The organism is Pseudomonas viridiflava (genome assembly GCF_900602065.1).
Taxonomy (GTDB): domain Bacteria; phylum Pseudomonadota; class Gammaproteobacteria; order Pseudomonadales; family Pseudomonadaceae; genus Aquipseudomonas.
The window spans coordinates 171,145-228,158 of record NZ_UWFN01000263.1 but is presented as its reverse complement, the minus strand read 5'-3'; the positions used below and the strand labels follow the sequence as shown (position 1 = coordinate 228,158).

The 57,014-nt window shown below is 58.2% G+C and carries 53 protein-coding genes and 3 tRNA genes (2 of these 56 only partly in view); 39 read left to right on the top strand and 17 right to left on the bottom strand.

Features of this window, described 5'->3' with window-relative positions:
* Together murB and EE949_RS14750 are read left to right on the top strand one after the other, a co-directional pair.
* Window positions 1-858: the 3' portion of a UDP-N-acetylmuramate dehydrogenase gene (murB, locus tag EE949_RS14755; RefSeq protein WP_122664948.1), read on the top strand. The gene continues 162 nt to the left of window position 1, outside the view; the window shows 858 of its 1,020 coding nt (coding positions 163-1,020); its start codon lies beyond the left edge, outside the window; it ends in the stop codon at window positions 856-858.
* A gap of 25 nt (window positions 859-883) precedes the next feature.
* On the top strand, window positions 884-1,480 hold the full coding sequence (locus EE949_RS14750; protein WP_122664947.1) for a nucleotidyltransferase family protein: 597 nt from the start codon (window positions 884-886) through the stop codon (window positions 1,478-1,480).
* Window positions 1,481-1,585: 105 nt separating this feature from the next.
* On the opposite strand, the gene rne is transcribed toward EE949_RS14750, so the two are convergent.
* Window positions 1,586-4,873 carry a ribonuclease E gene (gene rne, locus EE949_RS14745; protein WP_205504997.1) on the bottom strand — a complete coding sequence of 1,096 codons (3,288 nt, stop codon included), beginning with the start codon at window positions 4,871-4,873 and terminating at the stop codon, window positions 1,586-1,588.
* A 722-nt stretch (window positions 4,874-5,595) separates the two neighbouring features.
* Between rne and rluC the strand changes: the two genes are divergently transcribed.
* From rluC to EE949_RS14725, 3 genes are read left to right on the top strand one after another with little or no spacing between them, the layout of a single operon-like run.
* Window positions 5,596-6,552, top strand: a complete 957-nt coding sequence (gene rluC / locus EE949_RS14735) for a 23S rRNA pseudouridine(955/2504/2580) synthase RluC (protein ID WP_027901075.1) — start codon at window positions 5,596-5,598, stop codon at window positions 6,550-6,552.
* Window positions 6,542-7,243 (top strand): HAD-IA family hydrolase, encoded by a 702-nt coding sequence (locus EE949_RS14730; protein WP_122664945.1) that lies wholly within the window; start codon window positions 6,542-6,544, stop codon window positions 7,241-7,243. Before rluC ends, EE949_RS14730 begins: the two co-directional genes overlap by 11 nt.
* Window positions 7,244-7,247: 4 nt before the next feature.
* Complete coding sequence (locus EE949_RS14725; protein ID WP_122664944.1) at window positions 7,248-8,252, top strand: S49 family peptidase; 1,005 nt, start codon at window positions 7,248-7,250, stop codon at window positions 8,250-8,252.
* Window positions 8,253-8,677: 425 nt separating this feature from the next.
* Here the strand turns inward: EE949_RS14725 and EE949_RS14720 are convergent, their stop codons facing one another.
* Window positions 8,678-9,256: a Maf family protein gene (locus EE949_RS14720; RefSeq protein WP_122664943.1), complete on the bottom strand. Its 579-nt coding sequence runs from the start codon at window positions 9,254-9,256 to the stop codon at window positions 8,678-8,680.
* 105 nt (window positions 9,257-9,361) lie between these two features.
* Between EE949_RS14720 and EE949_RS14715 the strand changes: the two genes are divergently transcribed.
* The 30 genes from EE949_RS14715 to EE949_RS14570 all read left to right on the top strand — a co-directional run bounded on the left by EE949_RS14715 (window position 9,362) and on the right by EE949_RS14570 (window position 35,957).
* Window positions 9,362-9,889, top strand: coding sequence for a YceD family protein (locus EE949_RS14715; RefSeq protein WP_122664942.1), 528 nt, complete (start codon window positions 9,362-9,364; stop codon window positions 9,887-9,889).
* A gap of 13 nt (window positions 9,890-9,902) precedes the next feature.
* Window positions 9,903-10,085: a 50S ribosomal protein L32 gene (rpmF, locus tag EE949_RS14710; RefSeq protein WP_002552688.1), complete on the top strand. Its 183-nt coding sequence runs from the start codon at window positions 9,903-9,905 to the stop codon at window positions 10,083-10,085.
* Between the two features lie 4 nt (window positions 10,086-10,089).
* Window positions 10,090-11,097 carry a phosphate acyltransferase PlsX gene (gene plsX / locus EE949_RS14705; protein ID WP_122664941.1) on the top strand — a complete coding sequence of 336 codons (1,008 nt, stop codon included), beginning with the start codon at window positions 10,090-10,092 and terminating at the stop codon, window positions 11,095-11,097.
* A 154-nt stretch (window positions 11,098-11,251) separates the two neighbouring features.
* A complete protein-coding gene (gene fabD / locus EE949_RS14700) occupies window positions 11,252-12,190 on the top strand; it encodes an ACP S-malonyltransferase (protein ID WP_122664940.1) in 939 nt (312 codons plus the stop codon).
* 14 nt (window positions 12,191-12,204) lie between these two features.
* Window positions 12,205-12,945, top strand: coding sequence for a 3-oxoacyl-ACP reductase FabG (gene fabG, locus EE949_RS14695; RefSeq protein ID WP_122664939.1), 741 nt, complete (start codon window positions 12,205-12,207; stop codon window positions 12,943-12,945).
* A gap of 186 nt (window positions 12,946-13,131) precedes the next feature.
* Window positions 13,132-13,368, top strand: coding sequence for an acyl carrier protein (gene acpP / locus EE949_RS14690; RefSeq protein ID WP_087265500.1), 237 nt, complete (start codon window positions 13,132-13,134; stop codon window positions 13,366-13,368).
* Window positions 13,369-13,477: 109 nt separating this feature from the next.
* Window positions 13,478-14,722, top strand: a complete 1,245-nt coding sequence (gene fabF / locus EE949_RS14685) for a beta-ketoacyl-ACP synthase II (protein WP_122664938.1) — start codon at window positions 13,478-13,480, stop codon at window positions 14,720-14,722.
* Window positions 14,722-15,540 (top strand): aminodeoxychorismate lyase, encoded by an 819-nt coding sequence (gene pabC, locus EE949_RS14680; RefSeq protein WP_122664937.1) that lies wholly within the window; start codon window positions 14,722-14,724, stop codon window positions 15,538-15,540. The genes fabF and pabC overlap by 1 nt, the downstream gene beginning before the upstream one ends.
* A complete protein-coding gene (gene mltG / locus EE949_RS14675) occupies window positions 15,540-16,697 on the top strand; it encodes an endolytic transglycosylase MltG (protein WP_162874458.1) in 1,158 nt (385 codons plus the stop codon). Before pabC ends, mltG begins: the two co-directional genes overlap by 1 nt.
* Window positions 16,698-16,716: 19 nt before the next feature.
* A complete protein-coding gene (tmk, locus tag EE949_RS14670) occupies window positions 16,717-17,349 on the top strand; it encodes a dTMP kinase (protein ID WP_122664936.1) in 633 nt (210 codons plus the stop codon).
* Window positions 17,342-18,328, top strand: a complete 987-nt coding sequence (locus EE949_RS14665) for a DNA polymerase III subunit delta' (RefSeq protein ID WP_122664935.1) — start codon at window positions 17,342-17,344, stop codon at window positions 18,326-18,328. The genes tmk and EE949_RS14665 overlap by 8 nt, the downstream gene beginning before the upstream one ends.
* 41 nt (window positions 18,329-18,369) lie before the next feature.
* Complete coding sequence (locus EE949_RS14660; protein WP_122664934.1) at window positions 18,370-18,726, top strand: PilZ domain-containing protein; 357 nt, start codon at window positions 18,370-18,372, stop codon at window positions 18,724-18,726.
* A gap of 11 nt (window positions 18,727-18,737) precedes the next feature.
* Window positions 18,738-19,523 carry a TatD family hydrolase gene (locus tag EE949_RS14655; protein ID WP_122664933.1) on the top strand — a complete coding sequence of 262 codons (786 nt, stop codon included), beginning with the start codon at window positions 18,738-18,740 and terminating at the stop codon, window positions 19,521-19,523.
* 589 nt (window positions 19,524-20,112) lie between these two features.
* The gene (locus EE949_RS14650) at window positions 20,113-20,775 is read left to right on the top strand and encodes a TetR/AcrR family transcriptional regulator (protein ID WP_122664932.1); all 663 of its coding nucleotides are present in this window, start codon (window positions 20,113-20,115) and stop codon (window positions 20,773-20,775) included.
* A 151-nt stretch (window positions 20,776-20,926) separates the two neighbouring features.
* Entirely contained in the window at window positions 20,927-21,532 is a 606-nt protein-coding gene (locus EE949_RS14645; protein ID WP_122664931.1) for a DUF4823 domain-containing protein, read from the top strand.
* A 10-nt stretch (window positions 21,533-21,542) separates the two neighbouring features.
* Window positions 21,543-22,103 carry a DUF1285 domain-containing protein gene (locus EE949_RS14640; protein ID WP_122664930.1) on the top strand — a complete coding sequence of 187 codons (561 nt, stop codon included), beginning with the start codon at window positions 21,543-21,545 and terminating at the stop codon, window positions 22,101-22,103.
* 80 nt (window positions 22,104-22,183) lie between these two features.
* Window positions 22,184-23,194 (top strand): aspartate-semialdehyde dehydrogenase, encoded by a 1,011-nt coding sequence (locus EE949_RS14635; protein ID WP_122664929.1) that lies wholly within the window; start codon window positions 22,184-22,186, stop codon window positions 23,192-23,194.
* Between the two features lie 115 nt (window positions 23,195-23,309).
* Window positions 23,310-26,135 (top strand): FimV/HubP family polar landmark protein, encoded by a 2,826-nt coding sequence (locus tag EE949_RS14630; RefSeq protein WP_122664928.1) that lies wholly within the window; start codon window positions 23,310-23,312, stop codon window positions 26,133-26,135.
* A 156-nt stretch (window positions 26,136-26,291) separates the two neighbouring features.
* Window positions 26,292-27,116, top strand: coding sequence for a tRNA pseudouridine(38-40) synthase TruA (truA, locus tag EE949_RS14625; RefSeq protein WP_122664927.1), 825 nt, complete (start codon window positions 26,292-26,294; stop codon window positions 27,114-27,116).
* Between the two features lie 60 nt (window positions 27,117-27,176).
* Entirely contained in the window at window positions 27,177-27,797 is a 621-nt protein-coding gene (locus tag EE949_RS14620; RefSeq protein ID WP_122664926.1) for a phosphoribosylanthranilate isomerase, read from the top strand.
* A gap of 276 nt (window positions 27,798-28,073) precedes the next feature.
* Complete coding sequence (accD, locus tag EE949_RS14615) at window positions 28,074-28,994, top strand: acetyl-CoA carboxylase, carboxyltransferase subunit beta (protein ID WP_122664925.1); 921 nt, start codon at window positions 28,074-28,076, stop codon at window positions 28,992-28,994.
* Entirely contained in the window at window positions 28,991-30,298 is a 1,308-nt protein-coding gene (gene folC / locus EE949_RS14610; RefSeq protein WP_122664924.1) for a bifunctional tetrahydrofolate synthase/dihydrofolate synthase, read from the top strand. The genes accD and folC overlap by 4 nt, the downstream gene beginning before the upstream one ends.
* Window positions 30,282-30,953 (top strand): SPOR domain-containing protein, encoded by a 672-nt coding sequence (locus tag EE949_RS14605; RefSeq protein WP_122664923.1) that lies wholly within the window; start codon window positions 30,282-30,284, stop codon window positions 30,951-30,953. The genes folC and EE949_RS14605 overlap by 17 nt, the downstream gene beginning before the upstream one ends.
* 292 nt (window positions 30,954-31,245) lie before the next feature.
* Complete coding sequence (locus EE949_RS14600; protein WP_122664922.1) at window positions 31,246-31,833, top strand: CvpA family protein; 588 nt, start codon at window positions 31,246-31,248, stop codon at window positions 31,831-31,833.
* A 12-nt stretch (window positions 31,834-31,845) separates the two neighbouring features.
* Window positions 31,846-33,354 carry an amidophosphoribosyltransferase gene (purF, locus tag EE949_RS14595; RefSeq protein ID WP_111755670.1) on the top strand — a complete coding sequence of 503 codons (1,509 nt, stop codon included), beginning with the start codon at window positions 31,846-31,848 and terminating at the stop codon, window positions 33,352-33,354.
* A gap of 18 nt (window positions 33,355-33,372) precedes the next feature.
* Window positions 33,373-34,584 (top strand): O-succinylhomoserine sulfhydrylase, encoded by a 1,212-nt coding sequence (locus EE949_RS14590; protein ID WP_122664921.1) that lies wholly within the window; start codon window positions 33,373-33,375, stop codon window positions 34,582-34,584.
* An 11-nt stretch (window positions 34,585-34,595) separates the two neighbouring features.
* On the top strand, window positions 34,596-35,357 hold the full coding sequence (locus tag EE949_RS14585) for an SDR family oxidoreductase (protein ID WP_122664920.1): 762 nt from the start codon (window positions 34,596-34,598) through the stop codon (window positions 35,355-35,357).
* Between the two features lie 176 nt (window positions 35,358-35,533).
* Window positions 35,534-35,609: transfer RNA gene (locus tag EE949_RS14580), tRNA-Val, on the top strand.
* Window positions 35,610-35,676: 67 nt separating this feature from the next.
* Window positions 35,677-35,753, top strand: a tRNA-Asp gene (locus EE949_RS14575).
* A gap of 127 nt (window positions 35,754-35,880) precedes the next feature.
* A tRNA-Asp gene (locus EE949_RS14570) sits at window positions 35,881-35,957 on the top strand.
* Window positions 35,958-36,295: 338 nt separating this feature from the next.
* On the opposite strand, the gene EE949_RS14565 is transcribed toward EE949_RS14570, so the two are convergent.
* Window positions 36,296-36,943, bottom strand: coding sequence for a DsbA family protein (locus EE949_RS14565; protein WP_240350596.1), 648 nt, complete (start codon window positions 36,941-36,943; stop codon window positions 36,296-36,298).
* A complete protein-coding gene (locus EE949_RS14560; RefSeq protein ID WP_122664918.1) occupies window positions 36,940-37,818 on the bottom strand; it encodes an MBL fold metallo-hydrolase in 879 nt (292 codons plus the stop codon). The genes EE949_RS14565 and EE949_RS14560 overlap by 4 nt, the downstream gene beginning before the upstream one ends.
* Before the next feature lie 106 nt (window positions 37,819-37,924).
* On the opposite strand from EE949_RS14560, the gene EE949_RS14555 reads away from it, so the two are divergent.
* Window positions 37,925-38,872, top strand: a complete 948-nt coding sequence (locus EE949_RS14555) for a LysR family transcriptional regulator (RefSeq protein WP_122664917.1) — start codon at window positions 37,925-37,927, stop codon at window positions 38,870-38,872.
* Here the strand turns inward: EE949_RS14555 and EE949_RS14550 are convergent.
* From EE949_RS14550 to dapA, 8 genes are all read right to left on the bottom strand, one after another.
* Window positions 38,847-39,614 carry a DeoR/GlpR family DNA-binding transcription regulator gene (locus EE949_RS14550; RefSeq protein WP_122664916.1) on the bottom strand — a complete coding sequence of 256 codons (768 nt, stop codon included), beginning with the start codon at window positions 39,612-39,614 and terminating at the stop codon, window positions 38,847-38,849. The two genes, EE949_RS14555 and EE949_RS14550, sit on opposite strands and share 26 nt — an antisense overlap.
* 79 nt (window positions 39,615-39,693) lie before the next feature.
* Window positions 39,694-40,377, bottom strand: a complete 684-nt coding sequence (locus tag EE949_RS14545) for an SDR family NAD(P)-dependent oxidoreductase (RefSeq protein WP_122664915.1) — start codon at window positions 40,375-40,377, stop codon at window positions 39,694-39,696.
* Between the two features lie 176 nt (window positions 40,378-40,553).
* Window positions 40,554-41,678 carry a sialidase family protein gene (locus EE949_RS14540; protein WP_122664914.1) on the bottom strand — a complete coding sequence of 375 codons (1,125 nt, stop codon included), beginning with the start codon at window positions 41,676-41,678 and terminating at the stop codon, window positions 40,554-40,556.
* Window positions 41,665-43,095 (bottom strand): sodium:solute symporter family protein, encoded by a 1,431-nt coding sequence (locus EE949_RS14535; protein WP_122664913.1) that lies wholly within the window; start codon window positions 43,093-43,095, stop codon window positions 41,665-41,667. The genes EE949_RS14540 and EE949_RS14535 overlap by 14 nt, the downstream gene beginning before the upstream one ends.
* 76 nt (window positions 43,096-43,171) lie before the next feature.
* A complete protein-coding gene (gene pdxA, locus EE949_RS14530; RefSeq protein WP_122664912.1) occupies window positions 43,172-44,194 on the bottom strand; it encodes a 4-hydroxythreonine-4-phosphate dehydrogenase PdxA in 1,023 nt (340 codons plus the stop codon).
* Window positions 44,187-45,449: a four-carbon acid sugar kinase family protein gene (locus EE949_RS14525; RefSeq protein ID WP_122664911.1), complete on the bottom strand. Its 1,263-nt coding sequence runs from the start codon at window positions 45,447-45,449 to the stop codon at window positions 44,187-44,189. Before EE949_RS14525 ends, pdxA begins: the two co-directional genes overlap by 8 nt.
* Window positions 45,446-46,612, bottom strand: a complete 1,167-nt coding sequence (locus EE949_RS14520; protein ID WP_122664910.1) for an iron-containing alcohol dehydrogenase — start codon at window positions 46,610-46,612, stop codon at window positions 45,446-45,448. The genes EE949_RS14525 and EE949_RS14520 overlap by 4 nt, the downstream gene beginning before the upstream one ends.
* A 19-nt stretch (window positions 46,613-46,631) precedes the next feature.
* Window positions 46,632-47,504 carry a 4-hydroxy-tetrahydrodipicolinate synthase gene (gene dapA, locus EE949_RS14515; protein WP_122664909.1) on the bottom strand — a complete coding sequence of 291 codons (873 nt, stop codon included), beginning with the start codon at window positions 47,502-47,504 and terminating at the stop codon, window positions 46,632-46,634.
* A 260-nt stretch (window positions 47,505-47,764) separates the two neighbouring features.
* Here dapA and EE949_RS14510 point away from each other — a divergent pair, with 260 nt between their 5' ends.
* Window positions 47,765-48,574, top strand: coding sequence for a DUF2242 domain-containing protein (locus EE949_RS14510; protein WP_122664908.1), 810 nt, complete (start codon window positions 47,765-47,767; stop codon window positions 48,572-48,574).
* A gap of 139 nt (window positions 48,575-48,713) precedes the next feature.
* Here EE949_RS14510 and ilvA read toward each other — a convergent pair whose 3' ends face one another.
* Complete coding sequence (gene ilvA / locus EE949_RS14505; protein WP_162874483.1) at window positions 48,714-50,228, bottom strand: threonine ammonia-lyase, biosynthetic; 1,515 nt, start codon at window positions 50,226-50,228, stop codon at window positions 48,714-48,716.
* A 368-nt stretch (window positions 50,229-50,596) separates the two neighbouring features.
* Between ilvA and EE949_RS29970 the strand changes: the two genes are divergently transcribed.
* Window positions 50,597-50,722: a hypothetical protein gene (locus EE949_RS29970; RefSeq protein WP_275899022.1), complete on the top strand. Its 126-nt coding sequence runs from the start codon at window positions 50,597-50,599 to the stop codon at window positions 50,720-50,722.
* Between the two features lie 116 nt (window positions 50,723-50,838).
* On the opposite strand, the gene EE949_RS14500 is transcribed toward EE949_RS29970, so the two are convergent.
* The gene (locus EE949_RS14500; RefSeq protein WP_122664906.1) at window positions 50,839-51,879 is read right to left on the bottom strand and encodes an AraC family transcriptional regulator; all 1,041 of its coding nucleotides are present in this window, start codon (window positions 51,877-51,879) and stop codon (window positions 50,839-50,841) included.
* Window positions 51,880-51,881: 2 nt separating this feature from the next.
* On the bottom strand, window positions 51,882-53,021 hold the full coding sequence (locus tag EE949_RS14495) for a carbon-nitrogen hydrolase family protein (RefSeq protein ID WP_122664905.1): 1,140 nt from the start codon (window positions 53,019-53,021) through the stop codon (window positions 51,882-51,884).
* A gap of 250 nt (window positions 53,022-53,271) precedes the next feature.
* Between EE949_RS14495 and EE949_RS14490 the strand changes: the two genes are divergently transcribed.
* Entirely contained in the window at window positions 53,272-54,144 is an 873-nt protein-coding gene (locus EE949_RS14490) for an HDOD domain-containing protein (RefSeq protein WP_122664904.1), read from the top strand.
* A gap of 198 nt (window positions 54,145-54,342) precedes the next feature.
* Here the strand turns inward: EE949_RS14490 and EE949_RS14485 are convergent, their stop codons facing one another.
* Window positions 54,343-55,479 carry a sugar ABC transporter permease gene (locus EE949_RS14485; protein ID WP_122664903.1) on the bottom strand — a complete coding sequence of 379 codons (1,137 nt, stop codon included), beginning with the start codon at window positions 55,477-55,479 and terminating at the stop codon, window positions 54,343-54,345.
* Window positions 55,480-57,014 carry the 3' portion of a D-xylose ABC transporter ATP-binding protein gene (xylG, locus tag EE949_RS14480; protein WP_122664902.1) on the bottom strand. It continues 25 nt past the right edge of the window, so only the last 1,535 of its 1,560 coding nucleotides appear in the window; its start codon lies beyond the right edge, outside the window — the gene reads right to left on this strand; it ends in the stop codon at window positions 55,480-55,482. It lies immediately after the preceding gene.

Below are 57,014 nucleotides of genomic sequence, written 5' to 3'. Positions count from 1 at the left end.
GGCAGCAACTTACTGCTGACAGGTGATGTGCAGGCCTTGGTCTTGCGCATGGCCAGTCGCGGCATACGTATCCTGCGGGAAGATTGCCTGCAGGCAATTATCGAGGCTGAAGCAGGCGAGCCGTGGCATCCGTTCGTGTTGTCATGCCTTGAGTTGGGGCTCGCCGGGCTGGAAAACCTGAGCCTGATCCCGGGTACCGTGGGTGCTGCGCCCATGCAGAACATCGGCGCCTACGGGGTGGAAATCAAGGATGTGTTTCACGGCCTGACAGCGCTTGACCGTCAGACGGGCGAACTGCGTGATTTCTCTCTGGAGGAGTGCGCTTTCGGTTATCGCGACAGTCTGTTCAAGCATGAGATCGGGCGCTGGGTGATTTTGCGGGTGCGCTTCCTTCTCACCCGTGATCCTCATTTGCACCTTGAATATGGTCCTGTGCGCCAGCGTCTTGAAGAGCAGGGCATCAAGCAGCCGACGCCGCGTGATGTCAGTGCGGCGATCTGTGCGATACGCAGTGAAAAGCTTCCGGACCCGGCAGTGTTGGGCAATGCCGGCAGTTTCTTCAAGAATCCTCTGGTATCTGCCGAGCTGGCCGAGCAGATCCGCCGAACGTATCCTGCGCTGGTGGGTTATCCACAGCCTGACGGTCAGGTGAAACTTGCCGCCGGCTGGCTTATTGAACAGGCTGGCTGGAAGGGCTATCGCGAAGGCGATGCCGGTGTTCACCGACTGCAATCATTGGTTCTGGTCAATTACGGGCAGGCGACGGGCTTGCAGCTGCACGCTTTGGCGCAACGCATCCAGGCTGACATCGCCAAACGCTTTGGTGTTGCGCTGGAAATGGAACCCAATCTGTATTGAGTTGAACGATCCCGCAGGAGCAACCATGACCAACACTGTGTGCGCCATTGTCCTCGCTGCCGGTGAAGGCACCCGGTTTCAAGCGGTTGCCGGGGACGGGCAGAGCAAGTTGCTTGCCCAATGTGTGGGGCGTGATGGAACAGCGCGTCCGGTCCTGGAGCAGACGCTCGTTAACCTGCAAGGGGTTGTCGACAAGGTTCTGGTGATTACCCGGCCCGACTGTTCACAGATCATCGCGCTTGCTCACCACTATCGCTGTGAGCTGATCATGCTGGCTTCAGCGGGTATGGGCGACAGCATCGCCGCAGCCGTGGCTGCCGAGCCCGATCATCGTGCCTGGCTGATCGTTCTGGGCGACATGCCTTTTATCCTGCCTCAGACCCTGCATAAGGTTGTTGCTTCGTTGGAAGACGGACGAATCTCCGTACCCGTCCTGAAGACAGAGCGTGGCCATCCAGTAGGATTCGGTCGCCAGTACGGTCCGGCTTTGAAGGGGTTGAGCGGTGATCAGGGGGCCAGGCGGTTGTTTCGAGAGGGTTGTGTTCAGCAGGTGGAGGTGGATGATCCGGGTGTGCTTTGGGATGTGGATGTACCGGATCGGTTGGTGTTTGTTCCCTCATAGCGCATTCATAGGTTGATCCCAATCCTGTAGGAGCTCCCCACAGTATCTCGCCCATAAAAAAGCCCCACCTGCTTTCACAGGTGGGGCTTTTTATTCAGTCAAGGATCAAGCGAGGGGTTTAGGCTCGGTGCTCTCTTCCTTGGCTTCATGGTGCTGGACGGCTTCGTCAGTCGAGTGCAGGTTCTGCTCGGCAACCGGAGCAGGTTCTACTGCTTCGATTGCGGGCTGAATTGCTTCGACTTCGGATGCCACAGGAGCTGCAACGGTATTCGCTGCGGCTTCTTCAGCTTCCTTCTGCAGACGCTCGGCTTCACGCTTGCGACGACGCACTTCACGTGGATCGTTAGGCGCGCGGCCGTTGGTGCTGACCGGCAGAGCTGGAGCTTCAGGGGCAACTGCCACTGCTGCTTCTGCGGTAGGCGGAGTCGCAACAACTTCAGGCGCCGCGTACGGAGCAGGCTCCTCGGCAACTACTGGCGCTGGAGTTGGCAGTTCAGCCGACGAAGTGGCCGCAGCCTCTTCGCGAGCCGGTGCTGCTTCCTCAACCTGCGGGACAGGCGTTGTCGGCTCTGGCGTTGGCTTGAAAGGGACAACACGTTCTGCGTGTGGCGCTTCGAACAGCTCGGTCTGTGCAGCCAGAGCCGGGGCTTCAGCGATGACCTGAGGAGCCGCTTCGACAACCGCTGGCACTTCAGCAGACTGCACTTCAACGTCCGGAGCTTTTTCGGCTTTCGGTGCGTCTTGAGCAACCGGAGCCTCAACAGCAGGCGTTTCTACTGCCGGTGCTTCAACCGGTGCTTCGAACGCTGGAGTCTGGATCGAAGGGGTTTCGATAACAGCCTGCGGTACGAAAGACGAGTCAGTAGAGTCAACGGTAGCGGTAGCGCGTTCGGCCTGGCGGTGAGCTTCGGCTTCGGCGGGTGCACTGATGACGCTGCTGGCAACGGCTGCGGTGGCTGCGGTAATAGCCAGGCCTGCTGCCTGATCGGAGTTACCGGATTCGCTGCCTTCTTCTTCAGCGCCTTCGGAACCTTCGATCACGTTGCCGTTTGCGTCACGCTGGCGCTCACGACGGTTGCTGCGACGACGCTGACCACGGGAGCGGCGGCGAGGGCGATCGCCTTCTGCACCGTCCTGATGATCCTCGGTCGTCAGTTCTTCGTTCGGCAGCACTTCGTCTTCGCTGACCGCAGCTGCGGCCTGCTCGGCGCGAGGCTGGCGTTCTTCACGCGGCGCACGTGGCTGGCGTTCTTCGCGTGGAGCGCGTTCCTCGCGAGGTGCACGCTCTTCACGCGGAGCATCGGCTGCCGGAGCGGCATCCAGAGGTTCGCGCAGTTCACGTACACGCTCTTCACGCGGCTTGCGGTCTTCACGTGGCGCGCGTGGTGCACGAGGTGCGCGCTCTTCACGCGGTGCGCGGGCCGGGCGTTCTTCACGCGGTGCTGCATTGTTTTCGTCGATGGCTTCACGTGGAGCACGCGGTGCACGTTCTTCACGAGGTGCGCGTTCCTCACGTGGAGCACGCTCTTCGCGTGGTGCACGTTCGGCGCGTTCTTCACGCGGCTTGCGTTCTTCGTCGCGACGGTTGTTGCGTCCACGGCTTTGTTGACGGCCGTTGCGGCGTTCTTCGTTGCGCGCAGGGCGTTCGGCGGCAGGCTTTTCAACCACAACCGGTGCGGCTGGCTCCTCCTTGGTGGCGAACAGGCTCACCAGGGATTTGACCAGACCTTTGAACAGGCTTGGCTCGTGAGCGACTGGCGCTGGAGCAGCAGCGGCTGCCTCAACCGGAACCGGAGCGTTGGCGCGCGGTGGAGCAGTTTTGACTGCAGCTTCCTGACGAACCAGGGTCCGGGTGGCGGCAGCTGGCTGAACTTCTTCCACTTCAGCAGCAGCGGCAGCGATTTCATAGCTGGACTGCAGGGTGTGGGCTTCCGGGCTGTCATCACGCAGACGCTGAACTTCGAAATGCGGCGTTTCGAGGTGATCGTTCGGCAGGATGATGATGCGGGCGCGGGTGCGCAGTTCGATCTTGGTGATCGAGTTGCGTTTTTCGTTGAGCAGGAAAGCAGCAACCGGAATCGGCACTTGAGCGCGGACTTCGGCAGTACGGTCTTTCAGGGCTTCTTCTTCGATCAGACGCAAGATGGCCAACGACAGCGATTCAACGTCACGGATGATGCCAGTGCCATTACAGCGCGGGCAGACGATACCGCTGCTTTCGCCCAGGGATGGACGCAGGCGCTGACGGGACATTTCCAGCAGGCCGAAGCGCGAGATGCGACCGACTTGAACGCGAGCGCGGTCAGCTTCGAGGCTTTCGCGGACTTTTTCTTCCACGGCGCGCTGGTTCTTGGCCGGCGTCATGTCGATGAAGTCGATGACGATCAGGCCGCCGATGTCACGCAGGCGCAACTGACGGGCGATTTCTTCAGCCGCTTCAAGGTTGGTCTGCAGGGCGGTTTCTTCGATGTCGCTGCCTTTGGTGGCGCGCGCCGAGTTGATGTCGATGGACACCAGGGCTTCGGTCGGATCGATAACGATGGAGCCGCCGGAAGGCAGTTCAACGACGCGCTGGAAGGCGGTCTCGATCTGGCTTTCGATCTGGAAACGGTTGAACAGCGGAACGCTGTCTTCGTACAGCTTGATCTTGCTGGCGTACTGCGGCATCACCTGGCGGATGAAGGTCAGGGCTTCTTCCTGGGCTTCGATGCTGTCGATCAGCACTTCGCCGATGTCCTGGCGCAGGTAGTCGCGGATAGCGCGGATGATGACGTTGCTTTCCTGGTAGATCAGGAAAGGAGCGGCGCGGTCCAGCGAAGCTTCTTTGATGGCGGTCCAGAGTTGCAGCAGGTAGTCGAGGTCCCACTGCATTTCTTCGCTGCTGCGGCCCAGGCCGGCAGTGCGCACGATCAGACCCATGTCGGCTGGAGCAATCAGGCCGTTCAGCGCTTCGCGCAGTTCGTTGCGCTCTTCGCCCTCAATGCGACGGGAAATACCGCCTGCACGTGGGTTGTTAGGCATCAGGACCAGATAACGACCGGCCAGACTGATGAAGGTCGTCAGGGCTGCGCCTTTGTTACCGCGCTCTTCTTTTTCGACCTGAACGATAACTTCCTGGCCTTCGGTCAGGACGTCCTTGATGTTGACGCGGCCTTCGGGGGCTTTCTTGAAGTACTCGCGGGAGATTTCTTTGAGAGGCAGGAAGCCGTGGCGCTCAGAGCCGAAATCGACAAAGGCAGCCTCAAGGCTGGGTTCGATGCGAGTGATCCGGCCTTTATAGATATTGGCCTTTTTCTGCTCGCGGGCACCGGACTCGATGTCCAGGTCATATAAGCGCTGGCCGTCTACCAGTGCAACGCGCAACTCTTCGGGTTGAGTTGCATTAATCAGCATTCTTTTCATGTAGTACCGTCGGTTTCCGGGCTGCCGGAAACGGCGTTCGGCACACACGACTTCTCACGGTCGGTGTCAGGGCACGTCAGGAGTGGTTGGACACTCCAGTGTCTAGCGAGATTACGGCCAACGGGGCCGAAGTCGCGACGACGTTTCCTGCTTGCTGTGGTGACAAAAGACACCCTTTCAGCAAAAGCTTTGTCAGGAGGAGGAATCGACCATCGGTAGCGGACGAGATGAAGCGTCTAAAACAAGCCTTGTGCTACACAGTCCGATGGTTGTGCGTCTCCACCCTACACGTATCCCTGATAATTCGGGTGCTGCCGTGCGCAGAATCCGCAACGGGTTGGCATTTACCGCGGCCTTCCAGAGGGAGGGTCGCGCATCATGGCTTAAGGCGTTTGTTTCCGAAACATTCGCTCGGAGCGTCTGTAAACGACTGCACTTTGTGAACTGGCCGTGATTTTTTAGCTCTGAAGGCGAGTGATAACTCTGCGATCTGGCGTCTATCAGGCCTCATGTCACCTGCGCTTGTTACGTTTGCAGCCAATCCGTTGTCACCGAAAGCCCCGTAGGACGGCCTCGCGTCCTCGTGAATTGCGTAGGGCAGGGCCGGTCATAAACCGTTTGTCCGCTGTCCAGGCCGCTTTTGGCGGCGTTCGCGACTATAGCAGCAATCATTAAGTGCTTCAAATCCATAAAAAATTGTTATGATTTGCGCCATGACGAATATCACCCCTCCAACCCCCGGCGTCCAGCTGGTAGAGGTTGCGCCGGAATATGCCGGTCAACGTATCGATAACTTTCTTGTCACTTTCCTCAAAGGCGTGCCCAAGACCTTGATTTACCGCATCTTGCGCAAAGGCGAAGTGCGGGTGAACAAGGGGCGCATCAAGCCCGAGTACAAGTTGCAGGCAGGCGACATCATCAGGGTTCCGCCGGTACGTGTGCCGGAGCGGGATGAGCCCGTGCCTGTCGCCCAGGGGCTGCTGCAGCGTCTTGAGGCGGCGATTGTCTACGAGGACAAGGCGCTGATCGTGCTCAACAAACCCGCAGGTATTGCCGTGCATGGCGGCAGCGGCCTTAACTTCGGCGTCATCGAGGCGTTCCGGCAGATGCGCCCGGACGCCAAAGAGCTGGAGTTGGTGCACCGCCTGGACCGCGATACTTCCGGTCTGCTGATGATCGCCAAGAAGCGCAGCATGTTGCGCCATTTGCACGAAGCGTTGCGGGGAGACGGCGTCGACAAGCGCTACATGGCGTTGGTGCGCGGTCGTTGGGATACCGCCCAGAAGCGCGTTAGCGCGCCATTGCTCAAGAGCAACCTGCGTTCCGGTGAGCGCATGGTCGAAGTCAATGACGAGGGCAAGGAGGCGCTGACAATTTTCAAAGTGCTGCGCCGCTTCGGAGATTTCGCCACCATGGTCGAGGCCAAGCCGGTGACGGGTCGCACTCACCAGATTCGCGTGCACACACTGCATGCGGGACACGCGATTGCGGGTGATACCAAATACGGCGACGAAGACTTCAGTCGCGAGATTCGTGATCTGGGCGGCAAGCGCTTGTTCCTGCATGCTTACATGTTGACCGTGCCACTGCAGGATGGTGGCGAGCTTAAATTGCAGGCACCCGTAGATGAGATGTGGGCCAAGACAGTGGAGCGTTTGAGTGCGACCTGATTTTGAATCATCGAAGTACGATTTGTTGATTTTTGACTGGGACGGCACGCTGGCCGACTCCATTGGTCGTATCGTCGCCGCCATGCGCGCCGCAGCTGTCGAGAGCGGCAGGCCGGAGCGTGATGAGCAGGCGATCAAAGGCATTATCGGTCTGGGGCTGCCCGAAGCGATTCGTACGCTTTATCCGGACATCACCGGCAATGACCTGATCGACTTCCGTCAGCATTACGCCGACAGCTATATGGCCATGGATAACGACGTTGCCTCGCCTTTGTTCGAGGCGGTGCGCGAATCCATTGAGGGCTGGCGCGCCGAGGGTTACAAGCTGGCCGTTGCGACCGGCAAGGCGCGTCGCGGCCTTGATCGTGTACTCAAGGCCCATGACTGGCTCGATTATTTCGACATCACCCGCGCTGCGGATGAAACCGCCAGCAAGCCTGATCCGCTGATGCTCAATGAAATCCTGCAGCATTGCGGGGTTGAGCCGAGGCGGGCGCTGATGGTGGGTGATTCTTCGTTCGATCTGTTGATGGCGCGTAATGCTGGTATGGATTCAGTGGCTGTCGGCTATGGCGCACAGTCACTGGATTCATTGCGTACCTACGAGCCGCGTCTGGCTATCGAACATTTTTCCGAGCTGCGCACCTGGCTGGGTGATCGCAGTCGTCAGTCTTCATTGTTGGGGTCGTAAATAAATGTCGGACGAATGGAAAGCACCGGTTTCGCAGGACAAGGATGAACTCGCAGACAGCAAGGCTGATGCGAAGAGCTGGAAGTTGCTGGAAAAAACCTTGCTGGCAGGCATCCAGGAGCAGCGTCGCTCGCGTCGCTGGGGGATTTTCTTCAAGTGCCTGACCTTCCTTTATCTGATCACGGCATTGTTCCTGTTCACGCCGCTGGGCGATTTCGAGAAGAGCGCCTCTGGCAGTGCGCATCACACCGCGCTGATCCAGATCGAAGGCATGATCGCCGACAAGGAGCCTGCCAGCGCCGATAACATCGTTGGCAGCCTGCGTGCGGCGTTCGAAGATCCGAAAACCAAAGGCGTGATCCTGCGCATCAACAGCCCTGGTGGTAGCCCGGTGCAGTCGGGCTATGTTGCCGATGAGATCCGTCGCCTGCGCGCCGAGAAGCCGGAGATCAAGGTCTATGCCGTGATCACCGACCTGGGGGCCTCGGGTGCCTATTACATCGCCAGCGCGGCTGACCAGATCTACGCCGACAAGGCCAGTCTGGTGGGCTCCATCGGCGTCACCGCAGCAGGCTTCGGCTTTGTCGGCGCAATGGAAAAGCTGGGTGTTGATCGTCGTACCTACACGTCGGGCGAGCACAAGTCGTTCCTCGATCCGTTCCAGCCACAAAAAGAAGACGAAACCGCCTTCTGGCAGAGCGTGCTGGACACGACTCATCGTCAGTTCATCGCCAGCGTGAAACAGGGGCGCGGCGACCGTCTGAAGGATAAAGATCATCCTGAACTGTTCTCCGGGCTGGTCTGGACGGGCGAACAAGCCTTGCCGCTGGGCCTGATCGACGGACTGGGCAGCTCCAGCTACGTCGCACGTGAAGTGATCGGCGAAAAAGAAATGGTCGACTTCACCGTCCAGGAATCCCCGTTCGATCGCTTCTCGAAAAAACTGGGCGCCAGCGTGGCTGACCAAATCGCAATGTGGGCAGGCTTCAAAGGGCCGACGCTTCGCTGATTGCGAATCGTAGCCAACAAAAAAAACCGACCATTGGTCGGTTTTTTTATTCCGCAGATGTCGACCACTGAGCACCATGGCTGGGTAAGCTCGCGCATCCAGGTCGGCTATCAGGCCGCCACGCTTTTGATTTTGATCTGAGGCGCCCCGTTAAACCACGCTGGCCGAACGCAGATTCTGAGCCGTGGGCAACCCGGCAAGGATGCCGGGTTAGCCGCATTGGGCCATGGATGGCCCGTTGCGGCGGCCCACGGTTCAGAATCTGTGTTCGGGTATGCCGAGCGACAGCGAGGCACCAAGTGGTGGGGCAAGAGCCTTTTGGTTACTTTTGGGCTCCTTTCAAAAGTGACGCGCTGTAAACGCGCAACCAATATCAGTCACGCCCGCGGTAACGGATATGTACACAACATTCACTGCACAAATAATCAGAGCACCTGCACGCCTTCCTTTATAAGCATATCCACCAACCGAATCAGCGGCAGACCAACCAAACTCGTAGCATCACTCCCCTCGGTACTCCGAAACAGACTGACACCCAACCCCTCAGCCTTGAAACTACCCGCGCAATCATAAGGCTGCTCCGCATGCAAATAACGCTCGATACTCGCCTGGTCCAGAGTGCGCATATGAACCGTGAACGGCACATGATCAACCTGACACAGCCCTGTCGAACTATTAAACAGCGCCAGACCAGTCAAAAAGGTCACACTAGACCCGCTGGCATTGCTCAACTGATCCCGCGCACGCTCGAACGTGTGAGGCTTGCCAAGAATCTTGTCATCCAGCACAGCAACCTGATCAGAACCAATAATCAAATGTCCGGGGTATTCGGTCGCGAGCGCACGGGCTTTCTCTTCCGCGAGGCGACGTACCAGCTCCACTGCGCTCTCGTCGGGTCGGTGGCTTTCATCGATATCAGGCGACGCGCAGACGAACGGCAGGCGCAGTCTGGCGAGCAATTCCCGGCGATAAGGTGAGCTGGAAGCGAGGAGTAAAGGCAACATGCGGTTCTCCAGAAAGTGAAAACTGATTCTAATCAGTCTTGTGCAGGATTATTGGTCTGAATTTCCTTTGACATGCCTTGGGGTCGTCCCTAGAATGCTGCGCCTATGTTGAATGACCCGATTCCACCTCACGTTGACCCGCGCAAATTGGCTGATCGTGGCACTACCCTTCAAGGTGAAGTGCTGCTGGCTGATTTGGAGAGACTCTGCGACCCGCTTTCCGACACCGTCGGTACGGTGCAGGCCAAATTCATTTTTGAGCGTGACGAACGTCGCTCCGTGGTTATCCACAGTGCAATCGACGTCGAAGTCAAAATGGTTTGCCAGCGTTGTCTTGAGCTGGTCACCCTGCCGATCCACAGCGAGTGCAGTTACGCCGTGGTGAAGGAGGGTGCGAATACCCAGTCGTTACCGAAAGGTTATGACGTGCTGGAACTGGGCGAAGATCCATTGGATCTGCTGGCATTGATCGAGGAGGAGCTTTTGCTCGCCTTGCCCATTGTGCCTGCTCATCATCCGGAAGAATGCCAGCAGCCGGCGGGTCTCGATGAGCCCGAACCGAGCGTGGACGAGGTAACGCGGTCCAACCCGTTCAGTGTATTGGCGCAGTTAAAGCGTGACCCAAACGTTTAGGAGTTAATCAATTATGGCTGTTCAGCAGAACAAAAAATCCCGCTCTGCCCGTGACATGCGTCGTTCGCACGACGCTCTTGAGGCAAGCACTCTGTCGGTAGAAAAGACCACTGGTGAAATTCACCTGCGTCACCACGTTTCGCCGGAAGGTGTTTACCGTGGTCGTAAAGTGATCGACAAGGGCGCTGACGAGTAATTTCTTGTCCGCTCCGATCATCGCGATCGACGCAATGGGCGGGGACTTCGGTCCCCGCAACATTGTTCAGGCCAGCCTTGCGTGCCTGTCTGCTACGCCCTCGCTCCATCTGATCCTTGTGGGTCAAGCCCCCCTTATTGAAGAACTGATCTCCCGCCATTCAGGTGTGGATCGCTCACGTCTGCGCGTTGTGAACGCCAGCGAAGTGATTGCCATGGACGAGCGGCCTTCTCAGGCGTTGCGTGGCAAGCCTGATTCTTCGATGCGCGTGGCATTGGATCTGGTGGCAAGTGGGCAGGCTCAAGCCTGTGTCAGTGCCGGTAATACCGGGGCCCTGATGGCGCTCTCGCGTTTTGTGTTGAAAACCCTGCCGGGTATTGATCGGCCAGCCATGGTTGCCGCCATACCAACCCAGCGCGGTTATTGTCAGTTGCTGGATTTGGGGGCGAACGTCGATTGCAGTGCCGAAAATCTCTATCAGTTTGCGGTGATGGGGTCGGTTGCGGCAGAAGCGCTGGGTGTGGTGCGGCCAAAGGTCGCGCTGCTCAATGTCGGGACTGAGGACATCAAAGGTAATCAGCAGGTCAAGCTGGCTGCGAGCCTTTTGCAGGCTGCGCCGGGCTTGAACTACACAGGCTTTGTCGAAGGTGACGGGTTGTATCGCGGTGAGGCAGATGTCGTTGTTTGTGACGGCTTTGTCGGCAATATCGTGCTGAAGTCCAGCGAAGGGTTGGCGAGCATGATCTCTGCGCGAATTGAAACCTTGTTCAGGCAAAATGTGTTGTCCAGGGCGGTCGGAGCATTAGCGATGCCTTTGCTCAAGCGTTTGCAGGCTGATCTGGCACCTGCCCGGCACAACGGTGCGAGCTTTCTCGGGTTGCAGGGCATTGTGGTAAAGAGTCACGGCTCTGCCAGCACGCAAGGCTTTCAAAGTGCGATTCAGCGGGCGCTGATCGAGATTCAGGAAAACCTGCCGCAACGCTTGCATGGCCGTCTTGGGGAGTTGTTGTAGGCTTTCTCTGGCGACGTTTGCGGTTCATCTCCGCTAGAATGTGACGCTGCTGACTGACCGGTCATCAAAATCGGCAAGTGGCTGTAATAAGAATTTCTCGCGCTCGGCCAAGGCCGGGCGTTTATTTCGACGACCATAATCAGGGGCTTGTTTAATGTCTGCATCCCTCGCATTCGTCTTTCCGGGTCAAGGATCGCAATCGCTCGGCATGCTTGCCGATCAAGGCGCACAGCATCCTTTGATCCTCGATACTTTCGCGCAGGCATCTGATGCCTTGGGTTATGACCTCTGGGCGCTGACTCAGGAAGGTCCGGTGGAGTCGCTCAATCAGACCGACAAGACCCAGCCGGCCATTCTTACCGCGTCTGTTGCCTTGTGGCATGTATGGCTGGCTGAAGGCGGAGCTGTTCCTGCTTTTGTTGCCGGCCACAGCTTGGGGGAATACAGCGCGCTGGTCGCGGCACAGAGTCTGAGCCTGGCTGACGCGGTCAAGCTGGTAGAGCGTCGTGGGCAGTTGATGCAGGAAGCCGTTCCGGCCGGTCAGGGTGGCATGGCTGCCATTCTTGGTCTGGATGATGCCGATGTTATCGCTGCCTGCGCCGAAGCGGCTCAGGGCGAAGTGGTCAGCGCGGTCAATTTCAACTCGCCGGGCCAGGTCGTCATCGCCGGTTCTGCCGAGGCTGTAAAGCGTGCCATGGACTTGTGCAAGGCGCGTGGCGCAAAGCGTGCCCTGCCATTGCCGGTCAGCGTTCCGTCGCATTGTGAGTTGATGCGTCCGGCGGCCGAGCGTTTCGCCGAGTCGATCGAAGCGATCGAGTGGCAGGCTCCGCAGATTCCATTGGTGCAGAACGTCAGCGCCAGTGTCGTGACAGATCTGGCCACGTTGAAAACCGATTTGCTGCAACAGTTGTACAAGCCGGTCCGTTGGGTCGAGTCGATCCAGGCTTTGGCTGCAAATGGCGCTACCCAGTTGATCGAGTGTGGCCCGGGCAAAGTCCTGGCTGGTCTGAACAAGCGTTGCGCCGAAGGCGTGACGACCTACAATCTGGATACCCCAGACGCCTACGCCGCCGCCCGTGCGGCACTGGCCTGATTAGGAGAGCTTGCATGAGCCTGCAAGGTAAAGTTGCACTGGTGACCGGTGCCAGTCGTGGTATCGGTCAAGCCATTGCCCTGGAATTGGGTCGTAATGGCGCCGTTGTTGTCGGGACAGCGACTTCCGAGTCCGGTGCCGAGCGCATCAGCGCGACGTTCAAGGAAAACGGCATCGAAGGCTTTGGTCTGATGCTGGATGTCTGCAACGCTGAGTCCGTGGATTCCGTGCTGTCGCAGATTCAGGAGCGCGTTGGCGCACCGTTGATTCTGGTCAATAATGCCGGCATCACCCGTGACAACCTGATGATGCGCATGAAAGACGACGAGTGGAACGATGTCGTCAACACCAACCTGAACAGCCTTTTCCGTCTGTCCAAGGGTGTTTTGCGCGGCATGACCAAGGCGCGTTGGGGTCGAATCATCAGTATTGGTTCTGTTGTGGGTGCCATGGGCAACGCAGGCCAAGTAAACTATGCCGCCGCGAAAGCGGGTCTGGAAGGTTTCAGTCGCGCCCTGGCGCGTGAAGTGGGTTCGCGTGCGGTAACCGTGAACTCGGTAACTCCCGGCTTTATCGACACCGATATGACCCGTGAGCTACCTCAGGCGCAACGAGATTCCCTGACGGCACAGATTCCTCTGGGTCGCCTGGGGCAGGCAGAAGAGATTGCGCATGTTGTCGCTTTTCTTGCCTCGGAAGGTGCAGGCTACGTTACCGGGGCTACAATCCCCGTCAACGGCGGCATGTATATGTGATCGCCCGTTTTAAAAAAATGTAATACGGGCTGTCTAAAATCCGTTATAAAGCTGAAATCTTTTAATGGGCAGAGAGGTGATGGGCGTATCGGGAATTGCGTTTAGCTTGAAATACGCAAATCCTCTTCTATACACTTACCCATCGGCCAGCTGCCCGAATTTTTCCACTAGGAGTTAAAACACGGTATGAGCACCATCGAAGAGCGCGTCAAGAAAATCGTTGCCGAGCAACTTGGCGTCAAATCTGAGGAAGTTGTGAACACTGCTTCCTTCGTTGAAGACCTGGGTGCCGACTCCCTTGACACCGTTGAGCTGGTAATGGCTCTGGAAGAGGAATTCGAGACCGAAATCCCTGACGAAGAAGCCGAGAAGATCACCACTGTTCAAGCCGCTATCGATTACGTTACTGCCCACCAGGCGTAACATTTAGTAATCGTTGCTGGGTCATGGGAAAACCGCACTGCCTTACCGGCGTGCGGTTTTTTCTTTAAAACGATGTCCTGTGTAGTCAATGAGAGAAAAGGAGAGTCCTGTGTCGCGTAGACGCGTCGTGGTCACCGGTATGGGTATGCTGTCGCCATTGGGTACGGATGTGCCGAGCAGTTGGCAGGGTATTCTGGCTGGTCGCAGTGGCATTAACCTTATCGAACACACAGACCTTTCGGCTTACACGACCCGCTTTGGCGGTTCGATCAAGGGCTTCAACGTCGAAGAGTATCTGGCGCCCAAAGAGGCTCGCAGGCTCGATCTATTCATCCAGTACGGTCTCGCTGCCAGCTTTCAGGCTGTGCGTAATTCCGGCCTGGAAGTCACCGATGCAAACCGTGAGCGCATTGGCGTTGCCATGGGTTCTGGAATCGGTGGCCTGACCAATATCGAAAACAACAGCCGTTCGCTGCATGAGCAGGGGCCTGGGCGTATTTCGCCGTTTTTCGTACCTGGTTCGATTATCAACATGATTTCCGGTTTCCTGTCGATCCACCTGGGCGCACAGGGACCTAACTATGCCATTGCAACGGCCTGCACCACTGGCACGCATTGCATTGGCATGGCTGCACGCAACATTGCCTACGGCGAAGCCGATGTGATGATCGCTGGCGGTGCCGAAATGGCGGCCTGTGGGCTGGGCATGGGCGGCTTTGGTGCTTCCCGGGCGCTGTCGACCCGCAATGACGACCCGACCCGCGCCAGCCGTCCCTGGGACAAAGGCCGTGATGGTTTTGTGCTGTCAGACGGTTCCGGTGCCCTGGTTCTTGAAGAGCTGGAGCATGCCAAGGCACGTGGCGCGACGATTTATGCCGAGCTGATCGGCTTTGGTATGAGCGGCGACGCTTACCACATGACTTCGCCACCAGACGATGGTGCAGGTGCTGCCCGCTGCATTCGCAACGCGTTGAAGGATGCTCAGGTCAACACTGATCAGGTTCAGTACATCAATGCCCACGGTACCTCGACCATGGCGGGCGATCTTGCCGAAGCCAACGCGATCAAAAGCGTATTTGGCGATCACGCCTACAAGCTGGCGGTCAGCTCCACCAAATCCATGACCGGTCACCTGTTGGGTGCGGCCGGTGCCGTTGAAGCTATTTTCAGTGTCCTGGCCATTAACGGTCAGGTGGCCCCGCCGACCATCAACCTGGACGAGCCGGGTGAAGGTTGTGATCTGGACTTCGTGCCGCACGAGGCACGCAATATGCCTATCGACGTGGTGATCTCCAACTCCTTCGGTTTTGGTGGAACCAACGGCTCACTGGTGTTCCGCCGGTTCGCTGAGTGATGCCAGGCTGGATAGATGGACGTCCGGCCGACACGCTTTCTGTCAGGAATAGAGGCCTTGCTTACGGTGATGGGCTTTTTGAAACCATCGCCGTAAGGGCAGGGCAGCCCACGCTGCTGGATCAGCACTTGCAGCGGTTGCAACGAGGCTGCGATCGTCTCGGCATTACGGTTGATCATCTTCTGATTCGTGACGAGCTGCTGGCTTTTGCCTCGCAGCTCGGCGATGGCGTGATGAAACTGATTCTTGCTCGTGGCGACAGTCAGCGCGGCTATGCTCCTGATCCACATTCCCAGCCGTTAAGAATTCTTCAGGGCAGCCCACTGCCTGCCTATCCATTGGCTCATGCAGAGCAAGGCATTCGCCTGTTTCCCTGTGTTACTCGTCTGGCCGAGCAGCCTTTGTTGGCGGGCTTGAAGCATTTGAATCGTCTTGAACAAGTGCTTGCCCGCTCGGAATGGCAGAGCCCCGAGTTTGCTGAAGGGCTGATGCGCGATACCTCCGGGCGCGTTATTGAAGGGGTGTATAGCAATTTGTTTGCAGTCCGTGATGACGTGTTGGTCACGGCTGATTTGAGCCGTAGCGGCGTAGCCGGAGTGATGCGTGCCGCGTTGCTGGAGCAGGCACCAAGACTTGGGATACAGGTCGAAATTCGTGATCTGCAACTGGCAGACCTGGAACAGGCAGACGAAGTATTTGTCTGCAACAGTGTCTATGGCATCTGGCCGGTGCGTGGCTTCGAACAGCTGAGCTGGCCGGTTGGGCCGCTCACCCGTAAACTGCAGCGCACAGCTCTTGCCCTTCTGGATATCGCTTAGTGATTCGAAAATTTTTGCTGTTGCTGGAAACGGGTCTGGTCCTGGCAGGTCTGGGGCTGGGTTTTGCCTACTGGCAGCAGAACGAGGCATTGCATCAGCCCTTGAACGTAGCCCAGGAACAAATGCTCGACGTTCCTGCCGGTTCTACGCCAGGCGGTCTGCTTAATCGTTTGCAGGCCGACGGTGTGATCAAGGATGCTTTCTGGCTGCGACTTTACTGGCGCTTCAACCTGTCCGATGAAGCCTTGCACAGCGGCGAATACCGCATGACGCCGGGCATGGATGCGCAATCCTTGCTCGCGCTGTGGCAGCGTGGCGAAGTCGTGCAATACAGCCTGACCCTGGTCGAAGGCTGGAATTTTCGGCAAGTACGTGCAGCGCTGGGTAAGCAGCCCAAGCTGGAGCAAACATTGGGGAATCTGACGGATTCGGAGCTGATGGCCAAAATCGGTCACCCGGACGTTTTTCCTGAAGGCCGGTTCTTCCCTGACACGTACCGCTACGTGCGTGGCATGACCGACGCCGAAATCCTCAAACAAGCCTATAAGCGTCTCGATGAAGTGCTGAATGACGAGTGGGCGAAGCGTGCAGCAGATGTGCCTTATGCCGACCCTTATCAAGCGCTGATCATGGCGTCGCTGGTTGAAAAGGAAACCGGCGTTCCGCAGGAGCGTGGGCAGATTGCCGGGGTATTCGTTCGCCGGTTGACGCTCGGAATGTTACTGCAGACCGACCCGACCGTGATCTACGGTCTCGGTGAGCGCTACAACGGCAAGCTGACCCGTGCTCACTTGAAAGAGCCTACGCCTTACAACACTTATGTCATCACCGGCATGCCGCCCACGCCCATCTCGTTGGTAGGGCGTGAAGCGATTCACGCAGCGCTCAATCCTGTGGCAGGCAGCAGTCTTTATTTCGTCGCCAGAGGCGATGGCAGTCACGTTTTTTCCAACGATCTGGATGCGCACAACGCTGCGGTTCGTGAGTTCCAGCTCAAGCGTCGTGCCGACTACCGATCAAGTCCGGCTCCCGTTGCGCCCCCGGTTGTACCGGCCACACCCGCTGAGCCAGTCCCGGCGGTCGAGCCTGACCCTGCAACGACAGACGCCTCCAAATCTGAAGAAAGCGCTGCCCCGAGCGAGCAAAAATCACAATGAATTCTACTGAGTACAGCCTGTGACCGGCCTGTTTATCACCCTTGAAGGCCCGGAAGGTGCGGGTAAAAGCACCAACCGTGAATACCTTGCCGCGCAACTGCGCGCTGAAGGCATCGATGTGCTGCTGACGCGCGAGCCAGGTGGAACGCCGCTGGCCGAGCGTATTCGCGAGCTGTTGCTGGCGCCCAGCGACGAAGCGATGCATGCCGATACCGAGCTGTTGCTGGTGTTTGCTGCCCGCGCGCAGCATCTGGCCGAAGTGATTCGCCCTGCGCTGGCGCGTGGTGCGGTGGTCCTCTGCGACCGTTTCACGGATGCCACTTACGCCTATCAAGGTGGTGGCCGTGGCTTGTCTCACGAGCGTATCGCTACGCTGGAAAGTTTTGTGCAGGGCGCTTTGCGGCCGGACCTGACCCTGGTATTCGATTTGCCCGTGGAAGTGGGTCTTGCGCGTGCTACGGCGCGGGGACGACTGGATCGTTTCGAGCAGGAAGGTCGAACCTTTTTTGATGCGGTGCGCAGCACTTATCTGAATCGTGCCAAGGCTGAACCTGCTCGGTATCGTTTGGTGGACGCCGCGCAGTCCCTGCCACAAGTTCAACAGTCCCTCGATGCATTGCTGCCCGAGCTGGTGAGTCTGTACCGTGGCTGAAGCCTATCCCTGGCAAGAGCAGTTGTGGCAACAGTTGGCCGGTCGCGCTCAACACGCCCATGCCTATTTGCTGCATGGGCCAATCGGCATTGGCAAGCGAGCGTTGGCCGAGCGTCTGATGGCCAGTCTGTTGTGTCAGCGACCGGAAGGTCTGGAAGCGTGCGGTCAGTGCAAGTCATGCCTGCTGCTCGCGGCGGGCAGTCACCCCGATAATTATGTGCTTGAGCCAGAAGAAGCGGACAAGGCGATCAAGGTCGATCAGGTTCGTGATCTGGTGAGTTTCGTGGTGCAGACCGCGCAAATGGGTGGCCGCAAAGTGGTGTTGATCGAGCCGGTAGAGTCGATGAACATCAATGCCGCCAATGCCCTGCTCAAAAGCCTTGAGGAGCCGTCTGGTAACACCGTGTTGCTGCTGGTCAGCCATCAGCCGAGCAGATTGTTACCGACGGTCAAAAGTCGTTGTGTACAACAGGCTTGCCCGCTACCCAGCGAAGAGATGAGCCTGATCTGGCTGGCCAAGGCATTGCCCGAATGCAGTGAGAGCGAGCGTTTTGAGTTGCTGACGCTGGCGGCGGGGTCGCCGCTTGCCGCCGTCAGCCTTCAGGCTCAGGGTGTGCGCGAGCAGCGAGCTCAAGTCGTGGATGGCGTGAAAAAGTTGCTCAAGCAGCAACAATCGCCGACGCAGCTTGCGGAAGGCTGGAAAGACATCCCTCTACTGTTGTTGTTTGACTGGTTCTGCGATTGGTCGCACCTGATTTTACGTTTTCAACTGACCGAAGATGAGCAAGGGCTGGGATTGGAGGATATGCGCAAAGTAGTGCAGTATCTGGCCCAGAAGTCCGCGCAGGGCAGGGTGCTTGAAATTCAGGACTGGATTCTGGCCCAGCGTCAGAAAGTCATGTCCAAGGCCAATTTGAACCGCGTGCTGTTGCTTGAGGCCTTGCTGGTTCAATGGGCTGGATTGACTGGCCAGCGCTAGACGTTGCCCGGCTGTCTTTATTCAGATACCAAGGAGTTGTCATGAGCTTGCCGCTGAATTCCGGTCCACGAAATGGCATTTTGTCTCTGACTATCAAGGACAAGGCCGTTCTTTACGCCGCGTATATGCCATTCATCAAAAATGGCGGGCTGTTCATCCCGACCAGCAAAAGCTACAAGCTGGGGGATGAGGTGTTCATGTTGCTGAACTTGATGGATGAGCCGGAGAAAATCCCGGTGGCCGGCAAGGTTGCATGGATCACGCCCAAGGGTGCTCAGGGTAATCGCGCCGCAGGTGTGGGCGTGCAGTTCAATGACGGTGACAATACCGCGCGTACCATGATCGAAACTTATCTGGCCGGTGCTTTGAAGTCCGACCGTCCTACCCACACGATGTAGATGTCTATTTCATGCTTGTAGATTCCCATTGTCACCTTGACCGCCTCGACCTCGCTGAACATTCCGGTTCACTTGATGCTGCCCTTGAGGCTGCCCGGGGGCGTGGGGTCGGGCATTTTCTGTGCATTGGCGTCAGCGCCGACAACGCGGGTGCGGTCAAGGCCCTCGCCGAGCGTTATGACGATGTCGATTGCTCGGTGGGCATTCATCCGCTGGACCTGACGCCGGGTGAAACGCCAGCCCTGGACTGGTTGCTCAAGGAGCTGGATCACCCGCGTGTCGTCGCCATTGGCGAAACCGGGCTGGATTACCATTACGAGCCCGAAGCCGCAGAGCTGCAGCAGGCGTCTTTCCGGTTGCACCTTCAGGCGGCAAACATCACTGGGAAACCGGTCATTGTTCATACTCGCGGCGCACGGGCCGACACGTTGGACCTGCTGCGCGAAGCCGCTCTGCCGCAGGGCGGTGTGTTGCACTGCTTTACCGAGGACTGGGAAATGGCCAAGGCCGCGCTCGACCTGGGTTTCTACATTTCCCTGTCTGGCATCGTCACTTTTCGCAATGCCGACGCGCTGCGTGATGTGGCGCGTCAGGTGCCTGCGGATCGCTTGCTGGTTGAAACGGACTCACCTTACCTGGCGCCAATTCCTTATCGCGGCAAACCAAACCTGCCGCAGTACGTTCGAGAAGTGGCCGAGTTTCTGGCGATGCTGCGCGGCGAGTCCTACGAGCAGTTTGCTGAAATGACGACGGCCAACTTTGCTCGCCTGTTTCCCTTGGCTCATCTCAAGGGTTGATGGAATTACAGGCAAAAAAAACCCGGGTTCTGGGGGGTGAATCCGGGTTAAGACCATTAGGAGTAAAACAAAGGAGCGCTGTCCATCGGCCCCTTTATTGGCGTGCCACTTGGGGGAGATGTCGCGCCAACGAACTAAGTATTGGTCAGGATTGCAGGGCGTCCAGTCGCTTCTGTACGTTTTTTAAACAGATTTGGAATAGCGCGGCGGTTGTTGAGTCCGTTTTATCTCGCGTGCTATGTCGACACGTCCGGATCAAGACCACATTCTTTGTTGGAGCGAGGCTTGCCCGCGAATCGGTTGGCGCGGTATGTCAGATAAGCCGCGTCATCGCTATTCGCGGGCAAGCCTCGCTCCAACAGCTGTAGCGCAGTTTCATATGGGAACGATGCCTGGTCTTGGCCGCACCCGGACGATAAGATCAACACCCGTTCTTTTCCCGAAGTGAGCTTCCGGATTGTCTGACACGCTGTACGCTAAAACCGGCTTTCCACGCATTTAGCGAACCCTGGTTGGATGATCCGTGCAATTTCGCGCAAGTTAGGCATAATACCGAGCTTCGATTTTGAGCCGTGCAGACCTTCTCAATATGCAAAAAGAACCTCGTAAGGTCCGTGAGTTTCGCCGCCGTGAGCAGGAAATTCTCGACACCGCGCTTAAGTTGTTCCTCGACGAGGGCGAAGACAGCGTTACTGTCGAGATGATTGCGGATGCCGTAGGCATTGGCAAAGGCACCATCTACAAACACTTCAAATCCAAGGCCGAAATCTATCTGCGCCTGATGCTCGACTATGAGCGTGATTTGAACGAGTTGCTGCATTCAGCGGATCTGGAAAAAGACAAAGAGTCGCTGTCCCGCGCCTACTTTGAATTCCGCATGCGTGACCCGCAGCGCTATCGCCTGTTTGATCGCCTTGAAGAGAAGGTCGTCAAAGGCAATCAGGTACCGGAGCTGGTTGAGGAGCTGCACAAGATCCGCGCCTCCAACTTCGAACACCTGACGCTTTTGATCAAAGGGCGAATCAACGAAGGCAAGCTCGAAGACGTCCCGCCGTATTTCCATTACTGCGCCGCTTGGGCTCTGGTGCATGGCGCTGTTGCGCTGTATCACTCGCCGTTCTGGAGCAATGTGCTGGAGGATCAGGAAGGCTTTTTCCAGTTCCTGATGGATATCGGGGTGCGCATGGGTAACAAGCGCAAGCGCGATACTGACGTGCCTGTTGATCCGAAAACGGATGCCTCAGACCAGTAATCAACGTCGGCACAAGCTCTATTGCGTAAAGAAGTCAGGCGCTTTTTATCTTCAAACCAGCATTATTCGGCTTTCGGGTCAGGTCTGGCTCGGAAGCTGCATCCGACGACCATTCGCCGGTTTTCCGTCACCGGCATCTGGGAGGGGAATAATGCGTAGCCTGGTTCTTTTACTGGCGCTGTTGGCGTTGAGTGGTTGCATGAAGGTCAGTGATCTGGCTCAGGGAGCCAAGGATCAACTGAGTGATGCCGGGGTTCTCGATCATGGCGAAACCCGCCGTATCGGCAACTGGCGTATACAGGCCGATTCATTCATCTACATCGCCCAAGGCGCGTTCGTGCCGCCTAACTCCAGCCCCAGTCCCAAACAGAACGTGGTCGCAGAAGAGGCCTTCAATGGCTTCGTCGAATATTTCCCAATGGTCCGTCGCGCCCGCGCCCCGCTTGGGCTGGACGAGGCGATGACCGAAGCTCGTGGTTTCGGTGCCCATTACTTGCTCTACACTCGTTTTGCCAAGGCTGACGATCGTATCGGCAATACCGATGAATGGTCTGACCAGGAAGCGCTGGACCGGCTGGGCATTGATAATGGCGTGATCCAGATCATGCTGATCGAAACCAGCACTCGCTACCTGATTGATACAGCGCGTATCCGTATCCGTGGCGGATTGCTGACGTTCTACGACAATAAACCAGAAGATTTGCTCGGCCCGCCGCTTGAGGAATACGCTCGTAGCCTGTTGGGTCTGAGTCGCTAAGGAGTAAGCAATGACCGGTCCGGGCAAGGCCAATGATCTGTTTGCGCAGATCCCCAAAAGTAAAGGGTTGCCGCCCGTTCATCTGTGGAATCCGGATTTTTGCGGCGATATCGATATGCGTATCGCCCGGGATGGCACCTGGTATTACCTGGGGACGCCGATTGGTCGCAAACCGATGGTGCGGTTGTTTTCCACCATCATGCGCCGGGACGGTGATGATTATTTCCTGATTACTCCGGTGGAGAAGGTCCGTATCCGTGTCGACGATGCGCCTTTTGTGGCCATCAGTCTCACCGTCGAGGGGGAGGGCGAGCAGCAGAATCTGCGTTTCTCTACCAATGTTGACGATGAGACCGACGCGGGCCCTGAGCATCCGTTACGGGTGCTGATCGATCCGCAGACCGAGGAACCGGCGCCTTATATTCACGTGCGGGCCAATCTTGAAGCCTTGATCCATCGCAATGTGTTCTACCAGCTGGTGGAACTGGCGGTTCCCCGCGACATTGACGGTCAGCGCTGGCTGGGTGTCTGGAGTCGCGGGGAGTTCTTTCCTATAGGCCTTGAGCCATGAATCGATAAGTAGCCCTGTCAATTGCCTGCTTTGAACTCGGCGGTTAAAGTGCCGCTCCCCGTTTTACCTGAGGTTTTTGCATGAATCAGTCCTTTGATATTGCCGTCATCGGCGCCACCGGTACTGTCGGCGAAACCATCGTCCAGATTCTTGAAGAGCGTGACTTCCCTGTTGCGCAATTGCACTTGCTGGCCAGTATTGAGTCGGCGGGTCACTCCGTACCTTTCAGGGGCAAAAATGTGCGTGTGCGTGAGGTCGACGAGTTCGATTTCAGCAAGGCGCAGGTGGCGTTCTTTGCTGCCGGTCCGGCAGTTACCCGCAGTTATGCTGCACGTGCGACGGCTGCCGGATGTTCGGTCGTTGATCTGTCCGGCGGTTTATCCCCGGACGAAGCACCCAATGTTATTCCCGAAATCAATGGCGCACTGATCGAGTCGTACGGTAAGCCGTTTCAAGTCGGTAGCCCAAGTCCGTCCGGGGCCGCACTGGCGCTGACATTGACGCCGTTGCTGGCGGTGCTGGATATCCAGCGGGTCAACGTCACGGCCTGTCTGGCGGTGTCCAGTCAGGGGCGTGAAGGCGTTGCTGAGCTGGCGCGCCAAACCACCGAACTGCTCAATGTACGGCCGTTGGAACCGCGTTTTTTTGATCGGCAAATGGCCTTTAACCTGCTGGCCCAAGTGGGTGCCCCGGATGCAGAGGGCCATGTGCCGCTGGAAAAGCGTTTGGTCGCAGAGTTGCGAGAGTTGCTGGCTCTGCCTTTACTGAAGGTCTCCGCTGCAAGCGTGCAGGCGCCGGTTTTTTTTGGCGACAGCTTTACGGTTTCGCTGGTAACGGCGGCACCTGTGGACCTTGTAGCCGTCAACAAGGCACTGGAATCGGCGGCCGGTATCGAGCTGGTTGAGGCCGGAGATTACCCGACAGCGGTCGGTGATGCTGTAGGGCAGGATGTTGTTTATGTAGGACGAGTGCGGAGCGGAATCGACGATCCTTGTGAGTTAAATCTTTGGGTCACGTCGGATAATGTACGCAAAGGTGCCGCTCTCAACGCTGTGCAGGTCGCGGAATTGTTGATAAAAGACTATGTGTAAAAGATACTTGGCAGCAATTTGAAGAATCATTCTAGCCAGGCGTGTCCTCCAAGCACCTGAGATGAGTACTTTTTACCTCTCGGATGCCGAGGAATTTTTTAACAAGGGATGGGCTATGGTTCAGGTTCGCAAACTGGTTTTAGCAATTGCTGCGGCTTCGGCGCTGTCATCTGGAATGGCGCATGCGCTGGGGCTTGGGGAATTGTCGGTCAAGTCGACCCTGAACCAGCCGCTGGTAGCTGAAATCGAATTGACGGAAGCGCAGGGCCTGAATGCCTCGCAAGTCGTGCCAAGTCTGGCGACGACCGCCGATTTCGCTCAGGCCGGGGTTACCCGTCAGGCGTTTCTCAGCGATCTCACGTTTACGCCGGTGATCAATGCCAGTGGCAAGAGTGTCTTGCGTATCACCTCCAGCAGGCCGGTACGTGAACCCTTCGTAAAATTCCTCGTCCAGGTATTGTGGCCAAATGGTCGGCTGCTGCGCGAGTACAGCCTGCTGCTTGATCCGCCCAAATATTCTCCGGAAGCGGCGGCAGCTGCAGCGGCTGCTTCGGCACCTGCTGCCACTCCCCAGACGCAGTTGCCTTCGACGGCGCCGACTGCCGAGCAACCTGCTGCTCCGGCACCTGCACCTGAAACTCAGCCGCCAAGTGCTCCGGCACCTGCTGCGGATGCCAATGCCAAGCCGGCTCTATACACCACCAGCAATAACGACACGTTGTGGGAAATTGCCGAGAAAAATCGTAATGGCGGCACCGTGCAGCAGACGATGCTGGCCATCCAGGCGCTCAACCCTGATGCGTTCATTGGCGGCAATATCAACCGTCTGAAGAAAGGCCAGGTGTTGCGACTGCCGACGCCATCGCAGTCGACCACTATGCCTCAACCTCAAGCGATCACCGAAGTCGCTGCGCAGAACCAGGCATGGCGTCAGGGTCGCAGAACGGCGACTGGCGCTCGTCAGGTGGATGCAACGCGGCGAGATCGTGCCGATGCTGCACCTTCCCGGGTTGAGGCGGGCGATAACCTGAGCCTCGTTTCAGCAGGATCGAACGCTGCGGGCAAAGGCTCGGCAACTGAAAAGGAATTAAGCAACAAGCTGGCCGTGGCTCAGGAAAACCTGGACACCGCACGTCGTGATAACGCGGAGCTCAAGAGCCGCATGAACGACCTGCAAAGTCAGCTGGACAAGATGCAGCGTCTGATCCAGCTGAAAAGCGATCAGCTCGCCAAGATGCAGGCTGCCGGGGGCGTTGTTCCTCCTGCCGCTCCAGCGGCGACACCTGCGGATTCGGCCATGCCGGCGGCCGTCGTGCCCGCGCCTGGTACGCCGGAAGCTGCTCCCAAGCCGCCAGGTGAAATTGCGCCTGAAGATGCTCTGCCGGCCGGTGCCGCTCAGGTCGCTGCGCCTGGCGAAGATCAGCCGTTGGCCGTAGAACCGGTCGTCGCGCCGGAATCCGACGCGGATGACGCATTCAAACAGTTGCTCACCAACCCGGTAGTGCTCGGCATCATCGGCGGCGCTGTGGTGCTGTTCCTGCTTCTGCTGATGCTGTTCCTGGCTCGCCGTCGCAACGCCAAGGCTGAAGCCGAGAAGCACAAGCGCATGGCGCGTGCCCTGGCTGAAGAATCTGATTTTGTCTCTGATATGGACATGGAGTTGCCGCAAGCCAGCTTCGAAGGTCTGGGTGTTGCTTCGCCGAACGTGGCCATGGCGTCTCCGGGTCCTGCGGGTGGCTCAAAAGAGCGTCCTGCCGATCCGTTGGTTCAGGCGGAAATTCATATCGCTTACGGCCGTATGAATCAGGCAGTTGAATTGCTGGAAGAGGCGGTCAAGGAAGATCCGGCTCGCGATGATATCCGTCTGAAACTGATGGAAATCTACGCAGAGCAGGGCAACACCAAAGCCTTCGCGGCGCATGAGCGCAAAGTGGTGGCACGGGGAAAGCATCAAGCTGAGGTCGAGCAGCTAAAAAGTCGTTACCCGACCATGGTCACCGCAGCTGTTGTGGCTGCGGCAGCAACAGCCACTGCGGCGGCAGTGGCCGCTGAGCTGGATGCGAAATACGTTGAAGAGCTGCTGCTCGATGAAGACGAGCCGCAGCCCCCTGTTCTGGAAGTGCAACCAGAACCTGAGCCTGAGCCTGTGCTTGAGCCGGAACCAGAACCAGAACCAGAACCGGTCGTTGTTACTTCTGCTGAGGAAGCCGTTGTTCCGCCTGTCGATGACTTCGAACATGATTTCGATCTGAGTCTCGACGATCTGGAGCAGGCTTCGCCAGAGCATGTAGTTGATCTGAGCGCGCCTGCTGATGTGGCCGATTTTGAGCAGGATGCACCGACGGTTGAGACTGAAGAAGAGCCAAGCTTTGAATCGCTGCTGAAGCAGCAGACTGAAGCGCCTGTTGCCAGTGCGTCTGATGATCTGGCTGATTTCGATCTGGATCTGGCCGAGGACGAGCCTGCGCTGACCACGGAAGACGACTTCCTGCTCAGCCTGGACAATGAGCCTCTGGATCTGGGAGAGGCAGCGCCTGCTGTGGAGCCTGAGCCAGAGCACGATCTGGACTTGCCGGATGATTTTGATCTGTCGCTGTCGGACGAAATCGAAACCGATCCTGCTGCTCAGGCGTTTGCTTCCGAGATCGAAGACGTAAACGCCGAACTGGAGCGCTTGTCGCAGAATCTCGAACATCCGCCTATGGCTGAGCCTTTTGAATCGCCGAGCTTTACGGCAGATGACATGGCTGCGATGGATGACGAGCCTGAGTTCGATTTCCTGGCAGGCACTGATGAAGCCGCGACCAAACTCGATCTGGCGCGTGCCTACATCGAGATGGGCGATAGCGACGGCGCTCGTGACATCCTTGACGAGGTGGTCTCCGAAGGTGATGACGGTCAAAAGACCGAGGCGCGGGACATGCTCTCTCGTCTTGCCTGATCTGACCCAGCTGTACTGCAACGGCCGCTTATGCGGCCGTTTGCATTTATGGCGTCGGGCACGTGGCGTCTTTTTTCGACGGCCCTATAATGGCCGCCATTTTGCAATCCGACAGGCTTTTACCTCTTGGCGAACATAGATAACCCGGCAGCCGAAATGGCTGCTGAAGGCTTTTCCCGAATAGCGCTCGGCGTCGAGTACAAGGGCTCGCGTTATTCGGGGTGGCAGCGTCAGGCCTCTGGAGTGCTGACCGTTCAGGAAACCCTCGAAGACGCCTTGTCGAAAGTCGCCGACTCGCCGGTGTCTCTGATGTGTGCCGGTCGAACCGACGCCGGTGTGCATGCCTGCGGGCAGGTCGTGCATTTCGATACTCAGGCTCAGCGCTCGATGAAGGCCTGGGTGATGGGGGCGAATATCAATTTGCCCCACGACATCAGCGTCAGTTGGGCCAAGGTTATGCCCGCTGATTTCCATGCGCGCTTCAAGGCCATCGCCCGGCGCTATCGCTACGTCATCTATAACGATCAGATTCGCCCGGCGCATCTGAATCAGGAAATCACCTGGAACCATCGTCCGCTGGACGTCGAGCGTATGGCCCAGGCGGCGCAGTACCTGGTGGGAACTCATGATTTCAGTGCCTTCCGTGCCGGGCAGTGCCAGGCCAAGTCGCCCGTCAAGCAGTTGCATCATCTGCGCGTCACTCAGCACGGCAAGATGATCGTTATTGATGTGCGCGCCAATGCGTTCCTGCACCACATGGTGCGGAACATTGCTGGCGTGCTGATGACTATCGGAGCGGGCGAGCGTCCGGTTGAATGGGCCAGGGAAGTACTGGAGAGCAAGGTTCGTCGCACCGGAGGGGTTACGGCTCATCCGTTCGGGCTGTATCTGGTGCAGGTTGAGTACCGCGACGAGTTCCCGTTGCCCGAGCGCTATATCGGGCCGCATTTTCTCACAGGCTTCTCGGAACTTGACGGCTGACGCCTGTAGCAGCATTTGTTAACATCCGGCCTTTCCCGAAAGGCTTGAGGTTTTCTTTACATGTCAGCCGTTCGCAGCAAGATCTGCGGGATTACCCGCATAGAAGATGCATTGGCTGCCGTTGAGGCGGGTGCCGATGCCATCGGCTTTGTGTTTTACGCTAAAAGCCCCAGGGCGGTCAGTGTTCAGCAGGCGCGGGCAATCATTGCCGCGTTGCCGCCGTTTATCAGCACGGTCGGCCTGTTCGTCAATGCCAGTCGTTGTGAACTCAACGAAACCCTGGATGCAGTGCCGCTGGACATGTTGCAGTTTCATGGGGATGAGACGCCCGAGCAGTGCGACGGCTATCATCGTCCGTACATCAAGGCACTGCGGGTGCAGGCGGGTGACGATATTGCCGCCAGTTGCCGGTTGTATTCGGGAGCGAGCGGTATCCTGCTCGACACCTTCGTGGCGGGGGTTCCGGGTGGGACCGGCGAAACGTTCGACTGGGCGCTGATCCCGAACGATCTGGAAAAGCCGATTATTCTGGCCGGTGGTTTGACCTCGGCCAACGTGGCTCAGGCGATTACCCAGGTCCGGCCGTACGCGGTGGACGTCAGTGGTGGGGTGGAGAAGAGCCGCGGCATTAAGGATCATGACAAGATCCGCGCGTTCATGAGCGCGGTGCACGGCTGCTGATGGCGGTTCGATGTGACGGGTTTTCGTCGGCCACCGTCCATAACCCTGTCTGTACGGCAGGCAGGCAATCCCGTATATGCGGGCGGATTTTTACGGGTGAGGTTCGAACGGCCTCGCCACGGTTGTTGAATCACGATTGAAGCTGCGTACCAGGCTGGGCACGCCATGTGACGGCCACAGGCAAGCAGCTTCAAGTCATTTACGAATTAGTTAAAGGGCATGCGCAGGGTGCTGAATCACCCGGCGTTCGAGCCACCGGTACTGGAGAAATAAAGCATGAGCAACTGGTTGGTAGACAAACTGATCCCTTCGATCATGCGTTCCGAGGTCAAGAAAAGCTCGGTTCCTGAAGGCCTCTGGCATAAATGCCCATCCTGCGAAGCGGTGCTTTATCGTCCAGAGCTGGAAAAGACCCTGGACGTTTGCCCCAAGTGCAACCACCACATGCGTATCGGCGCTCGCGCTCGCCTGGATATCTTCCTGGATGAAGAGGGCCGTTCCGAGATCGGCGCTGATCTGGAGCCGGTTGACCGTCTCAAGTTCCGCGACAGCAAGAAGTACAAGGATCGCCTGGTCGGTGCCCAGAAGCAGACTGGTGAAAAAGACGCGCTGATTTCCATGAGCGGCTCGCTGTTGGGTATGCCGGTTGTGGTTTCTGCGTTCGAATTCTCTTTCATGGGTGGTTCGATGGGCGCTATTGTCGGCGAGCGTTTTGTTCAGGCTGCCAACTATGCGCTGGAAAAACGCTGCCCGATGATCTGCTTCGCCGCTTCCGGCGGTGCGCGCATGCAGGAAGCGCTGATCTCGCTGATGCAGATGGCCAAGACTTCGGCCGTGCTGGCCCGTCTTCGTGAAGAAGGCCTGCCGTTCATTTCCGTGCTGACCGATCCGGTTTACGGTGGTGTTTCCGCGAGTCTGGCCATGCTGGGTGACGTAATCGTCGCCGAGCCAAAGGCATTGATCGGTTTCGCGGGGCCTCGTGTTATCGAGCAGACCGTGCGTGAAAAACTGCCGGAAGGCTTCCAGCGCAGTGAGTTCCTGTTGGATCATGGTGCGATTGACATGATCATTCACCGTCAGGAACTGCGTCAGCGTCTGGGTAACCTGTTGGCACAAATGATGAACCTGCCTACGCCGAAGTTTGTCGCACCCGTCATCGAGCCAGTCATCGTTCCTCCGGCGCCAGCCAACGTATGACGCCAGGATCCCTGGGCGACTGGCTCGCCTATCTTGAGCAGTTGCATCCATCTGCCATTGATATGGGGTTGGACAGGTCGCGTCAGGTTGCGCAGCAATTAGGTCTGACCCGGCCGGCACCCAGGGTGATTACGGTAACCGGCACCAACGGCAAGGGTTCGACCTGCGCTTTTTTAGCTTCTTTGCTTCGTGCTCAAGGCCTTAAAGTCGGCGTCTACAGCTCTCCGCATTTGCTGCGCTATAACGAGCGTGTGCAGGTGCAGGGCGTTGAGGCGACCGATCTTGAGCTTTGTGATGCGTTCGCGGCTGTAGAGGCTGCCCGTGGCGATGTCACGCTGACCTATTTCGAAATGGGGACGCTGGCGGCCTTCTGGTTATTCGAGCAGGCGGCACTTGATGTGGCGGTGCTTGAGGTCGGTCTCGGTGGTCGTCTCGATGCGGTCAATCTGATCGATGCCGATCTTGCCATTGTGACCAGCATAGGCGTTGATCACGCGGACTGGCTGGGTGATACCCGCGAGTCTGTAGCGTTCGAGAAAGCCGGTATCTTTCGTGAAGGTCGTCCGGTGCTGTGCGGTGATCTTGACCCTCCTGCGCCACTGCTTGATCAGGCGCGAAAGCTCAATTGTCCGCTGATGCTGCGTGGACGTGAGTTCGATCTCTCTATCAATGAGCGCAGCTGGAGCTGGACGGGGCGTGACGGGCAGGGGCAACCGCTAGCGTTGCGCGACCTGCCGCTGCTCGACCTGCCGATGGAAAATGCCGCACTGGCTTTGCAGGCTTATCTGCTGCTGGATCTTGCGTGGCAGCCTGAGCCGGTGAGCGCTGCGTTGCTTGATACGCGGATTATCGGGCGCCTGGATCGCCGCTCTTTCAGCTGGCACGGCAAGCGCCTGAACCTGTTGATGGATGTGGGACATAACCCTCACGCTGCACACTTCCTGGCGCAACGCATGGCTCAGCGTCCGGTGGCGGGCAAGCGTCTGGCGGTCTTTGGTCTGCTGGCTGACAAGGAGCTGGAAGGCGTCGTTGCAGAGCTGGCTTCCAGCATCAATGACTGGGCGGTTGCGCCGCTTCCGACTTCGCGCAGCCGACCAGCAGCGGATTTGCAGGTTGCACTTGAGAACCTTGGCGCGCACGTGACGTCCTATCAGAGTGTCGCGTTAGCACTGGAAGCCCAATGCGCGCACGCTACAGCCGATGACGAGATTTTGCTGTTCGGGTCTTTTTACTGTGTTGCCGAGGCCCTGGAATGGTTGACCCGGCACGCCATAGAGGAAGCTGCAAATGGCTCTGCTGGATAACGTATTCAAACAGCGTATGGTCGGTGCCCTGGTGCTGATCGCCGTGGCGGTGATCTTCCTGCCGATGCTGTTCACGCGTCAGGATGAGACGCGTCATGTTCAGGTCGATGCGCCTGCTGCGCCGCAAGCGCCCGTGACGCCTCAAGTGCAGGTTCAGCCGGTTCCGGTTCCCGAGCCGCAGGTCTTGCCTCAAGAGCCTGTGCCCGAAGAGGGTGAAATGGTGGGCGACGATCAGGCACCGGCTATGCCGATCGCTCCAGCGCCGCCTCAGGTAAAGCCGGCAACACCGCCTGCCGCCAAACCCGCTGCCAAGCCAGTAACTCCGCCTGCTCCAGCTCCGGCGCCAACGACAGCAACGCCCCCGGCACAAGCGGCTGCCAAGCCTGCCGTGCCATCAGGTGTTGATGCAAACGGTCTTTCCGTGAGTTGGTCGGTGCAGTTGGCGAGCATGTCCAACCGTGCCAACGCCGATAATCTGCAGAAAACCCTGCGCACCCAGGGCTACAACGCCTATATCCGCACTGCGAACGGCGTAAACCGGGTGTTTGTAGGGCCTTTGATCGAGCGGGCAGAGGCTGATCGCCTGCGCGATCAGCTCGACAAGCAGCAGAAGCTCAAGGGTATTGTGGTGCGCTTTCAGCCTGAGCAGGGTTGATGCTTTTCAGATGATTGCTCGCCGCCTAGGCTGTGTGAAAGCGTAGCGAGCGATGGCAAGACAAGGCGCAACGAGCAGAGCGAATCAAGGCAGGCGAAAAACGGTCGGGGTCGCGTCCGACTCCAGGTGTTCTAAATGAGCATTTTTCGCCTGCTTTCAACGCAGTATTGCGCGCGTAGCGACGAAGTTGCCCAGCCTGCAGTAGTTTTCACAGCCTGGGCCGGAAATCTCGCTTACCGGCAGGTCAGCGCTCTGCTAAAATGCGCCGCCTTATCTGTTCGCAGGCTCAAACGTGCCCTTTACCCCGGTCGACTGGGCGATCCTCGGGATCGTCGCTATCTCCGCTCTGATCAGTCTCAAGCGCGGCTTCGTCAAAGAAGCCCTGTCGCTGGTGACCTGGATCATTGCAGGTGTTGTCGCCTGGATGTTTGGCGCGGGATTATCAGGTTATTTGGTCAATTACATCGAAACGCCGTCGTTTCGGGTTATTGCGGCCTGTACTATTCTATTCGTCGCCACCTTGCTGGTCGGCGCAATGATCAACTTTCTTATTGGGGAACTGATTCGTGTCACCGGGCTTTCCGGGACCGATCGCTTTCTCGGCATGGTCTTTGGCGCAGCGCGCGGAGGCTTGCTTGTAGTAGTGGCAGTCGGGCTGTTGAGCCTGGGGCCAGTACAACAGGATCAATGGTGGCAGCAATCGAGGTTGGTGCCGCAATTTCTCATGGTCGCTGACTGGTCGAAAAACCTGATTCTCGGGATGTCCAGCAAGTGGCTCGCCAGCGGAGTCAGCGTACCTGCTGAACTGCCGTTCAAGGAACACCTCCTGCCGCCTACAATGCCGCAGGAAGTGCTCGGTAAATCCAGTTCCACTAAGTAGGGGTTGTGTCGCATGTGTGGCATCGTCGGTATCGTCGGTAAGTCGAACGTCAATCAGGCGCTGTATGACGCGCTCACCGTCCTCCAACACCGCGGCCAGGACGCTGCCGGTATCGTAACCAGCCATGATGGCCGGTTATTCCTGCGCAAGGACAACGGCCTCGTTCGTGATGTGTTCCACCAACGCCATATGCAGCGTCTGGTTGGTCACATGGGTATTGGTCATGTGCGCTATCCAACCGCGGGCAGCTCGACTTCGGCCGAAGCCCAGCCGTTTTACGTCAACTCGCCGTATGGCATCACGTTGGCGCACAACGGTAACCTGACCAACGTTGAACAATTGGCCAAGGAGATTTACGAATCTGACCTGCGCCACGTCAACACCAATTCCGATTCGGAAGTGCTGCTCAACGTTTTTGCCCATGAACTGGCCGTGCGCGGCAAGTTGCAGCCAACCGAAGAAGACATCTTCGCAGCAGTCACTGATGTGCATAAGCGTTGCCGTGGCGGTTACGCCGTGGTCGCGATGATCACCGGTTACGGTATCGTCGGTTTCCGTGACCCGGACGCCATTCGCCCGATCGTGTTCGGTCAGCGTCATACCGACGAAGGCGTCGAGTACATGATCGCCTCCGAAAGCGTTTCGCTGGACGTACTGGGTTTCACCCTGATTCGCGACCTGGCACCGGGCGAAGCGGTTTACATCACTGAAGATGGCAAGCTGCACACCCGTCAGTGCGCGACCAATCCCAAGTACGCACCGTGCATCTTCGAACACGTCTACCTGGCGCGTCCGGATTCGATCATCGACGGCATCTCGGTCTACAAGGCGCGTCTGCGCATGGGCGAGAAGCTGGCTGACAAGATCATGCGCGAGCGTCCGGATCACGACATCGACGTGGTTATTCCTATTCCGGACACCAGCCGTACGGCGGCACTGGAGTTGGCGAATCACCTGGGCGTCAAGTTCCGCGAAGGTTTCGTCAAGAACCGTTACATCGGCCGTACGTTCATCATGCCTGGCCAGGCGGCGCGTAAAAAATCCGTGCGTCAGAAGCTCAACGCTATCGAGCTGGAGTTCCGCGGCAAGAACGTCATGCTGGTGGATGACTCCATCGTGCGCGGTACCACCTGTAAGCAGATCATTCAGATGGCCCGTGAAGCCGGTGCCAAGAACGTTTACTTCTGTTCCGCTGCACCAGCCGTTCGTTACCCGAACGTCTACGGTATCGACATGCCAAGCGCTCACGAGCTGATCGCCCACAACCGCACCACGCAGGACGTTGCCGATCTGATCGGCGCCGACTGGTTGATCTATCAGGACCTGAATGACCTGATCGAAGCGGTCAGCGGTAGCAAGAAGATCAAAATCGATAACTTCGATTGCTCGGTCTTTGACGGCAAGTACGTGACCGGTGATATCGACGAGCATTACCTGAACAAGATCGAGCAGGCGCGTAACGACGCCTCCAAGGTCAAGACTCAGGCGGTGAGTGCGATCATCGATCTGTACAACAACTAATTATCAGGGAGAGGGCGCATGACTCAGGAATGGGATGCCGGTCGGCTGGACAGCGACCTTGAAGGCGTAGGTTTCGACACACTTGCCGTGCGTGCCGGTCAACACCGCACGCCAGAAGGCGAGCATGGCGACCCGATGTTCTTCACCTCCAGTTACGTGTTTCGCACAGCCGCCGACGCGGCTGCGCGCTTCGCAGGTGAAGTGCCAGGCAACGTCTATTCCCGTTACACGAATCCGACGGTGCGTTCTTTCGAAGAGCGTATCGCCGCGCTGGAAGGCGCTGAGCAGGCGGTTGCAACTGCCACCGGCATGGCCGCGATCCTGGCAACCGTCATGAGTCTGTGCAGCGCTGGCGACCATGTGCTGGTTTCCCAGAGCGTGTTCGGCTCGACCATCAGCCTGTTCGAGAAGTACTTCAAGCGTTTTGGTGTCGAAGTCGATTACGTTCCGCTGGCCGAACTGGCTGGCTGGGATGCGGCAATCAAGCCCAACACCAAATTGCTGTTCGTCGAGTCGCCGTCCAATCCGTTGGCGGAGCTGGTCGATATCAAGGCGCTGTCGGAAATCGCTCACGCCAAGGGCGCGATGCTGGTAGTCGACAACTGTTTCTGTACGCCAGCGCTGCAGCAGCCGCTGTCGCTGGGTGCCGATGTGGTTGTGCATTCCGCCACCAAGTTCATTGATGGTCAGGGCCGTTGCATGGGCGGTGTGGTGGCTGGTCGTAGCGAGCAGATGAAAGAAGTCGTCGGCTTCCTGCGTACCGCCGGACCAACGCTGAGCCCGTTCAACGCATGGATCTTCCTCAAGGGCCTCGAAACTCTGAACCTGCGCATGCGCGCGCACTGTGCCAGCGCTCTTGAGCTGGCCGAATGGCTGGAGCAGCAGGACGGCATCGAGAAAGTGCACTACGCCGGCCTCAAGAGCCATCCGCAGCATGCGTTGGCGCAGCGTCAGCAGAAGGGCTTTGGTGCGGTGGTCAGCTTCGAGGTCAAGGGTGGCAAGGATGGCGCATGGCGCTTCATCGACGCCACCCGGCTGATTTCGATCACCGCCAACCTGGGCGACAGCAAAACCACCATCACGCACCCGAGCACCACGTCCCATGGTCGTCTGGCGCCTCAGGAGCGTGAAGCTGCGGGTATCCTCGACAGTCTGATCCGGGTTGCTGTAGGTCTGGAAGATGTCGCTGACCTGAAAGCGGATCTGGCGCGTGGTCTGGCAGCGCTGTGAATGATTGGGTAATGGAAGCCGCCAGCACCAGTAACGGGCGGGTGGCTTTGGTGACGGGTGCAGCTCGCGGGATTGGTCTGGGTATTGCTGCCTGGCTGATTACCGAGGGCTGGCAAGTAGTCCTGGTTGATGTGGATTGTGCGCGTGGCGCTGTGGTTGCCGAGACGCTGGGCGACAATGCCATCTTCATCGCAATGGATGTCGCCAGCGAGGAGCAGGTGGCGGCGGGGGTGGCCGAGGTCATTGGTCAGTTCGGTCGCCTTGATGCGCTGGTCTGCAATGCGGCGATTGCCGATCCTCATAACACCACGCTGGAAAGCCTCAGTCTGGCGCACTGGAATCGGGTGCTGGGGATCAACCTCAGCGGCCCGATGCTATTGGCCAAGCACTGTGCCCCGTATTTACGTGCCCATGCGGGCAGTATCATCAACCTGACTTCAACCCGCGCTCGTCAGTCAGAAGCCGATACCGAGGCTTATGCGGCGAGTAAAGGCGGTCTGTTGGCGTTGACGCACTCACTGGCCATCAGTCTCGGGCCAGAGATCCGCGTCAATGCCGTCAGCCCGGGCTGGATCGACGCACGGGACCCTTCCGTGCGGCGCGCCGAGCCGCTCTCAGAGGCTGATCATGCGCAGCATCCGGCGGGCAGGGTAGGCACGGTCGATGATGTGGCTGCAATGGTCGCGTGGCTGCTGTCGCGCAATGCCGGGTTTGTCACGGGGCAAGAGTTCGTGGTGGACGGCGGCATGAGCAAGAAGATGATTTATCTGTAGCCGCGGCAAGTTTCAATCTGCAAGCTGCAAGAGAAAGCGAGCCTTCGGGTTCGCTTTTTTGTTTTTGGCCTGGAGCTTGAAACTTGCGGCTGGAAGCTGTTCTTAAAAAAAACTTCAAGCAGGGTATTGACTTAGGTTCGTTAGGTGCGTAAATTTCGCGGCCTCAACGAAGCAAAGGGTGATTAGCTCAGCTGGGAGAGCAGCTGCCTTACAAGCAGCGGGTCGGCGGTTCGATCCCGTCATCACCCACCACTTCGTGAGTTTCAGCATTTAATGTTGAAGAGCAACATAGCAATACCGGACGTAAGTCCACCGACAAGCAGCGGTAGTTCAGTCGGTTAGAATACCGGCCTGTCACGCCGGGGGTCGCGGGTTCGAGTCCCGTCCGCTGCGCCATATTTGACGGATCAGATCAGTCTGGTCTGCGATTGAAAAGCCTCAAGGCTTCTCAGTCAGGGTTACACGAAGCAGGTTCTCGAAAACCTGCTTCAACGATTCAAACGGACGCAAGTCCGAGCGATACGCAGCGGTAGTTCAGTCGGTTAGAATACCGGCCTGTCACGCCGGGGGTCGCGGGTTCGAGTCCCGTCCGCTGCGCCATACATAGCTTCGAGGCCCTTGAACTCCTTGAAGCGAAAGAAAGCGACCTTAACCGGTCGCTTTTTTTTTGCCTGATATTTTATGTTCAGGTGAGCTGCCCTCGCGGCTAGAACCCTCTGGCAAATGCAGTCTTCTGAATTGAAAAGCCTTTCATGTGGGGAGCATCCGTGATGACCATGGAACCGCTATGTCTCGCAGCAAACATTGGACCTGTAGGAGTGAGCTTGCTCGCGATAGCAATTTATTAATTAAAAAATCCAATCTGATAAAACGCTATCGCGAGCAAGCTCACTCCTACAGGTTATTTGTTTACAGCTAGACAGTGCTGCACCAGCGGCCTATCTATGGGCACGCAAATCCTTGAGCAAGCCCTCCCAACTGCCAAACAGCGCATTCGAGCTGATCAGGCGTCTTTCCTTGCCTGCCCCCAGCACAAGCGCAGGAACACCGCTCGTGCCCATCTGAGCCATTAGGCCCTGGGCTACCTTGACCCGCTCACGGGAATGGTTCAGTAACCCGTCTTCCTGCGCCAGCAACAGGCTGGCGGCCTCGCTCAGTTGCATGCCTGTGAGAATACGGGCAAGAACCTCAAGGTCAGTGATGTCCAGACCTTGAACATAACGGCCGCGCTGTATCGCACCCAGCGCCTCCAGCTCCCGCGACGGCTCAGTCATCGCCACCGCGCCAAGGGCTCGGGTTGCAGGCCCCGAGTCAAATCGGCGGGTGTGATCCTCAAGTACCTGACGTTGATAAACCTCGCTGAAAGGCTGACCGGTTAACGTGCCGATGCGCAGGTCATTGGACCAGGCATAATCAGCGAAGCCAGCGTCCATCGGGCGTGAGTGGCTGTCAGCAAACAGGCCGGTAGGGGATAGAGTAAGGCTGAAGTCGTTCATAGCGTCGACGCGTTGCAGCACCGACGACGCCCCATAGCACCAGCCACACAGCGGATCGAAAAGGTAAGTGATGCTGATTGGCTCACTCACCACTTCATCTCACCCTTGGCCACTTTCGCGCTCAGCACCAACGAGGACTCATCCGCCAGATTCGGGTAGTGCGCTTTCATCGCTGCAATCAGTGCGGCAGAGTCTTTCGCCTTGGCGGTTTCGGCATCAAAGTTTTTGATGTAGCCAGCTGTGAAGTTCGGTGATTGCAGTGCGGTCAGCTCGCCCGGCAGGAAGTGACCCGGAACGATGGTTGCAGGTTTGAGCTTCTCAATGGTCGTCAGGGTCCCCAGCCAGTCCTGATGGGATTTAGCGCTCTGAGTGTCGGCCATCCATACGTGAATGTTGTTGGACAGCACTACGCCGCCCATTACGGCCTTGATCGACGGGATCCATACGAAGCTGCGATCGGGTTGAGGGCCGTCCAGGCCAACCACTTGCAGCTTCTGACCTTCAAGCGTCAGTTCATTGCCCTGCAGTACGTCAGGCACGATGACTTTGCCCGGTGCGCCTGCGCCCAGCTTGGGACCCCAGTAAGCCAGCTTGGCGTCCTTGGTTTCGTTGATATGCGCAACGGTCTGGGCACTGGCCACGACCTTGGCCTTCGGGTATGCGGTGGTGATGGTTTGCAGGCCGAAATAGAAATCCGGATCGCCGTGACTGATGTAAATCGTCGTCAGGTTTTTTCCGCTCTTGCGGATTTTTTCGACGATCTGATCGGCCTGCGCGCTGGAAAACTGAGCATCAACCAAAACCGCGTCTTTCTCACCCGTTACCAGAACGGACGAAACCGGAAAGATGGCGTCTTCACCCGGGTTATAGACATCCAGTTTCAGTGGCTGCGCGGCCAGGCTTGTACCGGCGAAACCGAGCAGGGCGAAAGCAGCTAATAAACGTCGTGCGGACAGCGAAATCATGTCGAGCTCCATCATGGCCTGAATAAGGAGCTGGCAGGTTAGTTGAGATTTATAGAGCGAAAAACGCTAGATTGGGCGCAAATTTGTTTCTAAAATCGGTCGAATCATGGATAAATTGGCAGCAATGCAGGCTTTCGTGACCGTCGTGGACTGCGCAAGCCAGACCGCTGCGGCGGACAAGCTCGGGTTATCAAGGCCGGTGATTTCCAGACTGCTTGCGGAGCTTGAAGACTGGACGGGTGCGCGTTTGATGCATCGCACCACTCGACGCCTGAACCTGACGGCTGCAGGTGCGGAGGTATTACCGCTGTGCAGGCGCATGCTTGATCTGGCGCAGGAGATGCGTGCAGTCGTTGCGGCGCCTGAGGATGAGCCAAAAGGATTGCTGCGCGTGACCGCCAGCACCTCGTTCGGTCAGGCGCAATTGATGCGCGCGGTGACCGATTTTGTCGGGCGCTATTCGCAAGTCAGCGTCGATATGGTGCTCCTGGATCGCACCGTCAATCTGGTCGATGAGCGCATAGATCTGGCGATTCGGATCACCAATGAACTGGACGCTAATCTGATCGCACGAAGGCTGACTACTTGCCGCTCAGTGGTGTGCGCCTCGCCGGATTACCTGAAACGGCATTCAGCGCCCAGGGATATCGAAGACCTGACACTGCATAACTGCCTGACGCATACCTATCACAGCAGCAGCCTCTGGCACTTCACCCATAAAGGCCTGCCGAGAAGCGTTGCAGTGAAGGGCAATCTCACCAGCAATGATTCGATCACCACGATGCAGGCTGCGCTGTGTGGTGCAGGCGTGGCGTTGTTGCCGACTTACCTGGCGGCGCCGTTGATTCAGCAAGGTCAGTTGGTTGCGCTGCTGGGGGCGTATCAGCCGATGGAGCTGGGTATCTTTGCGGTGTATGCCTCCCGCAAGCACATGTCGTCAGCGCTGCGCGCCATGCTCGATTTTCTCGCGCAACGCTTTGCTCCTGAGCCTGCCTGGGACGGTATTCAGGCGAGTCCAGCCAGGCCAGTCAGAGGCGGACGACTTCCACGGTAACTGACCGCCGAGACTGAAACGGCGTGAGCAGCGACAGGTCATCCAGTTCGTGGGTGATCAGGGTCCACGGCTGACGCAACGGCGTCCAGTGTTGCTGGCGCGCGCGGCCGAGCTTGGTGGCGTCGGCCAGCACATAGATGTGGGCTGCGCGGGCGATCATGGTTTCCTTGAGGTACGCCTGCTCTGCGCTGGCTTCGCACAGTCCGAGTTCAGCCACTACGCCATCGGCACTCAGGAATACTTTGTCGGCACTCAGATGCTCAAGAGCGGCCTGCGCCGTCACGCCGTAGGTCGACATGCTCGCGCTGCGCAAATCACCGCCCAGCACGGTGATGCGTCCTTCAGGAATCAGCGCAAGGTCAGCCAGGGCCATGAGGTTGTTGGTGATGACGTGCAGGCCGCGACGCTGATTGAGCAACTGAGCCAGCGCGCTGGTGGTAGTGCCGCCTTCAAGGAACAGCGTGTCGTGATCCTGGATATGCGCCAGTGCTGCACGGGCGATGACGGTTTTTTCCTGGCTGTGTTGCTGGCGGCGTTCTTCTACCGACGTTTCCGGTTCGCGCATGCCCACGTGAGCCGCGCCGCCATAGGTGCGAATCACCAGACCTTCTTCCGCCAGAGCGGTGAGGTCCCGGCGCACCGTCGCTTCCGATACGCCCAGCTGGGCGCACAGTTCATCGACGTTCGACTTTCCTGAAAGGACCAGTTCCAGTATCGATTGACGGCGATTTGCGACTTTCATGAACAGCCTTGGTAGTGAGCGAGGAGAAAGGGGTTATCACATTAAACCGCGGTGCAATGCAACCGCAGAACCAGTGAGTCTATAGCGAAGCGCCGCCACAGATCACCAGGCTTTGCCCGGTAATGGCACCCGCATCGGGGCCAAGCAGAAACGCCGCCATACCGGCGACTTCATAGGGCTGCACGAAGCGGCCAATGGGCGGCTTGTTGGGCGGGGTGCCGCTGCGAGCCGGGTCCAGCAACATCGGCGTTTCAGTCGCGCCGGGAGCAATCAGGTTGGCCGTGATGCCCAGGGGTGCCAGTTCCATGGCCCAGGAGCGCACCATGCCTTGTAATGCCGCCTTGGTTGCCGCGTACTGGCTGCGTCCATGGGCACCTTGCATGGTGCGGCTGCCAATCATCACGATTCTTGCACCGGGGTGCAGCCTGCCATGCAGGGTGTTGACCAGATGGCTAGCCGCCGCGACGTGAACCTGCCACATCGCTTGAGCATCCTCCGGATTCAACTGGCCCAGAGGCGCGGTGCGCATGAAGCCTGCCGCGTGAACAATGGCGTCCAGCGTATCGACGGTTTGCAAGGCCTGTTCAAGCGCGTGCAAATCGCTCAGGTCGCATTCAGTCCAGTGAAAGAGGGGGTGATCGATATCGGCAGGGCGGCGACTCAGGCCATGCACACGCCAGCCTTCGGCCAGCAAGCGCTGAGCGATGGCCATGCCGATGCCGGAACTGACGCCGGTCAGTACGGCGGTTTTTGTCGGGGTCATAAAAAGGTGCCGCTCCGTCATACACGCGGGTTCTGTAGGAGTGAGCTTGCTCGCGATTCGATTTTTCTGTCGATAAATTATCGCCTGATCTGACGCTATCGCGAGCAAGCTCACTCCTACAGGGAATGCATTTCAACTCAGAATATTGGGTTTGTTTTGTATGCGGTTAATACCATTCAGCGCACTGCCGCCAGCGGCAAGTGCACATGTTTGATCTTCTGCCGAAAATACGTGAACGCCACATGCAGGCTGCCATCCCGCGCCTGAATAATGCTCGGGTAGGAGAACTCGCGGTTGAGCTTTTCCTGAGAGTTATTGGTCAGGCAGAAACCATCCCCCAACTCAAGGTCCAGCCGCACCGGCCAGCTTCGCCCGTCATCGTGGGACAGCGCCAGACTCATGGGCGCACGCGGGATGCCCCACACTGCGCTTTTGCCATCCTCAGTCTGGCCCGGAGTTACGCGGTCATCGCCTTCATCCTCGATTTCGTCGTACAGCGACGCCCGGCGCTGGCTATGGCCTTCGGCGCTGACCGGGTTGTAGACCAATGCCAGTTCGCCGCTGATCAGCCGCACGAATTGAATCGAAGAGTTGTTATTGGGCAGTTCAGTAGCGACCGGTACGCTCCAGCTACGTCCACGATCGGTGGAGCGGCTGCTGTAAATCGAATCGGCCCAGCGGCTGCGGAACAGGCCCAGCAAGCTGCCGTCGGCCACTTGATGAACGTTCATGTGCACGGCGCCGGTGCTGTCCGGGACGTCATGGCGCGACCAGTTTTGCCCCTGATCGCTGGAAATCATCACTGCGCTGACATCGTGATTACCGACCCATTTTTCGCCGGGCAGGGTGATGCAATACCAGACCGGCAAGAGCCAGTCGCCGTTATCCAGCACCACCGGCGGCTGGCGCACGAAGGTGCCCGGTTCATCGAACAGGGTTTCCACCGGGCCCCAGGTCTTGCCCTGATCCGCCGACAGGCGACGGCGAATGATCGCCGTCTCCTGATTGCCGGAAATTTGCGCGGTCCAGATCAGCCACAAAGGGCCTTGCGGTGCCTGAAACAGAATCGGGTTCTGCTCGGATCGGGTGTCGTCCTGAGACAGTTTTTCCGGTTCGCTCCATACGCCCGTTTGTGGGTCGCGGCGCGACAGCAGGACAAAAATATCGGCCATGCCTTCCTGGGTTCCGGCGAACCAGGTGCACAACACCGTGCCGTCGGCCAGTTCGTGAAGGTTCGCGGCATGGTTTTGCGCATAAGGCGTTGGCAGGAAGGCGTCCTGGCGTTGATTACTGATTGGCATGGGAGACCTCTTGTTTGTCATTGCCGGGCTTATCCTGACGGCGGCTGATCGCTTGCGGGAACAGGCGCTCTACAGCAATCACGATGGCCGGAGTGACCAGCGCGACGTACATGTTATCGATGCCGTACGGGTTATCCAGCAGGTACCAGACGCTGGTGGTGACGGACGAGGCGATCAGGCCCAGCGTTGCACCGCGGCCCGAGCCGAAGAATGGCAGGTAAATGGCGATCATCGCGACAACGGCGATGGACAGGCGCAGCGCTCGGGTAAAGAACGACAGGTTGAGAATTTCAGGCACGAAGAACACAAAGAACAGCGGTACAAAGCCGATGATCAATGCGATGACGCGAGTCGCCTTTAGTTCGCGGTCCACCGATGGCTTGCGCATTGGCACGTAGAAGTCCCGCACCACCAGCGAAGCAATGGCCAGGGCGACGGTACTGACACTGACGAAGATCGAGGCGACCAGAGAAATAGTCACCACACCTGCCAAAACCGGGCTCATCGATTGCAGGAAAACCGGCAAGGCGTACAGGCTGCCCATGTCCGGATGCAGGTATTTGGAGGCGACGCCGATGAAGCCCAGGGCCAACGCAATCGGGATGCACAGCAGTGATGCGTAGAAGGTGGAGCGTTGGGCGGCTTTCGAATCAGGCGTCGAGGAAATCGCCTGGATGATGAACTGAGTGGAGAAGATCGCACCGACCGTGCCGATGATCCACGCCATGATTTTCGAGCCGCCGATGGCACCATCCCAGGTGAAGTAGTGTTCAGGCATGTTCTGAATCACCGGGGTGAAGCCGCCCGTCAAGTTCAGGGCCACATACAGCACGATCATCACGCCGACGTATTTCACGGCGGTATGCAGGATGCTCATGTAGGCCACGCTTTTCAGGCCGCCGAACACGTAATACAGGGTGCTGATGATCGCTGTGATAAACGCCGCAGTCGGCAGGTTGATCTTCATCACGGTGGCAATCGCTGCTGCGCCGCTGACGTAGTTGCCGACGTTCACCAGCAACAGTGCGTAGATCATGATGATCGACACGACCAGCTTGGTGGAGGTGCCGTATTTCTTGGCGATGAACCCGGAAATGGTGAATTCGCCCGAGTTGTAGAGCTTGCGGGCCATGAGCAGGCCGAACAGCGGGAAGCCAATGGCGGCGGCGATCACCGACCAGGAGGCGGCAAAGCCACTTTCGAAGGCTGCCTGTGCGGTACCGACGGTAGATTTTGCGCCGATGAATTCCGACATCATCAGGATGCCGACGACAAAGGCGGGCATGGTGCGCGCGGCGACCATGTATTGCTCACTGGTCTTGCTGCGCAGTCGCAAGCTCATCCAGGTGGTAATGACGATGTAAACGACGACCATACCGATGATGATCGCAGTGTCCTGCGAGTTGAAGGTTTCCATCATTTCGCTCCGTTGTTGTTTTTGTGGCGCGTTGTTTCAGAGGACTTCAGGGATTGGTTTGAAAGATTGCGCGGCTTTAAACAGCCACCGACTGGCGTGTCTCCCGCTTGCGGGTCGCCAGCTCGACGGCCTGGCGCAAGGCTTCGATCAGGCTGCGTTCGTCAGCGATGCCTTTACCGGCGATGTCGAACGCCGTGCCGTGGTCCACCGAGGTGCGGATAACGGGCAGGCCAACGGTGACGTTGACTCCGGCTTCCAGGCCCATGACTTTTACCGGGCCATGGCCCTGGTCGTGGTACATGGCAACGACTGCATCGAAGTCACCGCGACCTGCACGGAAGAACAGCGTGTCAGCGGGTAGCGGACCTTCCACACGCCAGCCGCGGGCGCGCAGTTCTTCGATGGCGGGCTGGATCTTGGTTTCCTCTTCGCCATAGCCAAACAGGCCGTTTTCCCCCGCGTGCGGGTTGATGCCGCAGACTGCGATCAGCGGATTTTCAATACCGGCGCGGGTCAGGGTTTCCCGGCAGCGTTCGATGGTGCGCTTGACCAGTCCCGGTTCGATTTTCGCAATAGCGTCGATGATGCCGATGTGGGTGGTGACGTGAATCACTCGCAGGGTCGGCGTCATCAGCATCATCGAGACTTCTTCAATGCCCAGCAGGTGCGCGAGCATTTCCGTGTGACCGGGGAAAATATGCCCGCCTGCGTGCAGCGCTTCTTTGTTCAGCGGTGCGGTGCAGATCGCGTCCAGCTCACCGCTTTCAGTCAATTGCACGGTGCGCTCGATGTAGCGAAACGCTGCATTGCCTGCCACGGCCGACAGCTTGCCGTAGGGCATGTCCGCGGGGATCAGCCCCAGATCGATGCAGTCCACGGTGCCCATTTCAAAGCGCGCATTGGCGGGAGAGGCGATGCTATTCACCCGCAGGCTGCCACCGACGATTCGATTGGCATCTTCAAGGCGTTTGGCATCACCGATGACCAGCGGCCGACAGCTGTCGTACACCGACTGATGGGCCAGGGTTTTCATGATGATTTCCGGACCCACACCGGCGGCATCGCCCATGGTGATCCCGATCACGGGACGTTCAGACATGATGGATTTCCTTTTTATGGTGGGGCGCGTCCGCAATGGATGGGCTGCGGCCGTGAAGCTGTTGCCAGGCGGTGAACAGCGTGTCCGGTTGGCCAAAGGCTCCGGCTTTGGTCACAACGTTCAAGCCTGTTTCGGAGCGGGAAAGCACGACGCCGGGGGCCAGTTCGCCCTGAACTTCAAGACGGTTGATGCCAGCGGCAGTGAGAATGGCGCGGGCGGTTTCGCCGCCGGTCGCGATCAACGAACCCGTGACGGCGAGGGCGGGTTTAAGCCATTCGGCCAGCGCACTGCTCAGCAGCGCTGCGACACCGGGATCACGCTGTTGCTGGCTCAGCGTTACCAGGCTGTCTTCGCCATTGGCCAGACGCAGATAAAGAAGGGTGATCAACTGCTCGCGCTGTTCAGTGTTTGCTGGATCAAGCAGCGTGTCAGCGTCTATTTCCAGACAGAAACAGCCACTGTGCCCGGCGAGTGTGGCGGCCTGTTGTTGTGAGTGCTCAGACATGCTTCCCACTACGGTCAGCACGGGTGAGCGGCCTTGCACCTTTATGTCGGCAGGGCCGGGCAGGCCCAATGCTTGTGGTAGATGACTGGCGAGTCCTGCTGAACCTACCCAGAACAATTGACGGTGCAGCGGTGCCGTAGCGCGGGCCAGATGTTGCAGGTCTGCGTCAGTCACGGCATCACACACCAGTGCCTGAACCTTGCTTTTCAAGGCTTGATCCACGGCGCTGGCCAGTGCTGCTTCATCACGCACGGTGTCGATATCGACGGCTACACAGCGCAACCCTTCTGCGCTGAGGCTTTCCAGCAGGTTACCGGTGCCCGTCAGGTTTTCATTGCGCCAGACATCACTCAATGCGACGGAGATGCCGTTGATCAACTGCACCGAGTCTCGAGTGGTACGGCCCATTGCCGGAAAGGCTGGGGCAACAATTGCCAGGCCGTAATGAACCTGAAGCGCGGCGACTTCACTCGCGACATTGCCGCGCAGCGTCGAGTCGATTTTCTTGTAGAGCGCTCGGCTGGCGTACTGACGCTGTTGCACGATGGCGGTGTTGGCCTGCGCGGCTGCTACCGGATCAAGTCGCCGTGAATCGACATCGATGGCGACCACTGCTGCGGTTGAGGGAGTGTCGTGGCCGTCGAAGACTATTTCGGTCGACAGGCGCCGGGCGAAACCCGCCGCGCAATCGGCGGCTCCGGACAGGTCGTCAGCAATGATCAACAAGCCCGATACATTCCCGGCACTCATGGCAGCAGGCACCGATAGAGGTTTTCGATGTCGGTCAGGCTCAGGGCCTTGGGGTTGTTGGCCATCAAACGGGTGACTTTGGAGGCAGCCACCGCCATGTCAGCCAGGTGCTCTTCGCCGACGCCGAACTCGCGCAAATCCTGAGGAATGTTCAGGGTGGCGGTCCATTGGCGGATCTGCTGAATCAGCTTCTGCGCGGCGACCTCATCGCTGTCCTGCTGTTCTGCAACACCGCAGACACAGGCGGCGCGTTTCAAGCGATCTGCGCAACTGTCCAGATTGAAGGCCATCACATGCGGCAGCAACATGGCGTTGGCCACGCCGTGGGTAACATGGAATTTGCCGCCCAACGGGTAGGCCATGGCATGCACCGCCGCTGTACCGGCGGCGGTCAGGGCCAGGCCGCCGTACATCGAGCCGAGCAGCATGTCGCCGCGTGCGCTGACCGAGTCCGGTTGCTGGTAAGCCTCGACAATGCTGCCCGCGATCAGACGCATGGATTCCAGCGCGAAGGCGTCGCTGATCGGGTTGGCCTTGGTGGAAATGAACGACTCCAGCGAATGCACGAAAGCGTCCATGCCGGTCGCGGCAGTGATGCTGCGTGGCAAGCTCAGCGTCAACAGTGGATCGAGGATGACCAGCGTAGGCAGCAAATGACGGCTGACGACGCCGATCTTCAGTTCTTCGTCGGGCAGGGTGACGATGGCGTTCGGTGTGACTTCGGAACCTGTGCCCGAGGTGGTCGGTACCAGCACCATGGGCTTGCCGGGATGGCTGACCTTGTCGACGCCGAGCAGGTCGCGCAATGGCGTGTCGTTGGTGAGCATGACCGAAAACAGCTTGGCGGCGTCCAGTACGCTACCGCCGCCAATGGCGATCAATGCGTCGGGCGCATGAGGTGCAACGTCTTCACGAAAGACCCGCTCGATGTTTTCCAGGGTCGGTTCGATTTCGACGTTGTCGACCATGTGCACGGCAATGCCGGCGGCATTCAGCTGTGCGCTGACTTTCTCCGTCACGCCCAGGTTATGCATGGCGTTTTGCGTGACCAGCACGACATTGCGCAGTGGGGTATCGAGCAGCGGCAGTTTTTCGGTCAACTGGTCAAGGCTGCCGGGGCCATGAATCACGTGTTTGACGGTTTGAAAATGATAGGTCGACATCTGTGCGTCTCCTGGCAAATCAGCGGTAAACCGCAAGCAGGGTTTCCAGTTTTTGCACGGCAGCAGCATCCAGCGGCTGCACCGGCGCGCGACAAGGTCCGACCGGTAGATTGAGCAGTTCAGTGGCTTTTTTCAGCACCACAGGCATGGTGCCCATGGCAAAGGCATCGCGCAGCGGACGCAGCGCTTCCTGGGCAACTCGCGCAGCGTCATGGTTGCCTGCCTGAAAGTGATTCCAGATCGACATGACCAGATCCGGCACCGCGTTGGCGGTCGCGGCAATCGCGCCATCGCCACCGGCCAGGAGGTTCCAGTAGATCAGCGAGTCAGTACCGGCAAAGACCGCGAAGTCGTCGCTGCGGTATTTCATCATCTGTACCAGAGCGTCGAAGTTACCTGCGCTGTCCTTGATGCCTTTGATCATCGGGTGTTGATGCAGCGCTGCAACGGCGCCGATGCCAATGGACATGCCGGTCTTGGCCGGAATGTTGTACATCATCAGGGGCAGGCTGGAGGCGTCGGCGATGGCTTCGTAATGCTTGATCAACTCGTTCTGGCTGATGGCGTTGAAGTAGGGGGTGATGACGGAAAGGGCATTTGCGCCGATGTCCGTCACTTTTTTGTTCATTTCAATCACTTCGCGAGTGGCAAAGGCACCTGTGCCAATCACAACCGGCACGCGACCGGCAGCCGCCTCAACCGTAACGCGGGCGATTTCCAGCTTTTCAGCTTCTGAAAGGGTGAAGAACTCGCCATTGGTGCCGAGCACGAACAGACCGTGCACGCCAGCTTGAATAAGGTTTTCGACGAGCGCGCGGAGTGCGTGATGGTCAACCTGCTGATCGGCAGTGAAGGGCGTGACCAGGGCTGGAATAATGCCGCGAAATTGCATGATGGGATTCTCGTTTTATTCTTAGTGAGATCCACAATGATTAAAACGATCATAAAATGCAAGTTATTTTGATCGTTTCGTTCATTGTTGATTGAAACGATCATTCTGTTGGCCTTTTGCCGCTGTCAGATGACCCCAGATGTGGCCGTTTGTAACAAGATCCTTTCCATCTGCGCGTTGATCCTGCGCGTCCCTTGTTGCAGACTTACCGACGTTTTCCAGTCCGCAGTTCTGCTGACCGTTTTTACCCAGGATCCTTGATGCCTAACTTAGTTAACTTTCGTACCGCATGCTGCGCCGTTGCCTTGCTGGCAATCGCGGGCTGTTCTTCGAAAAAAACCGCAGTCTACGAGCATGAGAATTTTGATGACGCGGGGACTTTTTCCAGGACTTACCCGGTCAGTGACTCGGCTTCCTGTGAAGCCGCGCGCCGCGCATTGCTCAGTCAGGGCTACATCATCACCAGCAGTGACCCGAAGATGATCAGCGGCAACAAGAGCTTCCAGCAAACTGGCGAGACTCACATGCAGATCAGCTTCAACGTGGTCTGTGCCGCTGACGACACCACTGACAAAAGCTCGACGGTGTTCGCTAACGCCTTGCAGGATCGCTACGCGCTGAAGAAAACCAACAACTCGGCCAGTCTGGGTGTTGGTGTGCTGGGTTCGGTGTCGATGCCGATTGGTTCCACTGACGACTCGATGGTCAAAGTGGCAAGCGAGACCGTGGCGTCAGACAAGTTCTACGATCGCTTCTTCATGCTGGTAGACAACTTCATGCCGCCTGAAGCGAAAAAAGCCGCCAACATCAAAGAAACCCCAAAGGCTGCGCTTGGCGTGCCGGAGCAAACGGTGCCCGCGCCAAAACCGGCGGCATTGGTTGAACCGGCACCCGCAGCAGCTCCCGCGCCGGTAGCAGAGCCGACGCCTGCGCCCGCAGTTGAATCCAGCCAGCCAGTGCCAGCCCCGGCTGCGCCGACGGAGTCGATTCAGGCTGAACCTGCTCCTGCCGAGGAAGCCCCGGTTGAGGCTGCTCCGCCAGCCGAGCCGGAAGCTGCGCCAGCGCAGTAGCTAGCAGGCACAATGCATACCCCATGTGGGAGCGGTGCTTGCCCGCGATTAGGCTGGACGCGGTTCACTTTAGATCGCGGTGTCCTTATCGCGGGCAAGCACCGCTCCCACAGGGATAGATCCGAGGCGTCCGCTAGCTCTAGCCCAAAAACAGCTTATAAGCCGGGTTCTCACTTTCATCCCAATACGGATAACCAATCTCGGCCAGCGCCGCCGGGATCAGGTGCCGCTCGTCTTCAGGCACCACCAGCCCCGCAACGACCCGGCCATCCGCCGCGCCATGGTTGCGGTAATGGAACATCGAAATCGTCCACTGTCCGCCCAACTTGTTGAGGAAGTTGAACAGCGCACCCGGACGTTCCGGGAACTCAAAGCGAAACACCACTTCATCGCTGACCCGCTCTGCATGTCCGCCGACCATGTGGCGGATATGCAGCTTGGCCAGTTCGTTGTCGGTCAGGTCAACCACTGGAAAACCCTGCTCGGTCAGGCTGGCAATCAGGGCCTTGCGCGGATCCGTTTCGGGGTGAGTCTGCACACCGACAAAAATGTGCGCTTCGCGGTCGGTGTGATAGCGGTAGTTGAACTCGGTGATCTGGCGTTTGCCAACCGCTTCGCAGAAGGCCTTGAAGCTGCCCGGCTGTTCGGGGATGGTCACGGCGATGATTGCTTCGCGGCCTTCGCCCAGCTCAGCGCGCTCGGCGACGTGGCGTAATCGGTCGAAATTGACGTTGGCACCTGAGTCAATCGCCACCAGGGTCTGGCCGCTGACGCCGTACTGCTCGACGTATTTCTTGATCCCGGCCACACCCAGCGCGCCAGCCGGTTCGGTGATCGAGCGGGTGTCGTCGTAGATATCCTTGATGGCGGCGCAGACTTCATCAGTGCTGACCGTCAGCACTTCGTCGACGTAATCCTTGCAGACTTCAAACGTGTGCTGGCCGATTTGCGCCACTGCCACGCCGTCGGCGAATAATCCAACCTGTTGCAGCACCACTCGCTCGCCGTAGGCCATGGCCTGCTGCAGGCAATTGGAATCGTCCGGCTCGACGCCAATCACCTTGATGTCCGGTCGCAGGTACTTCACATACGCTGCAATGCCCGCGATCAAACTGCCGCCACCCACAGGGACGAAAATCGCGTCCAGCGGGCCCTGATGCTGACGAAGAATCTCCATCGCCACCGTGCCTTGCCCGGCAATGGTGTCGGGGTCGTCATAGGGGTGGATGTAGACGTAACCCATCTCATCCACCAGCTTCAGCGAATAGGCCAGCGCTTCAGGAAAGGAATCACCGTGCAGGACCACGGTTGCGCCACGGGAGCGTACACCCTCGATTTTGATTTCAGGTGTGGTCTTGGGCATCACGATGGTTGCAGCCACACCAAGGGTTTTGGCAGCCAGTGCCAGACCTTGCGCGTGGTTGCCTGCTGAGGCCGCTACGACGCCACGGGCCAGTTCTTCAGGGCTGAGCTGCGCCAGCTTGTTGTACGCGCCGCGAATCTTGAACGAGAACACCGGCTGCAAGTCTTCGCGCTTTAGCAGCACCTGATTGCCCAGCCGCCCGGACAACTGGCGAGCATGCTGCAATGGGGTTTCCACGGCCACGTCGTAAACGCGGGAGGTGAGGATCTTGCGGGCGTATTGATTGAGCAGGTCGGTCATCGTGTCGGCCCCGTGTTATGGGTGACGATGCGCTGAGCCTGAGAAGCGAAGAGGGCGGCTTGAATGTTGATCATGTCTGACTCCTGGTTCGACTTGTTTAGCCCAGGAGACAAGAAAAAAACCCGCCTCTTGGGCGGGTTGGGTGCACGCGTCGGCTAACCCGCCATGACTGGAATGGCGGTAATAATAATCTGGCCGAAGAAATGCTTGGTTACGTTCATGGCCTGAAGACTATTGCGGAAGCTCTTTGCAAGTCAAGACAGGCAAGGCTAAATCCTTATCGGCGCGTATCGTAAGTTTCATGATCAAGTCATTTTTCCTTCACCTTGGCACTTTATGGTGAGGGCAGTGGTCAGTGAATGACGTCATTTCAAAGAACAGCCAAGAGGGCACGCGTTATGGACGACTATCAAGAAGAACTGCTGGAATACAGAGCGTTTGAGCTGGACCCGCCAGAGCCTGCGGATGATGCGACCGAGTTGTGAATGTCTGAGCAGGTTCCTTTTCTGTAGGAGCTGCCGAAGGCTGCGAAAGCAATCTTCCTGACACACCGCTATCGCAGCCTTCGGCTGCTCCTACACGCTCAGCCGGGGCGGATAATTCAACCCTGCCTGCGCTGGCTACGGCGAAACTCGCCAGGTGTCTGGCCGGTCCAGCGCTTGAAGGCCCGTTGAAACGCTTCGGCAGAAGCAAATCCCAGCAAGTAGGCAATCTCACCGAATGCCAGTTCGGTGTCGCGTATATACGTCATCGCCAGATCACGCCGAGTGTCATTCAGGAGGCTGCGAAAACCGGTGCCTTCTTCGGCCAGTTTGCGGCGTAAGGTCCAGGCGGGCAGTTTCAGTCGGGCAGCAATCTCCTCCAGATCCGGTTCCCTTCCACCGCTGAGCAAAGGGCCCAGCAGACGGGTGATGCGTTCTCGCAAGCTGCGGGTACGGGTCAATTGTTCGAGTTCGTTCTCACACAGCTGCAGCAAATGTGCCCAGGTACTGGGGCAATGCTGCGGGTTGCGCAGGCTCAATGTGTGCCGGTTCAGGCGTAGTTGATTGGTGGTGGCGGTGAAGACTACCGGTTGTGTGCTTAATTCGCTGTATTCAGCGGCATAGCCGGGTGCATCAAATTCAATCTCGATGCGCTCAGCGCGCACTTCAGTTGCGCTGAGGCTGGAAAGTTGCTGCAGCCAACTGGCGATAATCGAGTCCACCACAAAGCGGTTATAACCGTTGTACGGGCTGATGGAATAGAACCGCAACCAGGCTCCTTCAGCGTCCTCGTGAAAGCTCGACTGGCCACGATAGTTTGAGCCGTACAAGGCTTCGAAACGGATCAGGGTGCGAGCCGCCTCGCGAACGTTCGGGGCTTGGGCTGCTGTCACTCCTGCCAGACCGCATTGGCTGATGTGGCTCAAACGGCCCATGCGCAAACCAAGGCCGGGCTGGCCGGTCAGTTGAATGGCAGCATGGCCTAGGCGCATGTAACGCGGAATGGACAAACGCGCTCCGGCCTCGGCCAGCCTTGCGTGATCCAGGCCGTACTGCTCCAGCAATGGCTGTGGATCCTGACCAAAACTGCGCACCGCATCGGCCAGGCTGTGAACAAAGCCCACTGACAAATCACCAAGACGTGTAGGCGATGGGGTCATGCTCATAACCAGATATTGATCAGGCGAGCGCCACGGTGGGCTTTGTCATCCGGCGACGGTTCGACGATATGGCGGCCATCGCGGCTGACGAAACTGTGTCCCGAACTGCCTTGATCCCACAGCTGGCCGCGCATGAACACGCTGACTCCGGCCTTGGCGGTGCTGAGCGGCGCGTGGCTGGTCAGGGTAAGACGCTGCCACGCTTCCCCCTCGCTGATATCACCCGTGTTCAGCCCGGTTGCGCCGAGCAGGTCCGGCGTGCGATAGCCTCGCCACGGGCTGGTCCAGTGGCCGGAGCCAATCACAAAGGCGGGCACGGCAATCAGCTCGGCACCCAGTTTGTTCAGGCTGGCGTAATTGCCGGGATGCCAGCTGTCGCTGCCGATCAATATGCCCAGTTTACCCGCCGGGGTATCGAAGACACTCAAGTCGGTGGCTGAGTGGACATAATGGCGTTGATACGCCATTGGGAATAGTTGGCGCTGGGGCTGGCCGAGAGGTTCGCCGTCGCGGCCGAAAGCCACACTGCTGTTATACAGCGGGCCACTGCCGAGCTTCAATTTACCGTTTTCAATGGTCGGCTCAGGCAGCACGACGGAGCCCGCGACCAGCGTGACACCAAACTCCCTGGCCAGACCGCCAAAAAGCGCTTGATACTGTTCGGCCATCGTGGTCGCTTTCATGCGCAAGTGGGCGTCGTCGAGCCAGTTGTCACCTTTGGCGCCGAGCACTGCGCCGAGAAACTTGAGCGGGTTGCTGAGGGATATCCACGTCAGCGCTTCATCCATGCTGACGGCCTGATAGACCTCATTTTTCTCGCCACTGGCAACCAGCCAGGTGCCCACATGTTCGGGGAGCACGACGATGGTTCGGCTGTTGATCAAACCCTGCTCGCGAGCTTGTTGCAGGTAGGCGGCCAACTTGCGATGCAAGCGCTGGGGACTTTGATAATCGGCGGGAAACAGCTCCGGCTGAATGCCGAGCAAATTGCCGCGCTCACTTGGCTGGCCTTCGTCGACCACGAGCTGGATGCGCAGGTCGGACAGGTAGTGGCCCACCGGACGTTGTTCAGTCCAGAAGCCGTAGCCGACAAGAGCAGTGGTGAGTACGACGCCGATCGCAATAGTAAAAAATGTACGCATAAGTAGTTTGAAGTGCTGACGATCCCGGGTGGTGGCTGTGTAGGGTTATGTGTGCCGAGACTACGGGAAAACAACGGCTTAACGAACTTTTTTCCATTCGATAACGGGTTTTTTGTCGCACTGAATCAGCCCGCCGGTCCGCGCCGCCAGTCAGTGGCGTTGTCAATCGGGCAATGCCCCATCGCAAATGTCTTTCCTATTCGCTAGAGTCGGGCCGTATCACGTATTGGGTGAGTGTTCAGGGAAGCGTATGTCAGCAGAGTCAGAGTTTACCGACGAGAAAATCAAGCACGCTTTGCAGGGCATCACCGTGCCGCCGCAGCCGCAGATACTGGTCGACTTGCAGATCGAGCAGTACATGCCCGACCCCGATCTGGCGGAGATTGCCCGTCTCATCTCCCAGGATCCCGGTATCGCGGGCGCCTTGCTGAAAATCGTCAATTCCAGCTACTTCGGTTTGAGCAACCGGATATCTTCGATTCCGCGCGCTGTAAATCTGCTGGGCAGCCGATCGGTGATCAATATGGTCAACGGCCTGTCCATCCGTGGCGGGATGAACGATGAGTCCATCGTGATCCTCAACCGTTTCTGGGACACCGCGCAGGACATCGCCATGACCTGCCTGGCGCTTGCCAAACGGCTGGGCTCTCAAGCGGTTGACGAAGCTTATGCGCTGGGCTTGTTCCACGATTGTGGCGTGCCGTTGATGTACAAGAAATTCCCCAACTACATGACGGTGCTGGAGCAGGGCTACGCCGGTGCAAACCAGCAACAGCGCGTCGTCGACGTAGAAAACAAAGCGTTCAATACCAACCACGCGGTGGTCGGCTACTACACCGCCAAAGCCTGGCGCCTGCCCGAGCACATGGCAACGACCATTGCCCGGCATCACAACGCCTACGCGGTGTTCAGTGATGACACGGGGCAACACAGTCAGGTCAAGAACCTGCTATCGATCCTGAAAATGGCCGAACACATCTGTGAGTCGTACCGTGTGCTGGGCAAGGAAAGTGCCGATCACGAGTGGAACACCATCAGCCATCTGGTGCTCGATTATGTCGGCTTGTCCGAGTATGACTTTCAGGAGTTGAAGGCGAATATTCGGGAGTTGGGTGCGCGTTGAATCAACATCGTCGTTCCGCCTCTTTAGCGTGCTACGTGACCCTGATGACCCGCGACAAGGCGGGTTTTTAGGGGGCATGTGAAAATGTCAACTTGACCTGTAGGAGCTGCCGAAGGCTGCGATTGCGGTAGGTCAGGGCGAATTCTTCGCAGCCTTCGGCAGCTCCTACAGGTAATGCATTTCAAGCCCGATCCTTGATCAGCGCCGCCCGGTCCGCGTACTCACATCGACCCACACCGCCAATACCAGAATGCTGCCTTTGACGATCATCTGCCAGTAGCTGTCCACGTCGAGCATGGACATGCCGTTGTCCAGACTGGTGATCACCAGCGCACCGAGGAGGGCGCCGTAGACAGTGCCTGAGCCGCCACGCATTGAGGTGCCGCCGATGAAGCACGCGGCGATGGCATCCAGTTCGCCCATGCTGCCGGCAGAGGGTGAGCCCGCCGCCAGGCGTGCGGTGTTGACCATACCGGCGAGGGCGCACATCACCCCCATGATGCCGAAGATCCACAGTTTCACGGCCTGCACGTTGATGCCGGACAGCCGGGTCGCCTCCATGTTGCTGCCCACCGAGTAGACCCTTCGGCCGAACACGGTCTGGCTAGTGACGTAACTGAATACCCCGAGCAGGACCAGCAACAGCAGCACCGGCACGGGAATGCCGTCGTAGCTGTTGAGTGTTTGAACGAACCCCGCCAGCACCGCGCCGATCAGCACCACGCGCAAGACGTCTCGTACCAGTGAATGTGCAGCTAGACCATGAGCGGCACGATTGCGACGTTGTTTCCAGGTCAGAAAAAGCGTGAGTGCGAACAGCACGATGCCCAGCCCGGTGCCGACTGAATGCGGCAGATAACCCTGGCCGACGTACACCAGTTCCGGCGAGACCGGGGCGATGGTCGTGCCGCCGGTGATGCCCAGCAGAATGCCGCGGAACGCCAGCATGCCCCCCAAGCCGACGATGAACGACGGGATGCGCAGGTACGCCGTCATGTAGCCGTTGGCGAGGCCGATCATCAGCCCACATAGCGCGACGAGGCTCAGGTTGGCCAACAGCGGGATGTGATAGACCACGTCAAGAATGGCCGCCAGTCCACCGAGCAGCCCGAGCAACGAGCCCACGGATAAATCAATCTCGCCACTGATGATCACCAGCACCATGCCGCAGGCAAGTATTCCCGTGATGGACATTTGCCGCAGCAAGTTTGAAAGATTGCGCGGGGTCAGAAATCCACCGTCGGTCTGCCAACTGAAGAACAGCCAGATAACCGCCACGGCGATGACCAGCGCAAGCATTTTGTAGCGTGTGAAGAGCTGTTTGACCTGATTCATCTACGCGGACTTCCGATCATTATTGTTGTTAGGGTCGGCGGTTTGGCTGAGTGCAGCCGCGAGTACCTGTTCCTGGGTCAGATCGTGATTGATGAAGTCTCCGCGCAACTGGCCTTCGCCAATGACCAGCACCCGGTCAGAGACGCCAAGCACTTCGGCCAGCTCCGAAGACACCATAATTATCGACACGCCCGCAGCCGCCAGCGCGCCTATCAGTTTGTAGATTTCGTACTTGGCACCCACATCCACGCCACGGGTGGGCTCATCGAGAATCAGCACGCGGGGTTGGGTCAGGAGCATTTTTGCCAGCACGGCCTTTTGCTGATTTCCGCCAGACAGGCTGGTGATCGGCAGGAACGGGCTCGCGGTCTTGAGGTGCATACGCGAGATTTCCTTGTCGATGCTGTCCAGTTCGGCTTCGGCATCGATACGCGTCAGCTTCGAGTAAGCGTCCAGCACCGCCAGGGTAATGTTCTGTCCCACCCCCAGATCGGGAATGATGCCTTGGCGCTTGCGGTCTTCGGGCACCATGCACAGCCCGGCGCGAATGGCTTTCAGTGGTGTGCGGGTGTCGATCAGTTTGCCGTCCAGCCAGACTTCGCCTTCGTGACGGCCGGGATAGGCGCCAAATAATGCCGAGACCAGTTCTGTGCGTCCGGCGCCGACCAGCCCGGCAATACCGAGTATCTCGCCACGCTTGAGGGCGAACGAAATATTGTCGACCCGTTTGCGCTTCGGGTTGTCGACGTCGTAGCAGGTGACATGGCGCGCCTCGAAAATCACATCGCCAATGTCATGGGGTTCGGTGGGGTAGAGGTTGCTCATTTCCCGCCCGACCATCTGGGTGATGATCTGCGCAATGTCCATGGCTGCCATCGCGGTGGTAGCGATGTGTTTGCCGTCACGGATAACCGATACGGTGTCACACACCGCGGCGACTTCATCCAGCTTGTGGGAAATGTAGACGCACGCAACGCCCTTGGACTTGAGGTCGCGGATGATGTCCAGCAGTACCTCGATCTCAGAACGGGTCAAGGCTGACGAGGGTTCATCAAGAATCAACAGCCGCGCTTGCTTGTTCAGCGCCTTGGCGATTTCCACCAGCTGTTGATAGCCGCCGCCGTATTGGGAAACCGGCAATGACACGTTCATGTCCGGGACTTTCAGTTCGCGCATCAGTGCTTCGGCACGGTGGGTCATGGCGGGGTAGTTCATGCGCCCGCCGAACAGCGTCAACTCATGCCCCATGAAGATGTTCTCGGTCACCGAAAGGTCGGGCACCAGGGTCAATTCCTGATGGATGATGACGATCCCGGCCGCTTCGGTTTCGCTGATCGACTGGGCCCTGAGAGGCTGGCCGTCCCAGAGGATTTCACCTTCCCAGGTGCCATACGGGTAGACCGCCGACAGCACTTTCATCAGCGTGGATTTACCCGCGCCATTCTCGCCACACAACCCTACGCATTCCCCGGGCCTGACCTTGATATCAATGCCATTGAGGGCTTTTACCCCATCGAAGGTTTTGACGATGCCAT

Coding starts and splice junctions, on each gene's coding strand:
- EE949_RS14545 (WP_122664915.1), bottom strand. CDS start 40,377: ATGACCCCGACAAAAACCGCCGTACTGACCGGCGTCAGTTCCGGCATC.
- EE949_RS14590 (WP_122664921.1), top strand. CDS start 33,373: ATGACTCAGGAATGGGATGCCGGTCGGCTGGACAGCGACCTTGAAGGC.
- EE949_RS14635 (WP_122664929.1), top strand. CDS start 22,184: ATGAATCAGTCCTTTGATATTGCCGTCATCGGCGCCACCGGTACTGTC.
- truA (WP_122664927.1), top strand. CDS start 26,292: ATGGCTGCTGAAGGCTTTTCCCGAATAGCGCTCGGCGTCGAGTACAAG.
- EE949_RS14750 (WP_122664947.1), top strand. CDS start 884: ATGACCAACACTGTGTGCGCCATTGTCCTCGCTGCCGGTGAAGGCACC.
- EE949_RS14605 (WP_122664923.1), top strand. CDS start 30,282: ATGGCTCTGCTGGATAACGTATTCAAACAGCGTATGGTCGGTGCCCTG.
- EE949_RS14560 (WP_122664918.1), bottom strand. CDS start 37,818: ATGATTTCGCTGTCCGCACGACGTTTATTAGCTGCTTTCGCCCTGCTC.
- EE949_RS14660 (WP_122664934.1), top strand. CDS start 18,370: ATGAGCTTGCCGCTGAATTCCGGTCCACGAAATGGCATTTTGTCTCTG.
- EE949_RS14490 (WP_122664904.1), top strand. CDS start 53,272: ATGTCAGCAGAGTCAGAGTTTACCGACGAGAAAATCAAGCACGCTTTG.
- EE949_RS14555 (WP_122664917.1), top strand. CDS start 37,925: ATGGATAAATTGGCAGCAATGCAGGCTTTCGTGACCGTCGTGGACTGC.
- EE949_RS14525 (WP_122664911.1), bottom strand. CDS start 45,449: ATGAGTGCCGGGAATGTATCGGGCTTGTTGATCATTGCTGACGACCTG.
- fabD (WP_122664940.1), top strand. CDS start 11,252: ATGTCTGCATCCCTCGCATTCGTCTTTCCGGGTCAAGGATCGCAATCG.
- EE949_RS14550 (WP_122664916.1), bottom strand. CDS start 39,614: ATGAAAGTCGCAAATCGCCGTCAATCGATACTGGAACTGGTCCTTTCA.
- EE949_RS14535 (WP_122664913.1), bottom strand. CDS start 43,095: ATGGAAACCTTCAACTCGCAGGACACTGCGATCATCATCGGTATGGTC.
- EE949_RS14485 (WP_122664903.1), bottom strand. CDS start 55,479: ATGAATCAGGTCAAACAGCTCTTCACACGCTACAAAATGCTTGCGCTG.
- EE949_RS14520 (WP_122664910.1), bottom strand. CDS start 46,612: ATGTCGACCTATCATTTTCAAACCGTCAAACACGTGATTCATGGCCCC.
- pabC (WP_122664937.1), top strand. CDS start 14,722: ATGCCAGGCTGGATAGATGGACGTCCGGCCGACACGCTTTCTGTCAGG.
- accD (WP_122664925.1), top strand. CDS start 28,074: ATGAGCAACTGGTTGGTAGACAAACTGATCCCTTCGATCATGCGTTCC.
- EE949_RS14495 (WP_122664905.1), bottom strand. CDS start 53,021: ATGCGTACATTTTTTACTATTGCGATCGGCGTCGTACTCACCACTGCT.
- EE949_RS14720 (WP_122664943.1), bottom strand. CDS start 9,256: ATGTTGCCTTTACTCCTCGCTTCCAGCTCACCTTATCGCCGGGAATTG.
- EE949_RS14585 (WP_122664920.1), top strand. CDS start 34,596: ATGGAAGCCGCCAGCACCAGTAACGGGCGGGTGGCTTTGGTGACGGGT.
- EE949_RS14655 (WP_122664933.1), top strand. CDS start 18,738: ATGCTTGTAGATTCCCATTGTCACCTTGACCGCCTCGACCTCGCTGAA.
- dapA (WP_122664909.1), bottom strand. CDS start 47,504: ATGCAATTTCGCGGCATTATTCCAGCCCTGGTCACGCCCTTCACTGCC.
- EE949_RS14620 (WP_122664926.1), top strand. CDS start 27,177: ATGTCAGCCGTTCGCAGCAAGATCTGCGGGATTACCCGCATAGAAGAT.
- EE949_RS14510 (WP_122664908.1), top strand. CDS start 47,765: ATGCCTAACTTAGTTAACTTTCGTACCGCATGCTGCGCCGTTGCCTTG.
- EE949_RS14725 (WP_122664944.1), top strand. CDS start 7,248: ATGTCGGACGAATGGAAAGCACCGGTTTCGCAGGACAAGGATGAACTC.
- fabG (WP_122664939.1), top strand. CDS start 12,205: ATGAGCCTGCAAGGTAAAGTTGCACTGGTGACCGGTGCCAGTCGTGGT.
- EE949_RS14645 (WP_122664931.1), top strand. CDS start 20,927: ATGCGTAGCCTGGTTCTTTTACTGGCGCTGTTGGCGTTGAGTGGTTGC.
- EE949_RS14715 (WP_122664942.1), top strand. CDS start 9,362: ATGTTGAATGACCCGATTCCACCTCACGTTGACCCGCGCAAATTGGCT.
- rne (WP_205504997.1), bottom strand. CDS start 4,873: ATGCTGATTAATGCAACTCAACCCGAAGAGTTGCGCGTTGCACTGGTA.
- acpP (WP_087265500.1), top strand. CDS start 13,132: ATGAGCACCATCGAAGAGCGCGTCAAGAAAATCGTTGCCGAGCAACTT.
- EE949_RS14500 (WP_122664906.1), bottom strand. CDS start 51,879: ATGACCCCATCGCCTACACGTCTTGGTGATTTGTCAGTGGGCTTTGTT.
- EE949_RS14650 (WP_122664932.1), top strand. CDS start 20,113: ATGCAAAAAGAACCTCGTAAGGTCCGTGAGTTTCGCCGCCGTGAGCAG.
- EE949_RS29970 (WP_275899022.1), top strand. CDS start 50,597: ATGACGTCATTTCAAAGAACAGCCAAGAGGGCACGCGTTATGGACGAC.
- rluC (WP_027901075.1), top strand. CDS start 5,596: ATGACGAATATCACCCCTCCAACCCCCGGCGTCCAGCTGGTAGAGGTT.
- EE949_RS14540 (WP_122664914.1), bottom strand. CDS start 41,678: ATGCCAATCAGTAATCAACGCCAGGACGCCTTCCTGCCAACGCCTTAT.
- EE949_RS14640 (WP_122664930.1), top strand. CDS start 21,543: ATGACCGGTCCGGGCAAGGCCAATGATCTGTTTGCGCAGATCCCCAAA.
- EE949_RS14630 (WP_122664928.1), top strand. CDS start 23,310: ATGGTTCAGGTTCGCAAACTGGTTTTAGCAATTGCTGCGGCTTCGGCG.
- rpmF (WP_002552688.1), top strand. CDS start 9,903: ATGGCTGTTCAGCAGAACAAAAAATCCCGCTCTGCCCGTGACATGCGT.
- pdxA (WP_122664912.1), bottom strand. CDS start 44,194: ATGTCTGAACGTCCCGTGATCGGGATCACCATGGGCGATGCCGCCGGT.
- purF (WP_111755670.1), top strand. CDS start 31,846: ATGTGTGGCATCGTCGGTATCGTCGGTAAGTCGAACGTCAATCAGGCG.
- folC (WP_122664924.1), top strand. CDS start 28,991: ATGACGCCAGGATCCCTGGGCGACTGGCTCGCCTATCTTGAGCAGTTG.